This is a genomic window from Shewanella fidelis ATCC BAA-318 (assembly GCF_000518605.1).
Taxonomy (GTDB): domain Bacteria; phylum Pseudomonadota; class Gammaproteobacteria; order Enterobacterales; family Shewanellaceae; genus Shewanella; species Shewanella fidelis.
Genome location: NZ_JADX01000014.1, coordinates 57672 through 115342 on the forward strand (window position 1 = coordinate 57672; position 57671 = coordinate 115342).

The window sequence follows — 57671 nt, forward strand, 5'->3', positions numbered from 1 at the left end:
CCGTACCACCAATAATGTTGAAAAGTACTGCCCAAATGCAAAAATCCTGCATATCGATATTGACCCGTCATCTATCTCAAAAACCATCCGCGTTGATATTCCAATCGTGGGCTCTGCAGAGAAAATCCTCGATGATATGCTGGCACAAATTGAAGCCAATGATTACACAATTAATGATCCTGCAGCCAATGACCAATGGTGGAGTGATATCGCCACTTGGCGTGCAGTAGATAGTCTAAAATATTCAACCAATGATAAAAAAATTAAACCGCAGCAAGTCATTGAAGCGGTTCATAAACTCACCAACGGTGATGCTTATGTTGCCTCAGATGTTGGCCAACACCAAATGTTTGCCGCACTTTATTATCCGTTTAATAAACCCCGCCGCTGGATAAACTCTGGCGGTCTGGGCACCATGGGATTTGGTTTACCTGCCGCCTTAGGGGTAAAACTAGCTATGCCTGAAGAGACTGTTATTTGTGTCACGGGCGATGGTTCTATCCAAATGAATATTCAGGAGCTTTCAACGGCACTGCAATACGATATTCCAGTGATTATTATCAATCTTAATAATCACTTCTTAGGCATGGTTAAACAGTGGCAAGATATGATTTACGCAGGACGTCATTCACAATCTTATATGGATTCTGTGCCAGATTTTGCCAAGATCTCTGAAGCCTACGGCCATATAGGTATGACGATTAGTAATCCTGCTGAGCTAGAAGAAGGTCTTCAAAAAGCCTTGAGCATGAAAGATAGACTGGTATTTATGGACATCCATGTTGATGAAACAGAGCACGTGCACCCGATGCAGATCCGCGGCGGTGCGATGAATGAAATGTGGCTCAGCAAAACGGAGAAAAGCTAATGCGTCGTATTATTTCGGTATTACTTGAAAACCAACCCGGCGCACTTTCACGAGTTGTAGGGCTATTTTCCCAACGTGGTTATAACATCGAAACCTTAACCGTTGCGCCAACTGAAGATAAAACACTGTCTCGCTTAACCATTACAGTTAATGCAGATGAATATGTATTAGAACAAATCGAAAAACAGCTACATAAGCTCATCGATGTCCTTAAAGTATCTAATATTACCGAGTCTGCTCATGTTGAACGTGAATTAGCGCTGATAAAGGTAAAAGCACAAGGTGAAAATCGCGAAGAGGTTAAGCGCTTGGCTGATATCTTCCGCGGTCAAATTGTAGATGTTACCCAAAAACTCTATACAGTGCAGCTTATTGGCACCAGTGACAAACTTGATGCTTGTATTGCAGCACTCGCTGATTTTACTAAAGTAGTTGAGATTTCCCGTTCAGGAGTGGTTGGCCTAGCCCGCGGTGAAAAAGCCATGAAAGCTTAAGTTTTAATGGATTAGCCAGATAGTAAAAGGGAGCCATAAGGCTCCCTTTTCAATTCTTAGCTATTAATGATTGAATATCGTATTAATGCTGGTCTTATTCACCATCAATTAGGCGCGCATTACCAATTTCAATTTTTCTTGGTTTCATCGCCTCAGGGATCTCACGCTTAAGATCGATATTCAATAAACCATTTTCTAGGTTAGCACCGATAACGGTAACATAATCTGCTAACTGGAAGGTTCTCTCAAAGCCGCGCTCAGCAATACCTTGGTAAAGATATTTACGCTCTTCTTTCTCTTCCGCTTTAATGCCCTTTACTAATAACTTATCACCTTCACTGGTAATATCGAGCTCTTCCATCGAAAAGCCAGCTACAGCCATGGTAATACGGTAGCGATGTTCATTAATTAATTCGATATTATACGGAGGGTAACCTGAGTTACCTTTATTAGACGCCGCATGCTCAGCAAGTTGTGCTAAACGGTCAAAACCAATTGCGCTGCGGTATAGTGGAGTTAAGTCGTAATTTCTCATGGGTATATCCTTGTATTAAGCAATATATTAATTGTATTTGGCCGACCTATGTCGCACCGATAATCAAGCGTCAGTTGACGCTTTCCATCTAAATAATGCCCCGTAGGCGCAGTATTCAGCATTGTTGTCAGGCCCTCATTGAGCGACCTTAATAACTATATGCGGATGGTGTAATTGCTTTTCAAGGGAATAAATAAAAAAATTTGTTTTTTATTAAACAATACCAATCTATACAACGACTTCTTGTAGAGTGAAACACCAATAAATAAAAAAATCCAGTACTTACAAAGGTAAGCACTGGATTTATCGAACTTTATAATCTTGTAGATAACCTACTCTTTAGATAAAGGTTAGCCTGTTAAGATTGTTCAGATTGACTAATTAGCTGGCTTAGCACAGCTGTCAACTTCAGCACCACCACGGAAGAATTTCGGATGACCGCCATTAGCCGGTGCGTAATCAGCAACCTTAATAGTTGGGTTCTTTTCGAAATATTCACGAAGTACTGAAGCGTCGCTACGTTGAGTGTCAATATAGTTAGCGTGTGCAGTCACGACTGGATAATCATCGCCACCTTTAGCACTGAAGTTAATCAATGAGAAAGTGTAGTTATCATCTAGCTTAAATTCGCGGCCACCAAGAGAAGCGATTTGAACGATATCTGCAGATGTTGCATCTGGATTAATTTCCACAGCATCACAAGTCACATTCATTTCCATTGGATATAGCTGAGGCATACCACCACCAGTTTTAACCGCAACATTTGCTAGATAATCTTGAACTTCAGCGCCTGTCATGGTTACAAATGCAACATCGTTAGCAAATGGCTGTACGGTTAATACATCACGGTATGAAATAGTCCCTTCCGCGATAGAATCACGAATACCACCTGAGTTCATCACACCAAAGTCAACTGTTGGCTCAAAGTTAGCTGTAACCCAATCAGCATAGGCGCGAGTGAGTAACTGGCCTAGGTTGGTTTGCTGTGCGCGTACCACATTACGATCACCTTCAAGTTTACCGTCTGTGCTTGAAATATCCACATCAAGTAGCTCTTGACCTAGATCTTGGTAGTGCTGCAAAGCATCAACAACTAATTGGTCTTGTTCGATCTCTTCAGTAATGAAAACAAGTTCTTCATTTTCATTTTCTTCTTTAAGGTTGATTGGGATTAACTTGTAGCTCGCTAACGATAGCTCACCATTGATGTATTCAAAGTCAGCACGGCCTACATACTTGCCCCATTCATGAGCTTGCATAATGTAAGTACCGTTTTGCTGATCAGGCTTACATTCATCGCCTGGTTTGAAGTCTGCGTAGCCATCACCTTCCATACAAACTGGGTTTTGTGAATGACCGCCAATGATAGCTTGTAGCTTACCATCAAACTTTGTTCCCTCTAGCGAGCGAGCAAGTTTAACATCACCAGGCGCCTCAGTACCATGCTGACCGTTTGCGTAGTGGCCCATGTGTGTCAGTGCAAACACCATGTCAACTTCTTCATTGGCTTCAATTTCAGCCATTACATTTTGCAGCTCAACTTTAGGATCAGTAAAGTGCAGGCTTGCCACGTTGTCAGGGCTCACAACTTTTGGTGTGTCAACTGTAGTAAAGCCGATAATCGCAACCTGTAGACCATTGATTTCGAACACTCGGTATGGCTCAAAATAACGCTCTTCAGTTGGATTACCTTCACTGTCTTTTTTATAGATGTTAGCCGCTAACATTGGGAATTTAGCAATGTTAGCTTGCATATCAAGAACAGTTAACGGGTTGTCAAACTCATGGTTACCCACAGCCATCGCATCGTAACCCAATAAACCCATACCAATAAAATCTGGTACAGCATCTTGCATATCAGACTCAGGAACACCAGTGTTGATATCACCGCCAGAAAGTAAAATCGAATCACCACCAGCACGCTCGACTTCATCACGAATAGTATCAATTGCGGTTTTACGCGCAGCCATACCGTATTCGCCATCTTTGTTATGCCAGAAGCGACCATGGTTGTCGTTCGTATGAATTACCGTAAAGATTGTACAAGCTTCACCAGCATCGGCACAGGCTTTAGATACGTAGCTATGGTTATCGTCATTGTCACTACCACAGGCCGTTAGTGCGCCCAAAACTGCTGTAGCAACGAGTCCTTTTAACAAAGTCTTTTTCATTACAATCAACCCCTTGATTATTTGTTTTTGTATTTCTAGTTATCTTGCTCAAGCATTTATGCTTTAAGTCAGCGGACATACTAGCAAAGCTTAGGGGTAAACTGTGTCACATTTATTACATCACGTGATCTAACCGACTCTTTTATAAACAATTTTCACATTTATTTGTTCACGATATAGAACAAGGTGGAGAGCTGGTTTGTGGTGATAAACTAAAAGGCTATCTATATTTCGACTTTATGGGATAAATACATGACAATCCAAACGGTTAGCCTGAAAAGGATTTTAACAGTCATTATCTTTTATAGAGAACAAGTGCAATTTAGTAAAATCGCACTTGTTATAATAAAAATAGTTGCAACAACAAGCTACTTTACATGGGCAAAAACAGTTTGTAACCAAACCGAAATATCCCGCAACTGCTCTGGTAACACACTATGCCCCATAGGGTAAGTTTGCCAGTGCGTGTCAAAACCTGCATTTAGCAGTAAATCATGAGCAACGGCACCTGCATTTAAAGGAACAACCTCATCATCAATGCCGTGATGCTGTAATATAGGTGTGGTTTTATTTACATCAGAAAGCCCTTCAGGCAAAGTGTCACCACTAGGTAAGTAACAAGATAGTGCCATAATACCTGCAAGCTTTTTCGGCAATCTTAATGCAGTGAATAAGCTCATGACCCCGCCTTGACTAAAACCTGCTAACACAATATTTTCGCTTGGTATGCCATCGTTAATTTGTTCTTCGATCAACGCCAGAACTTGTTGCTCACTTTGTTTTACTCCGGCCATATCTGCGCGATCATGTAGATCCATGCTTTTTATATCGTACCAAGCTCGCATCACATAGCCGCCATTAATCGTCACTGCTTGCTCTGGTGCGTGGGGGAAAACGAAACGGATCCCATGATTGTTACCTAGGCCTAACGCAGGTACTACTGGCGCAAAGCCTGCGCCCGAATCGCCTAAACCATGTAGCCAGATAACGCAGGCTTTAGCTGTAGCACTTGGCTCAATTGTGATACGTTCAAGTTTTGTTTCAGACATTAAAAACTCTTTTTAGTTAGTATATTTATAATGGCAATGATATCAGTGCTTGTGGGGTAATCCCACCACATGTGAAGCTCAGAGCTGTTTATAGTCGAGGTTAACTAATCCCAAGTTCGTGCTTTATTTCTTGCAACTGTTCACTTGAATCCAGTTTGATATTCCAGCGCACTGCTCCCGCATCAGCGACGAGCATCAAGGCATCGTCGTGAAACTTAATGTCATCTACCATTGCGTAAAGTTGACAGCCATTATCCAAACGAGCTTGTACTTCATACGGACTTAAAATCAATTTACCTACTGAAAATTGAATTATCATCTTTTATTATTTTCTCTAACTTATACCAATTGCTATATATTAAAAAAGCCCAACAAGAGTTGGGCTTAAACAGATCCGTTATTCCAGCTTAGTGCTGGTGACCACCTTTGCCATGAGCATGACCATGGGCAATCTCTTCACTCGTTGCTTCACGAACGTCCATGACTTCTAGATCGAACGTAAGCTCACGACCCGCTAGCGGGTGATTAATATCCACTGTAGCCATAAATTTACCCACTTTTAATACTGTCACCTGACGCTGACCTTGGTCTGTATTAATCAAAGCACGCATACCTGGCTTCCATACGCTCGCGCCTTGCAGATGCTTCACTGAAACACGCTGCTCCGCATCTTCGTTACGTTCACCATAAGTTTCGCTAGCCGGTAAAGTCACTGAAAACTTAGCACCAACCTCTTTACCTTCTAGTGCATCTTCAACACCAGGCATCATATTGCTGTGGCCATGCAAATATGCGATAGGATCTAAGCCTTCATTAGTTTCTAATACTTCACCTTTCTCGTCACGCAATGTGTAGTTAAATTGCACAACCGAATCTTTTTTAATACTCATGGTATTCCTTAACTCATATACAGTGGCCGCAGCTTAACAAAAGTGATTAAAAGCCTCTAGTTTTATCTCGGCTCTGTTTCATTCTAGCCCTTACTAAATTTAAAGCTAATAACGAAAAAGGTGCGCTCAATAGAACACACCTTTTTTATCTTTGACTTTAGGCTCAATTGAGCTATTTGACACGTAGAGAAACGGTATAAATCTGTATCGGCCAGCTAGCTATTTTACACCGAGAGACTTAAACGTTGCTTCATCAGGGTAACCATCCGCGACTAAGCCTTGAGAACGCTGATACGCCTGCAAACCTTTAACCGAATTCGCTCCCAAAATCCCATCGGGCTTTCCAACATCATAACCACGATCATTTAACTGGATCTGTAACTCTTTGACGCGTGCGCGACTTAAACTTGGCATTTCAGGTGGCGCCACTTTCAATGCCACGCCACCATTAATTCTATCTGCTAGATGACCGACCGCTATTGCGTAAAATGTCGACCGATTCCAACGCATAATCACATCAAAGTTATCGTAGCCTAAAAATGCCGGGCCAGTATGCCCTGACGGCAAATACAGTGCAGCTTGCATATCCGGCGTGCTTAAAGGCGAACCACTGGTTTGGGTTATACCTAGCTCAGCCCAACGGGTTAATGGTTGCGCCTGCGCCTTTCCTAGGTATTCATAAGAAAAGTCTTTTGGAAGCGTCACCTCCCTTCCCCAGCGTTCATTGCGTTTCCAGCCTAGGTTTTGTAAAAAATGAGCCGCTGAAGTTAACGCATCTTCAGTACTGTTCCATAAGTCTGCTTTACCGTCACCGTCACCATCAACCGCATATTTGGCATATGCTGAGGGCATAAATTGGGTGTGCCCCATCGCTCCCGCCCAAGAGCCCACCATGTCTGATGTAGCAAAGCTATAGCGCTCTTTCAACTTTAATGCTTGCATTAACTCTTGAGTAAAATAGCTGCTACGCCGCGGATCACAAGCAAGCGTTGCCAATGAATCTAATACCGGCATTTTACCTTTATAAGAACCAAAATTGGTCTCTAAGCCCCAGAATGCGAGTAAATATTGTGGCGGTACGCCGTATTGCTTTGCTAGCTTATCGAGCAGCACTTTATGCTCTTTATACAACTTACGACCTTGAGCTACGCGCCAGTCAGTAACCCGTTTAGTAAAGTAGTTCTCAAATGATTGACTAAATTCTGGTTGTTTATTATCGAGCTCAATGACTCGAGGCACATATTTTACATTAGCTAATGTTGAGTCTATCGTCTGTTGCGATAACCCTTCATTTTTTGCCTTTTGCTGTAATTCAACAACACAGCTTGCCCAATTTGGTTGCTCCGCAGCAAATACTGATGAGCTAGAAAGAATAAGCGCTGTAGCCAGGGGGATTGATTTAAACAATAGAAGACTCCCAAAATGAATGACTGTAACGTATAAAGTGACTTGCTTGAATTAAACCGACCTTAAACTTAGTTAACTTTATATCGACACATTGCGTTATAAACACATTAAGCGCAAGGTTAACTAACAAGCATGTAAAATATCATACTAGATTAGCTGCATAATATAGTCTAATTGCGCTAAAAGATTGCAATAAAACAACCTTTGTGTTGCAACCGCGTGAATTACGAACAATCACGCTCAATTTGCCACAGTTTCGCCATTTTCCCATAAGATAAAATTGTTAAATGACTTGCTAAATATCCAAGCCAGTAGCAGACTATTACCCTGTATATATGGCAGTAAAATGTCTAACCAAACAAGAGATTTATCATGACTGAAATGACTCCTGCATTAGAAAGTTTCATCAAAAACGTAAAACTGTCCCAAGTGGTTTGGGGTCTGCAAGATGAAACCGGCGAAGGCTGGGTTGTCTGTGATTCTTCAGAATATGAAGCAACAGACGTTATGCCTTTATGGTCAGAAGAAGCTCAAGCCAAAAGCCACTGCACTGATGAATGGCAAGCTTACTCAGCTGTTGCGATCACGTTAGAAGAGTTCCTTGAGTTTTGGGTTAGCGATTTAAATGACGATGGTGTGTTGATTGGTATTGATTGGATTGCTGATCAAGATTGCCAAGAAGTCGACCCAATTGTTTTAGCAACGTCTTTGGTTGATATTGAACAAGAGTAATCAAGCCAGATAACCTTGATTGTTAAGCTCAAAAAATATCTAAGCGTACAATCTAACCGTTGTGCGCTTTATTTTTATCTGTGGCGAATCTAGCAAGGAGTATTGATTATGCAAGATCAGGCACCTTTAATTGACATTCCCTTTGCACACCGACACACATGCTGGTTTTGTGGTGAGCCAAGTAATCAGCAGTTTAGCTATATAAAACAAACCTACACACCCCACTCTTCATTAAGTGTTCCTTGTTGTAAAGAATGCTTAAAACTTGCAAAGGTGCATAGGTTAACCTCCATTTGGGATTGCAAAATGGCGGTTAAAGATGAATTGATGCGGATATACGAAAAGCACTTAGCCATAGGTGTTAATTGGACTCAACAAGAACTCGAAGAGTCCGGTTTCGAGGATGACGACAAAATCTTTGGTGGCTTTAAAAAGAGCGCTTGGATGATGTATGAAATCGCCCGCGATAGAGTTAATTACAAGGGGTGGCCTTTAAGCCTAAACGGCATACTAGTTGAAGATTATGGTTATGATGCACACTTTAGCTTCGACGGCGTAAATTATCGTTCAGTCAGTCAAGCAATTGGTTTTTATGCTAAACAACAAACGTTGGATAAACGCTTTTTAGAAGATATTATTGCCATCGTTGGCAAGCAACATTTCGGCTTTGCTGTGCGAGTAGCCCAAATTAATATTGCCGCTGTACCTGAGATGAAAAAGCAAGTGTTACAAGATTTAGCTGCTGAGCAAATGAGCTAGTCATTTGCTCGCAGCGTAGCACATAAACTGCTCGTTAAGCTTGCGCCATTAGTATCTGTTTAAGTCGCTCTTGAACAACTTCCACTAATAAGTCTGGTTGGAATTTTGAGATAAAACGGTTACAGCCCACCTTTTCAACCATTGCGTTATTAAAGCTACCACTTAACGATGTATTAAGCGTGATAAACAGATCTTGCATGCGCTTATCGTTACGGACTTCATAGGTAAGCTTATAGCCATCCATTTCAGGCATTTCTGCATCGGTTATCAACATTAAAATATGATCGGTTATCACTTTGCCTTCATCACACCATCGTTTTAGCTGATTTAAGGCTAACAAACCATCTGACACCTCAATAACTTCTAATCCAAGCTGTTCTAGTGTTTCACGAACTTGCCTTCTCGCCGTCGCAGAGTCATCAGCAATAAGCACTTTACGACCATGCATATGCGGCAGTAATTGCTCATCTAACACACCTTCAGATAAACGGATATCGTAATGAATAATTTCGGCTAAGACTTTTTCAACATCAATGATCGACACTAATTCCTGTTTATCTTGGTATTCAATACGAGTAATAGCCGTTAAGTAATTATCGCGACCTACCGTCTTAGGCGGCGGCATGATATCCCCCCAAGTTAGGTTTACAATATGCTCAACCTTATCTACTAAAAAACCTTGAACAGAACGATTGTATTCAGTCACGATAAGATTACTTTCTGGATGGATGGTTGACGGTCTAAAGCCAATTGCCTTACGAAGATCAATCACAGGAATAGACTGGCCACGTAAATTAGCCACCCCAATAATGCTACTGTGACTGCCGGGCATAGCACTGAGTGGAGGAACTTTTACGACTTCTTTCACTTTAAAAACATTAATCGCAAAAAGCTGGCTAACACTTATCCGAAACAACAATAACTCGAGTCTATTCTCACCAACGAGTTGGGTTCGCTGGTCAACACTTGCTAACATTTGAGTCATTGTGTTCCCTCGTATTGAAATCCTAGTAACAGCTATAACATATCAAATAACGACTATTTGATATTTAGCATCTTAATTATTCTCAGCATAGAGTATAGCTTTTTGGCTCATAAATCATGTACCTAACGCACAAAACATCAGTTTAATTCTACGTATAAGCCTTTTACTTACAACAAATCCCATTTGCTGTATGGCGATAAAAAATTATTGAAAAAGATGATCGTCATATCACTCGTTCACGTAAATAGTCTTAGCATATGAATAACAGTAGAGCATTATGAATTTACCCTTGTTTCCACTACAAATGTGTATCTTACCAAACGGTTATTCCAAATTACGGATCTTTGAGCCTAGGTACCAGCGCTTAGTGAAGGAATCATTAAAAAATGGTCTAGGCTTCGGTGCATGTATGTTAGACGAAGACAATAAGACCCTGCTTCCTATAGGTACACGTTGCAACATTATCGACTTTGAAACCCTAGACGATGGCCTTCTAGGGATCACCATCGTCGGTATCGATAGGTTTGAACTCGGCACATACACTATAGAGAAAGACGGCCTAAAACGCGGTAACGTTTCCGCGCTCCCCGCGTGGCAAACATTACCTATTGAAGCGCACCAACAAAAATACACTCAAATATTGCAAGATCTTTTAAAGGAGTACCCAGAGCATATCAGCCAATATAAGCTCGATAACTTCATGGATCTTTCTTGGGTATGTCAGCGTTGGATTGAGATCTTGCCAATCAGTCCAAGTGAAAAGCAGCACTGTATGTCAGCTAAAGATCCTATACCAACCCTTGCCATGCTTAATGACGTGCTCAAGTAGCTCGCCTCAACATATACTTTCAAGGCAGTACATTCATAAATGTCAGCGGCGAGCCTTGTCGCAGACTTAGAACAGCAAAATTTACCTACCAAAAAAATAGTAAGTTAAATTGATCCAATTCAATCTCTTTATCGTAAAGTCCTATTAAATCTAACGTGCAGTGCCCACACTTTAGGAAACAGAGTGAGAATAATGCAAAATATTCAATCACAAAGTCACCAAAGTCGTTATGATAAAGCTTATGTCAGGCAAAATAAGCAAACTATGGATGACTCAAAATCAACTCAGCTTTTAACAGAGTTAAAAGAACAACTAGTCAAGGTTGCGAACCAACGTGATAAGCAAGCCTACGCTGAGCTTTTTAGCTATTTTGCGCCTAAAATTTTAAATTTTGGTAATCAGAAGCTCTCAAGCCAAGGCTTAGCCATGGATCTGGTGCAAGAGACCATGACAACGGTTTGGACCAAAGCACATCTGTTTGACGCGGACAAAGGCTCGGTCACTACCTGGGTATTTACCATTATGCGCAACCGTTGTTTCGACATGTTGCGCAAAGTACAGCACAATAAAGAAGACACATTTGGTGATGACATTTGGCCAGTCTTTGAGTCGCCACAAGCTGAAGAGCAAGAAGATCACATACTCACAGCGAAAATGCTTAAGCACGTAGATGCGCTGCCACCATTACAGCGGCAAGTTGTTAAAGGGATCTATTTACAGGAACTAAGCCAACAAGAATTATCAACCAAACTCAGCGTCCCTTTAGGTACGATTAAATCTCGACTTAGGTTAGGTCTTGTAAAACTTAGAAGCATTTTGGAGAAACATTATGATTAAATTCCATCCAAAGGACGAAATGCTTAAACAGCACGCAAATGGACAGCTACATTTAGGCTTAGCTACCGCTGTATCTGCGCATTGTGAGCTATGCTCTGTTTGTCGTGATAAGCTCAAGCAATACACTGCAGCGCAAGCCGAGCAACATCTAGGCGAACAGTCTAATGATGATATTCAAACTGAGAACGTCGCAACGCTTGGTAATCTTAGCATAGCTAATATTGATTTCAGCGACATGCTTAAGCAGATCACGCAACTAGCCCCTGTCGAGGCAACTGAGTCTCAGCGTACGATCGTTGAGGTAAAGGGCACTCAGTATGCACTACCGCGAGCTTTGACTAATCAGGTAAATCATAACTGGAGTGGTTTCGGCAAGATAAGCAGAATGCGTTTGAATGCTGACGAAAACAATAGCCGCGCTAGCTTATTACATATAGATGCAGATGGAGAGATCCCTGAGCACAGCCATACAGGCCGAGAAATAACCTTATTACTAGAAGGTAATTTTGAAGATGAATTTAGTCAGTATGTGCCGGGTGACTTCATTGAACTCGATGCAAACCACCAGCATTCGCCAAAAACCATCAATGGCTGCCTATGTTATACCGTCGTCGATGCGCCGCTGCACTTTACTAAAGGCATTAGTAAAATCTTAAACCCTATTGGTGAGCTAATTTACTAATATCGGACCTGCTATTCATTAGCAAAAGGCCGCACATGCGGCCTTTGTTATTTTTAGATAATATCAGCTTAAATTACGACTGCGCGGCAGCAACTGGTACCACAGGCACAATCCTCGAACCATGTTTGGTTACAACATTCATTATGCCAAAATGCAACTCTTCGGAAACCAACTGAAACTCAGCGAAATCAGTGGTGCCGATATACGCGAAAACATTAAGCTGCAGTCCATACAAGCCAAACCCTTTAAATGTGACTCTTAAGGGGGACTCTTCAACTTTTTCATGTTGCTCAAGCAGCGCTCTAATGTCTGCAATAATGGCGTGAATTTGTTCTGTAGTCGTTTGATAATCGAGCCTAATATCCGTTTTAAGACGAATTTTTTCCCGCTCTGAGATATTTTCAATGTCCATTTCAGATAAACGTGCATTGGGCACATTAATGACGCTACGATCTATGGTGCGAATACGTGTACAGCGTAAACCAATCTCCTCTACAGTACCGGTAATGCTGCCAAAACGCCCCACATTACCAACCTTAATTGGTGCTGATGAATAGAGAGTAAGTGTACCGATGAAGTTTTCAATCGACTGCTTTGATGCTAGTGCAACTGCAATCCCTCCAATCCCAAGCCCTGCTAAAATGGTCGATGCATTAAAGCCTAAATGCTCTAACCAAATCAGCACTGTCAACGCCACTAGAATAACTCTAATAAAGTTAGCCAGCGGCCTAAGTAATGACGCACTTTGGCTATTACCTTGATTTATCCAGCGCAAACGTAAACTATTTTGAATGACATCGGTGAACGACCATATAAACCAGACAACGGCAATAACCAGTAATGCACCTGTGTTAACCACTGCAATGACATTGGCAGATAGCGTTGTATGTGCCATCCATGCTCTTACCAGCAACAATGCTACAAGAAAGCGAAAAGGGCCGACAACAAGATGAGCGACATCGTCTTTATATTGATAGTCACCACGCAAAATGAGCTTTTTCGCTATCCAAGTTATTGGGATCACAACTAACATCGCCAATAAGAAATAGCATACCAGTAACGCCCATTCCCACAGGTTTAACTTAAAAAGATGCCCTTCAGGAATGTGTTTTACAAACCACTCAACAACTGGACCGTAACCCAACTCGCTGTATAGCAGTGGGACTTTTGCAACTGTTGCGTTAGATACTTTCCAAATAGAGCCGAGCTGTTTATTTGGCACTTTTTGCAATAGTAATGTTATTTCGCTGCCTTTTACTTCTACTCGGCCAAATGCATCACGATAACTAGGGAGTAGATCCCCCTGCAAACCATCAGGTGTATCATTAATCTCTTGCAAGTTAACCCAGATATTACGTTCAATAATCGCGATGAGCTGTTTCGCATATTTTGGCCCAAATTCAGCATCCATATCATCAGGTAGATAACGTAGATCTAAATATTTAGCGGCCTTTTGATAGTCGTGTTCAAACGCCGCTTCAAATAACCCAGCTAAAGATCCTCTAGGTGTATCTCTGAAAAGACTATCTTTATAAGCATAAGTCTCATCTTTCACCACGACATTGGCCTGCTTATCAGTTTGTTGCGAATTTTGTGCAACTGAAAGTGCACTGGTACCGTTTGCCCAAAATGCAATCGGCAAACAAAAAAAACCAATAAGCACTAGAATTATTCGTAGCATAAAAGCTCCATACTTAAATACATAATTGCGTTCCTGCGATTAGTTTCATTCTAGCAAGCTTTAACTTGTTGTTAACAAAAATAAAGTAGAAATAGGTTTAAGAAAGTATTAGCTTGACTACTCTCTGAATTTGGATATAATTCGCCCAGTTTTTAAGATAGACCCTTTTAGATAGAAGTCACCGCCTTTTTGTAAAATCCACGATTCGTCGTTTGATCCCCACATAAGCGTTATCTCAACAGGAAAATCATCTTTCTGCCAGTCATGCTACTGTCACATGTCTATGCTTTACTGCATAGCAGTTGATATTTGTATTATTTTTGCGACATAGCAAACATATTTGCATACATTATTTAATACAAGCTACTTGTAACGGCAACAAAAGATGAGTAGTCTCAACTAGAACTTAAAATTCATCTTTCGCAAAAATGCTAAGGATATCTTATTGTTAAAAGACACTATCTAATTTAGATAGCTTAATATAGAAGGAGTGTGGCCATATGTCATACCTAGTAAATGGACAAGAAATTACCGTAAACTTTCCAGTAGATTCAATTTCAGTCAACAAGACCTCAATTGCATTTACCGATAGCCAAGGTAAAAACAAACAGACCTTTTCTAAGCGTATTGAAGCGCTAAATTTTATGAAATGGTTAATCTCTAGTAATAAATAAGCTAGAACAAATAACACGTTACTGACTCTTCGATACACCTCCTCTCACTCGTATCGAAAGTTTGCCCTCATAGGCAAACGAATAGGACTGACACATCTACTCAGCTATTTAGTCACATTCATTTGAGTTAGGCTTCACCTTTATACGGTACCAAGCCTAACCAAATGGAATTTAAACTTCCCCCAACAAGCTCATTAAACCTGTTAGCTTAACCATACTTTCGCTGATAGCGTGGCAGCATAGTTTCATTTCCCAACAAGCCACCTTGGTGAATATAGAGAATTGTCGCTGCTGAACTACTGCTGTTATTTGGCATCATCGCGTTTTGCTGAATTAACTTTTCAACACACATCCAGCCTAATGGATCGTACAATAATTCAAACTCAATGCCGCTAGCTAAGAGTTGGTTGTACATGTCATAGAATGACTTATATAGCTTACCGAAATGATATTTTTTGCCTAAATCAACAATGGTTGGATGCAAACTTCTGTCAGCAAGCAACTCATCAAACTGTAGTTGCAGATAATCGTTACCACCAACACAAGCGCAGGTAAAGACTTTGATATTATCACTGTGTAAAGTTAAATATTCGCTTAAAAATACTGCGGTTGTGCCTGTGCCAGAGGGTAGAAACACTTGCACCACAGGTAATGATTGTTGTTGTGACCAATCAATGATCTCTTGCGCTAATTTATGTACGCCAAATCTTGCGTATTCACAACGTCCCCCTTCAGGCACAAACAACAAGTGCTCATTGTCTGGCAATACTTTTTGTTGAATGTAATCAATGACACTTAAATCATCACGATCTTCGCATTTAGAAACATCAATCACATTAGCGCCATTAGCTATAGATTCAGCATAGTTGCCCGTAGTCGATTGCAATACCTGCTCAGCAATATGGTCGACATAAAAATCTAAGCTAACACCTTTTAACTTTGCTAGTGCCGACATTGAATATAAAGAGTTGGCTACCGGAGAGCCGTGTCCAACTAGACCCGTTTTTCCCGGAAAATCATTTTCTAAAAAATAGGCAAATTTACGTGCTTTATTACCGGAAAACTCTTTACTCAGTAAATCATCACGCTTAACAAAAACTTGCTGCTCATTAAATACAATACTGTCTATTGGGGTATCGGCAAACACTTGTGGGCTCACTTGATCGATTGTTAGTACTTCATCAACTACAGCATAATGACATCATTGCCCTTGCTCTTAGCGCTGTGAGTGTTAACAGTTGTCGTGTTAAATGCAAAACTGCACATTGAATCAATATATTGTAAACCGATAACCCAATAACCGAAATCAGCAAGATGTGAGCAAAACCAAAGAACTTGTCATTATCCGCTCTCTTAAGCTGGTTTCGCTAATACCAATCGCCATAAAATTAGGCTCAACTTTAACGAGTGATAGTCATTGATATTGTATGACTAACCATAAAATCACCAATGCTTCAGTCTAGGTTAAAAGCCCGCTATTTATGAAGCTAATGCGCTACCATTTTTATTTGTAATGATTTGAGTAAAATTGCTAATAATTAGTCAAATTTGCTACCGGCATTTATCTTGTTGCAAATAGAGAGCATAAAAAATGGCTGTATAACCCAGAAATCAGCCATTTCTAACTTGGCACGAAAATCGCTTGTTTAGAATTAAGCTCAACTCAGGAGCGATTGAATAAGGAGCCTTAAATGGCAGTGCTACGTTTAATATTTAATATTGCTTGGTTTATTCTTGGTGGTTTTGTAATGGGGTTAGCATGGTGGTTAGCTGGGCTACTCTGCTTTATTAGCATCATAGGGATCCCATTTGGTCGAGCTTGTTTTGTGATTGGCGAAATGGCATTTTGGCCTTTTGGTCAAGACTCTGTAAACCGAAGAACCCTGACTGGCAACGAGGATATTGGCACAGGAAGCTTTGGTTTAGTCGGTAATATTATTTGGTTTTTGTTATTTGGCGTTTGGTTAGCCATCGGTCATATTGCCCATGCGTTTGCCTGTGCAATAACCATTATCGGTATACCTTTTGCGGTGCAGCATTTAAAACTTGCGGTTCTAAGCTTAACCCCAATTGGCCAAACGGTTGTCGCGAGAGCATAAACTTAATATAAATTAAAAAATTTAGCCCCTGATGGGGCTATTTTTTATCGCTGAACTTTTTAAATTTATCTGACTTACGCATAGGGTAAACCAGTTTCTTTTTCATAATTGCCACAGGTTAATCAACATTTCAGCTAGTGCTTCTGCACTATCCAAGCTCAGATCATGCCCGGCCTGTTCAAAGGTTTGCAGAGGCGCATTATAGTATGACGCTAAAGCCATACTACAACTGGGGTTGACTAACTTATCATCTAAGCCATTCAATACGGTTAACGGTAAATTAATTGCTTGGGCGTTAAACCGATTACAAGCAATGAGCTGTCTGATGCCATTTCGCAGACATGTGCTATAGGCTTTACGATATTCACTCCAGCGAGCAATAAGCTCACCGCTTTGTCGGTACTTGGTTGAGGTGACTGCTAACACAGTTGCCTCTATGGTATTTAAAGGCTTTATTGCCTGCTGTTTTGTACCCTTTAAGCGATCCTCGTGGGCATTTTCCATTATGCCACTGTTTTCCACTTGGGCTATCGCCTTCGGCTGATGAGCAACATAGTGACCTTTTAAACGCTGAGAAAATGCTGTTAAAAGCTGCTTAAGCTGAAACCTTGCATACCAAGGTGATAAGTTTGCAGCGCTGGCGTTAATGACTGCTATACCACAAAACTGTTTATCTGCTAGCAAGGCTAACACTTTAGCTTTATCTTGGGTCAATTTAAGCTTATCAGCCTGAAAAGACGACCCTTGTCCTTTTGCAACCTGTAGGTCAATATCATTTTTACCAAGTTGTAACCAAGCCGCTAACTCAAGGATCAGCATCCCTCCCATAGATAAACCTAAGAGGTAGATCTGCTTCTGTTCAATTTGTGACAGTTGCTCTGCCAATGTCGGTAGATACCCCCCTATTTGCAACGGGCTTTCCTCTTTATTAAGCTCCCCATTACCTAAAGTATCAAAGGCGTATACTTGATGACGTCCACTGAGCTTATTTTGTAAGTGATCCTGAAAACCTTCCCAATGACGTTTGTCGCGCATTAAACCACGGTACATCACTATTGCAGCCATAAGCCCCTCACACTCAATTTCTCGCAGATGCGTTTACTATTCATACCATAGCTGATTGGCAAGCCTATCTAATTTACTTAACTGTTTATCCGTTAGGTTTTCTAAAGTACGGCTTGCAGCTAAATCCACTAAAAACTGCATAAACACGGTGTGTTTACGTAGTGTGCGATGATAGCGATGCGGTTTTTGTGGGTTAAATAGACCAGCAAAATTAAAAAGTTGGCGAGGATTTTTCTTTACCCAACTCCATGAGCCCATCTCTAAAGTGAGTGCTATAAAAGGTGTCGTATGTTGCTTTGAAGTCACATAATCCCAAATATCACCGTGGGTCTGGTAAATCAGGCTCTGAGGAGAAAAGCGGTAGTGATTATGATGGGGAAAGCTAGCCTCAAAAAGTTGTTTTAGTCGGTAAACACGCCCTACTTGCTCCATAGCAGTTTGTCGGTAAGCAAAAGGAAACCAAAGGTGATCCGATAAACCAAATCCAGAATGTGCATCAAGCACAATAACACTAGAGCTAGTTGTAAGCAGTGAACTCACATAATCAATCAAGGCTTTAGTTTCACGCTCCATTGCAAATTTTCCACGATACCAAGGTAATTTGGCCGATAGCCTGTGTCCACCAACTAACAAGGCCACTTTATCTGTCGAAGTAATGGGGGCGTTACGCATTAAATCTACCCCTTGCCCATTGCATCGAGTACCTCTCAGTAAGCCAACAGGGTTTACTACTGGTACAAAGGAGAGGCGCACCTTTGATAGTAACAGCTGTAATGAGCTATCCCATTCAAGTCGAGCTAATAAACTTGCCATAAATGCGAGTTGAACCTGACAACCTATTCTTTCAACCCCATGAACACCACCAACAAACACCACTGTCGGCACTGAAGGCTCACTGCTACCCAGTTCGGCTCGAATAAGCGGATACAAGTTTCCCTTATATTCAACCTCAGCAAGAGTTTGCGAACGTAGTTGCGGATAACAAGCGATAAGATGGTTTAACCTATCTAACTCGAAGGAGTCACTATTCATTAATCATCAACAGATCATCAAATGGAAATTTGAGGATAGCTTAAGATTACGGCATATTTGGGACAAAAAAGTGACAAAATTAATCTACATGTTCAGCTAATATCGCTTGCACATTAATTTGAGTTAACCCTTGATTAAAGCGTTCACGCCACACATGACCTTGCTGATTATTTTTAAAGGCAATATATAGCCCTTGGTTAGTTAATAACTTCTTATTAAGTTGCAGTTTATGCTTTACCGTCTGCAGATCTGGCTGAGACAAAATATACTTTAATACATTTTCATCGATAATGGCCGCATCAATTCGACCTGTCAAAACCTTATTAATATTATGAAGATCTGAAGCAACCACCTCAACAGGCTGACTCCCCTGCTTTATCATCGCATCCAGCTCTTCGGTATTAACGTAGTCTTGCACAACGCCGAGTGTATACTGATTTAAATCTTTTATATTTACCCAACTTATTGGATGAGATTTACGCTCTACCAGCCCAAGCCCGCTATACGCCATAGGTTCTGAGAATACAAATTTGTCAGTAGGGTAACTGTATTCAGGAAGATACCCCAGGTATTTAGCGTCATTGCGTGAAGCCATTCTTACCGCTCTGCTCCAAGGATAAAAATCAACTTCAAGCGTATGACCAACAGCCTTTAGTGCTGCTTTAGCCATAGCAATACATGCTCCCTGTTGCTTAAGTTGCTCGCTTGCGAATGGTGGCCAATGCAATGAGGTTAAATATAAAGTCTCTGCGCTAGCAAAACAGCTAGGAAGCATAAGAAATAAGCCTAAAATCGCTTTCCTTGTTCGAATAGAAACCAGTAAACACGCTGGGTTATACCAAGCGTCAGCCAACTTAACCTTTGTTTTTCCGCTGAAATCGCTTTGATTTAAATTCATATTACCCAACAAGCCTTAGATAAATCCTATCAAAGATTTTAGTCAAACCTTGTAATAACGCCAAAATATTGGCTTTATACAGTGGTTAATTCCAACTGGATAAATAGTTGTTACAATTAATACCTCGTGATCCAGCTTGGATTATCTACAATGGCTTAAAGCTCAGCTTCAATAAAAGATAAACTAACTTTGGCAGGAGTAATATCATGATCAAAAAAGCGTTAATCACCATAGTAGGTGGCCTTCTCACTCTAGCTGGAGCTGCACTGATTATTCTGCCCGGGCCGGCATGGTTATTATTACCTATTGGTTTAGCAATTCTAAGCCTAGAGTATACGTGGGCACGTCGCTGGTTAAAGAAAAGCCAAGCATATTTAAGTAAAACTGCACGTTGGTTAGATAGGAAGCTTTTATTACGCCGCTTAAGCGGTAAATAGCGATTCAGCATTTCTGAATTGAAGCCAAAAGTCTCGAAACTCGACAACTGACTTTAGCGCTCAATCGCTTTTTTATCGGATAAATCGTCGATAACAAACTCAATTACCGAATACTCATGTCACCCTACCTACCATTAGGTATAAAGTCTGCGACACAGCTCGCAATTAATTAATCCAAATCCACGATAGTCCTAATCGAAACAAAGCGTTATCTTATTTTTAGAATCCTCATTATTATCTGCTTATTGATTTAACCCTATAAAATGTAATGTTTAGTTGAGGCTATTATGAATAAGCTTAATGTAATCTCCATTGCGCTACTTTCTACCCTATCAATTGGTGCGAACGCGTCTAACGAACCGATCGAAATCATTCCTGCGGCCGTTATTACTAATCCTGAAAAAGTAGAGCTTGGTAAGATGCTATTTTTCGAGCCAAGACTGTCGAAATCAGGCTTTATTTCTTGTAACTCTTGCCACAACATTTCAACCGGTGGTGTAGACGCACTACCTACGTCTATCGGTCATAATTGGCAACAAGGTCCAATTAACTCACCGACAGTGCTTAACGCTGAGTACGGTTTAGCTCAATTCTGGGATGGTCGTGCCAAAGATCTGAAAGAACAAGCAGCAGGCCCAATTGCTAATCCAAAAGAGATGGGCTTTACTCATGATCTTGCTGTAGACACGGTGCGTTCAATGCCTGCTTATCAAGCACGTTTTGCTCAAGTGTATAATTCAAAAGATATCAACATTGATATGATCACTGACGCTATTGCTGAATTTGAAAAAACCTTAGTGACACCAAATGCACCATTTGATCTTTACCTACAAGGTGACAAGTCAGCTATCTCTGATCAAGCCAAAGCGGGTTATCAGCTATTTAAAGATAAAGGTTGTGTAAGTTGCCATAATGGTCCAGCTGTTGGTGGCACCATGTATATGAAGATGGGTCTTGTTAAACCATTCCACACCAATAACCCTGCGGAAGGTCGAAAAGCAGTGACCGGTAAAGAAGCCGATAAGTTTGTATTTAAAGTACCAACACTGCGTAATATTGAACTTACCTATCCGTACTTCCACGATGGTAGCGTTTGGGAACTTGAAGAAGCTGTGAATACTATGGCTGATATTCAGTTAGGACAAAAACTAACTGATAAAGAAGTGAAAGAGATGGTAGCCTTCTTAAACTCATTGACTGGTGAACAACCGCAAATCGTGTTACCAATTTTGCCGCCATCGAACAAGAACACGCCTCGTCCTGTTCCATTCGATAAATAAAGCAAATATCCATTACTAAAAAGAGCTGCAATTATGCAGCTCTTTTATTTTGCTTTTGACAGGTTTCGAAGGAAGTTAACCAACCTTTCTGTAATGCAAGGCTTGCAAGCGCTCTACAATGGCTATGAGTACACCTTTACGCCGCATGTTAGACAATATACCTGGACTAAAACGATCAATTCTCGCCATTGCAGTCAGTAATAAGCGACATTCATATAAACTAGCGTCAGCTATATATTCCGGTCGCTCTATCAAATGACTATTTTGATACCAATCATCCCAGTTGAATTGCGTTAACATCAAACCACACTGCTCAATATCAACAACAAACTCTTGTAAGCGAAGATCAGACACTTGATGATTAGCCAATTTTAAGTCAGCCGCATAGTTAGCGTATAACTGACTAGAGTAACCGTTAGCAATTAATTTGTTCATGTTGAACCTCCGCTGACTTCAATACTTACGAGTTAACTTTGCAAGTTGCGAGTTAAATTAACTATTTGCATAGCACGTACCAAAATTTGATTGGTCCTAGTCTAATAAAGGTAAACTGAACATAAACTTAACGATTAAAGTTGTAACATATTGCGCAATGATTCATGGAGAAAAATAATTATCCCCTTGAAAAATAACTCTTATTTTAATTGGCAAGTCAAAGTTTTTTACTTCGTTATCGAAGCAAATGCGGTAGGAGAAAACAAATTTAAATAGATGGAGTGAAATGTTTGGCAATAAAATAACGACAGATACAGTACATTTTAACCAATAAGATAAAGCAGCAACCTTGCATTTATCGATGCAAATTGCGATTGCAATCCCCTGCCTATTCAGTAAAAGAACTCGATTTATTCGGCGAGTGCTTGCTTAGCTTTTAACTCGGCAGCAAATTCTTCAATAATTAAATCTGTAAATAGTTGCCCTGCTCGCCCTAATGGGCGCTCCATTGTTGAAACTAACTGCGGCGTAAAGCTGTAGCGACTGCCGCCGGTAAAATCGACTTCAACTAACTCACCACTTGCCAACTCAGACTCAATCAAAAAGTCAGGCATCCAGCCAAACCCTAACCCCATCAGCAGAGCATTTTTCTTCATTACAAAGCCTGACAGGTAAAATACCTTATCACCACCAAATTGCATTTCATCACGATAATGCTTATTAACTGATGAATCTTCAATTGTTAATTCAACATGCTGTTGAAGTTCAAATAAACTTAACTCGGTTGCAGTAGCTAAGGGATGAGTAGCTGCAACTACCAGTACACTTGTGATCTCCGGCAGCGCTTGCGGCCGGTAACTTGGTCCAGTTCGGTAATCTTTGACTAGCATTAAATCTGCATTATCACGTTCAAATCTTTCCTGAACACCGCCCAAAAACTCCATATTAAGTTGAACCTTAGTGGGAATTTCTAGCTCTGTTAGTCGTTTTAACGCGCGCATAATTGGCTTCATAGGCAACGCATCATCAATCACCAATTCAAGTTTGGGCTCCCAACCATCACCAAACTTGCTGGCTAAATGTTCTATGTTTGCAAGGTATTGCAGTAACCTCTGCCCTTCAGCCAAGATGACTTTACCTTCAGGAGTCAACTCTGCCCGATACTGATCGCGACAAAAAAGGTTTACACCTAAGTGTTGCTCAAGTTTTTTAACTTGGTAGCTCACCGCTGACTGCGCTTTGTGCAATCGCTCTGCAGCCTTGGCAAAACTGCCCTCTTCAACTAAAACTTGCAGTACTTTAAATGCATCTACATCTATCCGCATCACACATCCTTAACGTAAAGCAGAGATTACCATCAAAAAATTAGATGGAGTCATAGCAATTATTATTCTTTTTTTTGTTTATTTAAGCAACTAAATTGAATCTAGATCACATTTACATTGAATTACGCGTACTTAAAAGTACCAAGGAAAGCGAATATGCCATTTTATGTGAAGCAAGGAAGTATTCCGACAAAGCGACATATCACATTTAAAAAAGACAATGGTGAGCTCTATCGCGAAGAGTTATTTTCAACTCACGGATTTTCCAATATTTATTCTAATAAGTATCACCATAACATGCCGACTAAAGCGCTAGATGTCAGCCCTTATAGCCTGTCAAATGGCGAAGTCTGGCAAGACTCTTTAGTACAGAACTACAAACTTGATACTAAAAAGGCAGATAGTAACGGTAACTTTTTTAATAGTCGCAATAAGATTTTCTTTAATAATGACGTTGCCATGTACACAGCAAAAGTCACTGAAGATACATCAGAATTCTACCGTAACGCCTATGCCGATGAAGTACTATTTGTACATGAAGGACAAGGCACACTTTATAGCGAATACGGGGCATTAGCAGTTAACAAATGGGATTACTTAATCATTCCCCGCGGCACAACTTATCAGCTCAAATTCGATGACTACAGTGATGTTCGGTTATTTGTAATTGAGTCTGCTAGCATGGTTGAAGTGCCTAAGCATTTCCGTAACGAATATGGCCAAATGCTTGAGTCTGCGCCTTATTGTGAGCGTGATATTCGAACTCCGGAACTACAAGACGCAATTGTCGAACAAGGCGAGTTTCCACTAGTATGTAAGTTTGGTGATAAATACCAACAAACGTTACTTGAATGGCACCCTTTTGATTTAGTTGGCTGGGATGGCTGTGTTTACCCATGGGCATTTAACATCCAAGAATATGCCCCTAAGGTGGGTAAAATCCACTTGCCACCATCGGATCATCTGGTCTTTACCGCGCACAACTTTGTTATTTGTAACTTTGTGCCACGCCCTTATGACTTCCACCCAGAGTCTATACCTGCGCCTTACTGCCATAACAATATCGATAGTGATGAAGTCTTGTATTACGTTGATGGCGACTTTATGAGCCGTACCGGCATTGAAGCAGGCTACATGACTTTACATCAAAAAGGTGTACCTCACGGGCCACAACCAGGGCGAACTGAAGCCTCAATCGGTAAAACTGAAACCTATGAATATGCAGTGATGGTCGATACCTTCGCACCATTGCAGCTGACCGAACATGTAAAGCATTGCATGAGTAACGACTACAACCGCTCTTGGATTGAAGACTAATCGCTTTTAATTTCAGGATCAGGTCATCGCAGAATGACTGGTTAGTAGGATCAAATTGACAGAGGATATAACAATGGCAAGCGAACAAAACCCACTAGGCTTACTTGGTATTGAATTTACTGAGTTTGCTACACCTGAACAAGATTATATGCATCAGGTATTTATTGATTTCGGTTTTTCATTGCTAAAAAAATCAAAATCTAAAGAAATTTTGTACTACAAGCAAAACGATATTAATTTCTTATTAAATACTGAGCGCAAAGGGTTTTCAGCGGAATTTGCTAAAAGCCATGGCCCAGCAATCTGCTCTATGGGCTGGCGTGTAGAAGACGCACAGTTTGCATTTGAAGGGGCTGTTGCTCGTGGCGCTAAGCCAGCGGACGACGACGTAAAAGATCTGCCTTACCCGGCCATTTACGGTATTGGTGATAGCCTAATTTACTTTATCGATACGTTTGGCGAAACCGATAATATCTATGCAACCGATTTTGAAGATTTAGAAGAACAGATCATCACTCAAGAAAAAGGCTTTATGGAAGTCGACCATTTAACCAACAATGTCTACAAAGGCACTATGGAGTATTGGTCAAACTTTTATAAAGATATCTTTGGCTTTACTGAAGTGCGCTACTTTGACATTAAAGGCACACAAACAGCGCTTATCTCATACGCCCTGCGTTCACCAGATGGTAGCTTCTGCATCCCGATTAACGAAGGCAAAGGCAACGATAAAAATCAGATTGACGAGTATTTACGTGAATATGATGGCCCAGGTGTTCAGCATTTGGCATTTAGAAGTCGTGATATTGTTGCATCACTGGATGCGATGGAAGGTTCGTCAATTCAAACTCTTGATATCATTCCAGAGTATTACGACACCATTTTTGACAAGTTACCACAAGTGACTGAAGATCGTGAACGCATCAAGCACCACCAGATCTTGGTAGACGGTGATGAAGAAGGATATTTGCTGCAGATCTTTACTAAAAACCTATTTGGTCCAATTTTCATTGAGATCATTCAACGCAAAAACAACTTAGGTTTTGGTGAAGGTAATTTCACTGCGCTATTTGAATCGATTGAACGTGATCAGCAGCGACGTGGTGTACTGTAAACCCAACGTTTAGCTCATTACGTAGCAATCAAATACTAAAGACCCGCTTTTGCGGGTTTTTATGTTTATTCGGCTATCCTCAAACAAGGTTTTTCTCTACACTGTGCCCCTTTCAGCGGCCATATAACATAAGCACAGCTCTCAACATGCCAGATATCACCTTACTTGCGGTTTTTTTGCCTACATTCTTTTTTGTTTCTATCACTCCAGGGATGTGCATGACCCTTGCTATGACGCTAGGGATGAGTATTGGTTTTCGTAGAACCTTATGGATGATGCTTGGTGAGTTGGTTGGCGTTGCGCTAGTTGCAATAGCCGCAGTGATGGGCGTTGCAAGCGTCATGCTCAACTATCCAGACGTATTCTCAATACTAAAATGGCTGGGCGGGATCTACTTAGTCTATATTGGCGTCAATATGTGGCGTTCTAAAGGTAAAATGGCGATTATTGAAGGCCAACAAACACCGAATGTAAGTAATATTGAGCTTGTCAGCCAAGGTTTTTTGACCGCAATTGCTAACCCAAAGGGCTGGGCATTTATGGTGTCGCTGCTACCACCGTTTATCAATGTCCAACGTGAAGTGGCGCCGCAACTTATGGCACTGGTGAGCATTATTTTATTTACTGAATTAATCAGCATGATGGCGTATGCTGCCGGAGGTAAAAGTTTACGGATCTTTTTAAGCCGCGGCGATAATATCAAATGGATGAACCGTATCGCTGGCAGCTTAATGATCTTTGTGGGTATTTGGCTAGCGCTAAGTTAATCAGCGCTTATTTATATAAAAAGGTGAATTTAATGAAGTTAATTAAATTAGTAATGCTATTTGTTGGCGCACTTTACTTATCGGGTTGTACGTCAACCGCTATCGTCAATTTAAATAATGAACCTATCGTTACTAACAGCGCTATAAGTACAGAACAAGCCATTATTAGAGGCTGTAAAGCAAAAGGTTGGACAGCTGTCGTTGCCGATAAAAATACCATTGATGCTTATATTACTGTGCGTTCCCACAAAGCCCACGTAAAAATCACTTATGATGATAAGTTTTACAATATCAATTACGTAGACAGTACTAACTTAGATTATAACAATGGCAATATTCACCGTAATTATAATAAGTGGATCTACAAACTTTCAGCGTCAATCCAACAACAGCTAAGTCAGTAAAATATAGAGTAACCTCCAAAAGGCTGAGGCAACACTCACCTTTTGTTTGCTAGTCTACTGACTTATACGGTAGCTTTTGTTTAAGCTGCTGCATATAAATTTTGATATTATTCGCTTCTTGTAGCGTAAAGCTGTGGATCGCTTGTCTAAATTCCAGATGAGCGATCTCATGATTGGAAAAAGTCGCTACAGGTTCAAAACCACGAGACACCTTGTGCTCCCCCTGTGCCCCAGCATCAAACACCTGTAAACCATGATTAATGCAGTATTCAATACCTTGGTAATAGCATGCCTCAAAATGCAAACCGTCAACATCAGTCAAGGCTCCCCAATAACGTCCATATAAGTGGCTACGAGATTTAAAATAAAGCGCCGACGCAATAAACTGCTCTTCACTGTCTCTTACAACAAGTAAAATGACGTTATCGGCTAATGTGCTACTTAAGCTTTTGAAAAAATCTAAATTGAGATAACCATAGTGACCGGAGCGTTTTGCATAGGTTTGCTGGTAACAAGCGAAAAACTGTAACCATAACTCAGCGGTGATCTCTGCGCCTTCAATAAATTCAAAATGTAAATCAGCAGCTCGTACTTTTGCGCGCTCTTTTTTAATTTCTTTACGCTTTCTGGAACTTAATGCTGCTAAAAAACTATCAAAATCAGCATAGTTACGGTTAAACCAATGAAACTGTGTACCAACTCGCTGTAGACTTTGGGTTTGAGAAAAGTGCTTAAACTGAGCTTCAGGCAAAAATAGGCAATGCCAACTTGAAAAACCATATTCTACTAAACATTGATTAAGCGTATCAGCAACTAGATGGTAGATTTGTTGCCTTTCTTGCTCAGTTTTATCTGTTGTTATACCTAAACGCTTGCCTGCGGTGGGAGTGAACGGAATTGCAGATAACAATTTAGGGTAATAGGTTAATTGCTGGCGTTCATAAGCATCCGCCCATGCCCAATCAAATACATACTCACCGTAAGAATGCGCTTTAATATAGAGCGGCATGACGGCAACAATATTGGCCTTATCTCCAGTCTCTTTAACTAGCAGGTGCAGCGGCGTCCAGCCTGTTTTGCTGCAAACACAATCACTGCTTTCAAGTGCCAATAGATATTGATGACTATTAAATGGATTGTCATCAGCCATTAAGTTATTCCAGCTATCAGCGGGAACTTTTACGATGGCATCAACAAGTTCAACCTCATAAGTCGGATTACAGTTTTTCTTAACCCCCTCTTCATTTGGTTGCTCTAACCCTGTTTGTTTACTATCCATTTTAGTCAAATACTCTTCCTTAAAAGCTAACAATTATTGGTATATTTTTTTGTTATTTAATTTTTAGGTTTATTCGACCTAAGGCTAACCGTGCCAAAATTTAACCCGTACAGCCCCTAGCGAGGCTTGCATTTAGCGCGAATAAGCGTCACATTGCGTTTATCTGTGGCTAGTTACCCATTTAATTAACAACAATATAGTGATTGACCTCAGATTATAACAATAAAGATAACCACTGTTAGCTTGAAACTATTTTGACCTCAAACAATAGCAAGGACCCTACATGAGCGCCATTACACCTAGGCTTGCCAAACCTAATGCATACCGCCAATCATTATTTAAAACTTACTCATTTAAGTCACTCGCTTTAGCAGTCGCAGTGGTTATGCCACTGACGGTTGCGAGCAGCTCATTCGTTCAAGCTAAAGAACCATCAATTTATAGCCATATGGCGACCGCGCAGCCTGTATGGGCAAAGCATGGCATGGTTTCTAGCCAAGAAGCACTTGCAACTCAAGCGGGAGTCGAAATACTTAAGCAAGGCGGTAATGCAGTTGATGCTGCAGTAGCGGTAGGTTTTAGCCTCGCGGTTACTTTGCCAAGAGCTGGCAATATCGGCGGTGGTGGTTTTATGCTGGTTCACCTAGCAAAGCCCAACAAAACGATTGCGATTGATTATCGAGAAATGGCACCAAGTGCAGCACACCGTGACATATTTATCGGTGAAGATGGCGAACCGGTAAAAAAATTAAGCCGTGAACATGGCCTAGCAGTTGGCGTACCAGGAACGGTAATGGGGATGGAGTTGGCCTTAGAGAAATACGGCACCATGACCATGAAACAGGTCACTCAAGCTGCTATCGATATGGCTCAAAATGGTATTGCTGTTACACCTGATCTACAAGCATCACTTTCAGGATTAAAGCGGCGCATTGCACAGTGGCCAAGCTCTGCTGAAATCTTTTATAAAGCCGATGGCACTAATTACCAAACCGGTGAAATTTTAAAGCAACCTGAACTTGCGCATTCATTATCACTCATAGCTAAATATGGCAGCAAAGGCTTTTATCAAGGTGAAACAGCAGAAAAAATTGTTGCTGCAATTGATGCAGCCGGTGGCAATATGACCTTAGCGGATTTAAAAAACTACAAGGTCGTTGAACGTGAACCTGTGGTTGGTGAATATCGCGGTTATCAAGTCGTTTCAATGCCGCCGCCCTCTTCTGGCGGCATTCATATTATTGAAATGCTCAATATGCTAGAAACTTACCCTATCGATGAGCTTGGGCATAATACCGCCGCCACATTGCACTTAATGACAGAGGCAATGAAGCGTGCCTATGCCGATCGCAGTGAATATTTAGGTGATCCGGACTTTTATGATGTGCCAGTAAAAGCACTCATTAGCAAAGATTACGCTAAACAACTGGCCAAACAGATCGCCATTGATAAAGCGACGCCAAGTAGTGAAATCAAGCCCGGCAAAATCGCCCCCTATGAGAGTAATCAAACCACCCACTACTCAGTGGTAGACAAATGGGGCAACGCTGTATCCAACACCTATACCCTAAACTTCAGTTACGGCTCAGGGCTTGTCGCTAAAGGAACCGGAATTTTACTCAATAATGAAATGGATGACTTTTCAGCTAAACCAGGCACGCCAAACGGTTATGGCTTGGTTGGTGGTGAGGCCAATGCGGTAGAAGCTCACAAACGCCCGTTAAGCTCGATGAGCCCAACAATTGTAATGCAAGATGGTAAGCCTTATATCATCACTGGCAGTCCTGGCGGCTCACGAATTATCACCACAACGATGCAGATCATCATGAACGTGATTGACCATAATTTAAATATTGCCGAAGCGACCAATGCACCGAGAATTCATCATCAATGGCTACCCGATCTATTGCGTGTCGAACATACGCTTAACCGTGACACCCAATCCTTGCTTAAAGCAAAAGGTCATGAGGTTAAAGTCAATAATGCGATTGGTTCGACTCAGTCAATTATGGTGACCGAGCAAGGAATATTTGGTGCTAGCGACCCCCGCCGTGCGGGTAGTCAAACACTGGGCTATTAAAGTGATTTGCTCTAAATGCACCTAAGATATAGTACGAAAGCCCTTATAAAGTAAGGGCTTATTTATATAACACTAAGCAAGCTACTATATAAGCAATTACGTTAGCCCACACACAAATCAAACGCTAAGTCACAGTTTTATTAGCCATAAAAATCTAGGATGTTCTGCAATCGATAAACGCGACTATGCGGAGAAACAATGAGCCCTACAACACTTACAACAGCTAAACCGATTATTCTTGATTGCGATCCAGGTCATGATGACGCTATTTCATTGATTTTAGCCATGAGTAGCAAAGCACTAAAGCCATTGGCTGTCACGACTAGCGCCGGCAACCAAACCCCAGATAAAACCCTAAACAATGCGCTACGAATTTTAACCTTGTTGGAGCGCCATGACATCCCCGTTGCAGCCGGTGCACCTAAACCACTCGCACGTGAATTGATTATTGCTGACAACGTACACGGTGAAAGCGGCTTAGATGGCCCGAAACTGCCCGATCCAGCTTTTGAACCATTAGCTATATCAGGTATTGAATTAATGGCTCAAAAAGTGCGTGAAAGTGATGAGCCGGTAACTTTGGTGCCATCTGGTCCACTGACGAACATTGCACTATTTCTATCGACCTACCCAGAACTTCACTGCAAAGTTGAGCGCATTGTACTAATGGGCGGTGCAGCCGAAGCAGGTAACTGGACTCCCGCTGCAGAATTCAATATTTTTGTCGACCCAGAGGCCGCTGATATTGTTTATAAATCGGGGATCCCAATCACCATGTGTGGTCTTGATATTACCCATCAAGCCCAAATAATGGATGAAGATATTGAACGTATTCGAGTTATTCCAAACCCAGTAGCTAAGTGCGTTGCCGAATTATTGGACTTCTTTATGATCTACCATAGAGATCCAAAATGGGGCTTTGAAGGTGCACCACTGCACGATCCATGCACCATAGCTTGGTTACTAAAGCCAGAACTATTCAGCTCTTATGATTGCTGGGTCGGCGTAGAAACTAAGGGCGAGTATACTCAAGGCATGACGGTAGTTGACCGTTACCAATTAACCAACAATCCGCACAACACCCAAGTGTTATGCAAACTTGATAGACAAGGTTTCGTTGACTTAATTGTTGAGTGCTTAGAAGCCTACAACTAGCAGTAGCGCTATCGCTTAGTACGAAAAAGCTCCGTAAAACGGAGCTTTTTTATGACATTTAAAACTGGGTTACTCTGCTAAACCCAAGGCTTCAAGCCTTTGCTTTGCCAATATATATCTTGCGCGAACATCATCAATTTGTTGCTGATTTAATTGCTTGCCAAGTGTACGCAATCCACCGGCTTCATCATTGTGGTGAATACCAAAAGCAAACTTAAGGTATTCTAGCAGCAATGGTTGAGCATCAAGGTATGAGATTGAGTTCATTGCTTGAGAAATTTTATTAGCTTCTGCCCAGTCGCCATTATTAACGTATTCTTGCATGGTTACGCTAGCTTTCGGGAATATACAACCAACACCTGTGATGCCACCACATGCACCAGCAAGACCTGCATGTACAGTTACCGTATCTACACCAGCCAAGATCTTTGATTCTTGGTTTTCTAACATCAAGGTTTCAATAACTGACACATCTGTAGTTGATATTTTAAGTGCAGTGACTTCTGGAAGTGCTGCTAATTTTCTAAGCAGATCTGTTGAAAGTGCGTGATAACCAGCTGCATCAGGATTGTTATAAGGCATGATAGTGACGCCCGCCTCACTTGCTGCTGCAGCAGAGAGCGCATAGTAAGCATACATTTCTTCATCTGAAGGCGCTTGCTTGGTTTTTGGTGGCATAACCATGACAGTATCAACGCCAACGGTGGCTAACTCTTTAACTATTTTAGCAAGCTCTTCTTTAGTCTCAGCAGCAGCGCCGCTGATCAATGGAACGTTAAATTCCTTAGCGACTTCAGACAATGCCTTAAGTAATGAAAGGCGCTGCTCAGAACTCAGGTAGCTGTTTTCCCCTAGAGTACCGGAGCCAACAAGGCCGCCCATTCGAGTTCCACCTTTACCTTGAACTCTTAAAATATCTGCAGCGTATTTTTGTGTCGCAACGAGATCAATTTCGAGGGCACCGGATGCAGACTCTTTTAACCATGTAAACACCGCCGGCATCACCGTATATCGCCAATCTGTACTACTTGTTTCCATTGCACTACCTTTTATTCAAAAATAATTAACAGTTTGAATATATCGTATAAAATATACCAAGTAAAATAGATAAGTTGAATTCGCTTCATCAAGCGAGAGGCTTATTGAAAACTACCCCTTGTTGAACATCAACTATTTGCAGTGCTCATGCACGTTACGAGTAGGATCACTTGGCTTATATATCTATTATCGTTCCAGCATAACAATAACCAACGAGCAGAAGCGTTAGCAATAGTCATTGCGCTGTTAACTTGTACAGCTATCGGTACGGTTTTAGATTAGCAAAATATATATACAACCAAATGCTAAAATAGATGCAGCATGTCTCACGATAGCACTAATTAGTGCTAATCATGATGTAAGTATGGAGGAATTGACTCTGTCAAAGTGAAGCAGCTTATCTGAGTAACGACGCTCAAGATAAACGATCATAAAACCTTGTAGCGACTATCCTTCAATAGCAGTCATTAGCAAACCTGATCAAAATAACTCTGACTCTAATGACATGTTTATTGCTAAAGCAGCACGTCCGTCTGATTAGTTATTAACTGTGTATTCTAAACAAACGGTCGCACTTTAAGAGGATAATCACTTTATTAGGGCTGTAAAAGAAAGCTTATTGGCGCTTGTAGCCAACTTCAAAATCCTATTTAACTAGATCTTTCTTTGTACGCTCTGCTCCCAGAACTGCTGTGATAAATGATTTGTCTTAGCTGATAGTCGTAAAACTTGCTCACCACGTTCAGCCGCATTTCTAGTTTGCTCTAAACTCTCAAGCGATAACTCACTTATCACTTGAATGGATTGGCTAATTTCAGTTGCAACCGTTGTTTGTTGCGTCATTGCACATGCGTTTTCGTCACTCATGACATTCATTTTGACAATCGATGCCCGCAGCGCTTCAAAAGACTCATCTACTTGCTTGGCTAAATCAACAGACAGCGCGGCTTTATGTTGCCCGGCTTCCATCGCTTTGGTCGCCATCGCAGTACTATCACGGAACTTGCTGACTATCGCTTCAATGTGCGATGTCGATTCGCTGGTTCGGCTGGAGAGTTGACGAACTTCATCTGCGACAACTGCAAAACCGCGGCCAGATTCACCAGCCCTTGCAGCTTCAATTGCCGCATTTAAAGCCAACAAATTTGTTTGCTCAGCAATGCCGCGGATCACTTCTAATACTTTATTAATATCTTGGCTATCTTGCTCAATCGATGCCACTACACTAGCAAAATTACCCACTTCATCTTTTAATTGGTTAATTGAGTCTATAACACGTTCAAGCAAGTCATGACCTTGTTGTGCAGAGACATTACTGGCTGACATTTCTTGCGCCGCACTGTGAATATTCTGACTCACTTCGCTAAAGCTTGCGCTCATCTCTTCCATCGCTGTCGCAGCTTGGCTCGTTTGCTGGCTTTGGCTATCTGCACGCTGGCGGGTGTTGGCAATTGTGTCATTTAAGCTGGCACTTAACATTTCAATAGAACCCGCAGAATCCGCCATACGCCCAACCACACCGCCTGTTTCAGTTAATAAGAATTGCAACGCAAAACTCACCTTGCCAATCTCATCTTGACGGCCAGTAAACACGCCTGTCGCTAATGGATCGCTAACAACAGCCTGAGCTTGTGCCACTAACTTAGTGAATGGCTTAAGTAATATGTTTAAGCCTAAACCCGCAGCTGCACACATCACTACTGCTGCTAATATTGGTGAATATTGGGCTAGCATTACCGTAGCCAAAACAGATCCCAGCGTCCAAGCGTACAATTTAGCGCTAAAGCCCAAGATTGGCTTTTTGAGTGCTCGTGGCTGTTTGCCTTCATTTACCGCTTTGTAAATGGTTTGCGCCCGCTCAATTTGTTCAGGCGTTGCTTTGCGCCTTACCGATTGGTATTCGTGAATTTTGCCATTTTCATATACAGGTGCAATATAAGCGTTAACCCAATAATGGTCGCCGGATTTAGTGCGGTTTTTAACGATACCAACCCAAGGTTTCCCCTGTTTTACCCTATCCCAAAGTGAGCCAAAAGCGGCTTCAGGCATATCTGGGTGGCGCACTAGGTTATGAGGTTGGTTTTGCAGCTCACCAAAACTATAACCACTAATATTAATAAACCCTTCATTGGCGTATTTAATGTTACCGTTTAAATCCGTCGTTGACAGTAATATACAGTTGCCGGTTAAGGTTTTCTCGATTTGAGTTACAGGTTGGTTATTGCGCATAGAAGTTGCGTTCCCGCTGATGAAAATCAGCGGTTATTCTGACAAATCCGTCATGTCAAGGCATTGATAACTATCACGAAATCAATGCCTAATATCGAGTAAATACCGGCTTAGATCACACTACGGCAACAGCTTAATCAAAAATGTAAAACACACCGCCAGCAGATGTTATGACCAAACATGATAGAGACTTGTTTTTAATTGATTACTTAGCTGCTAATTCGATAAAAGCGGCAGTATACATTTTCAAATTAAGCATAAATTGCTTATAAGTAATAAATTCATACTCGCTGTGTCCGGTATACTCAACGCCCGGCATTGCGGGGCCAAAACTAAGCGCATTAGGGAATAACTTACTATTGGTCGAACCGCCAATTGCAACCGGTTGTGGGTTTTCAATTCCGGTGTAATGCTCAAATACATCTAGCAGCGTTGCTAAGTGCGGTGCATCTTCCATAACCATAGGCTCGCCCCAATACGTTTTTAGGTTACTAATATTGACTTGGTTTGTTGCTTGCCACTGTTTAATTGCTGCTTGAGCTTGCTGTTCAAGTAGCTCTTTATCTTTGCCTTTAGGGCGTCTGAGGTTTAGGGTGATATCTGTCCCCTGCTCACCTTGTTTAACTATCGTTGCCGCAAGGGTCATATGCCCCATAAAATCGTCTTTATAGGCAATATCTCCAAATTGCTCTGCATACAGCCCTAATCCCACCATATCAGCAATAAATTGCTGCGCTGATGCGGCGGTTGATTGTGGCCACTTATGGATAGATAACAGCTCAGCTAAATGCGTTACGGCATTGACACCATCTTCCGGTGTAGAAGAGTGAGCAGACTTACCATTAGCGTAGATTGTTAGCTTTTCAGCGCTCTGCTCAAATTGATAAGCCATTTGAGTTTGCGTTGCAGCCTTTGCTTTCAAAGCAGTTAACAGGTCATTATTAACATGATTAATAACAGCACTCGCCTCTTGTGGTACTTGGCTTGCGAATGAACCACCTTGGAAATCGATAAGTTGCGGTGAGTTACCCGCACTATTTACGGGATCCTTAGCTAAAGTGAACGCTATCTGGCTCCAACCCTTTTCGGCAGTAACCACAGGATATTCTGCATCAATCGTGATATTGATATCGGCAGGAGTAAACTCTTTTAAGAACTCTCTAAGTGGCTGCCAGTCCGACTCCTCTGCCATATAAACCATTAACTCGATACGCTTATCGAGCGCTATTTGTTGATCTTTTATGGCTTTCATAGCAAACATCGCTGTGACGATAGCGCCTTTATCATCTTCCGTGCCACGACCAATAAGTTTTCCCGGCTCAGATACACTATCAAGCTCATAGGGACTTTTCTGCCAAAATTTTGGATCTGCTGGTTGCACGTCACCGTGTGTAATCACTCCAAGTTTATCTTCACTGTCACCAAGACTGATTAATAATACGTAGCCATGATCAACAAAATCTAAACCTAGCTCCTGGCTTAAACGTTTGAGCTGGTTTTTAAAGCCAATAAACTGCGGGTTTGTGTCAGGGGTTAATCCATCAATGGCTTCCGTATTAAAAGCCACCAACTTGGCTAAATTATCGACCATAGCTGCTGAGTATGTATCTACTGCATAATTAGCAACCTGATCTGAGCGAAGAGAAACCTCATTGGCTTGGCTAATAAAAGAACTTGCTAGCAGAGTTGTAACAACACAAGAAGTGCGCAATATGCGAGATAATGTCATGGCTTTTCCAATTGTTATTATTATGTTTTAAAACGGCAGTTTGCCATAAATAACGCTAGAAAACGTGCAAAAAATAGCTAATTGAACGCTTTGTTACAAAGTTTGCGTATTTACAATAGATCTCACACCTTTAACCGTGATATTTAAAGAAGTTAACGTCTACGTAATTTAAAAGGCGATTTTTAAAACAAGTTAAAGTCGGGGATATAAATATGAAGGGATTAACCCTCAAACCAGTTGTGTCTGCAGTTGCGCTAGCATTAGCACTAACGGCATGTAGCGCGTCGAACACTACGACAACGACCCAAGAAGCACCAAACGTCGTTGCAGCTCAAATTATTGAAAACAACGCAAGCAACCCATTTTTCAAGCCATACGATACTTACCTCGGGATCCCTGATTTCGATAAAATCAAACCAGAGCACTACCTACCTGCTTTTAAAGCTGGTATTGCCCAGCATAAGGCTGAAATACAAGCAATTATCGATAACCCTGCTGCACCAACATTTGCCAACACTATCGAAGCGATGGAGTTCTCTGGCGAACTAACGACTAAAGTAGCCAGTGTTTTTTATAACCTAACTGGTGCTGACACTAACGAGCAACTTCAAGCAATTTCAAAGCAAGTTTCACCTATGTTGTCAGCTGCCAGTGATGATGTGCTATTAAACGATGCTTTATTTCAAAAAGTTAAAGCCGTTTACCAGCAGCGTGATTCACTGAATCTTAATGTGGCTCAAGCAAAATTACTTGAAGATACATATAAATCATTTACTCGTGGTGGCGCAAACCTAAATGACGCAGATAAAACTAAGCTGCGTGCGCTAAATGAGCAGATAGGTAAATTAAGCCTAGAATTTGGCGACAACCTATTAGCTGAAACCAATGCGTTTGAGCTAGTTATTGATAACCCAGCAGACCTATCTGGCTTGCCAGATGACGTTATCGCAACTGCTGCACAAACAGCAACAAAACGCGGCCATGACGGCAAATGGGTATTTACCACTTCTCGCCCATCGATTACGCCTTTCTTAACCTACGCAGATAACCGCGAACTACGTGAGAAACTATATAAAGGTTATATCGAGCGTGGCAATAATGATAACGCTAACGACAACAAAAAGATCCTAGCCAAAATGGCCGCGCTGCGTGCTGAACGCGCGCAGTTAATGGGTTACAAAACCCATGCTCATTTTGTTCTAGAAGAGCGAACAGCTAAAACGCCTGAAAATGTTTATACCTTACTAAACAAAATCTGGCCTGCCGCATTAGCACAAGCAGAAGCAGAAGTTGCTGACATGCAAGCCCTTATCGACGCAGAAGGCGGTGATTTTAAGCTAGCTGGTTGGGACTGGTGGTACTACTCAGATAAAATCCGTGTAGCAAAATACAGCTTCAATGAACAACAAACTCGCCCATACTTCTCGCTTGAAAACACTTTGCAAGGTGTGTTCTACACCGCAAACCGTTTATTCGGCATTACATTAAAAGAGCGTACCGATCTACCTAAATACAATGATGAAGTACGTACTTGGGAAGTGTATGACAAAGACGGCGAGCTAATGGCTATCTTTATGGGCGATTATTTTGTGCGTGACAGCAAGCGTGGTGGGGCATGGATGAACTCTTACCGTCAGCAGTACAACATGAACGGTGTAGAATCTAAACCAATTATTGTTAACGTGCTTAACTACCCTCGTCCAGCCGGCGATGAGCCAGCACTGCTAACCTTTGATGAAGCAAGCACGCTATTCCATGAATTTGGTCACGCACTACATGGCATGCTTTCAGATGTTCAATATCGCTCACAAGCCGGTACGTCGGTACCACGTGATTATGTAGAGTTCCCATCACAAGTAATGGAAAACTGGATGACTCAGCCTGAAGTACTGGCCCAGTTTGCTAAACATTACAAAACAGGCGAAGTGATCCCACAAGAGCTAGTTGAAAAGATCCAAGCAGCAAGCAAGTTCAACCAAGGCTTCGCAACTGTTGAGTACATGGCAGCAACAAAGCTTGATTTAGACTGGCACACTGTGACTGACTTTATGCCAAAAGATGCGGCAAAATTTGAAGCCGAGTCTCTAAACAAGATGGGATTAATTGCTGAAATTGCACCGCGCTACCGTAGTACCTACTTCTCGCATATTTTTGCTGGTGGATACTCAGCGGGTTATTACAGCTACATCTGGTCTGATATTTTAGGCGCTGATGCCTTTGAAGCCTTTAAAGAAAATGGAATTTTCGATAAAGCGACCGCTGATGCGTTTAGAGATAACATCCTATCTCAAGGTGGCAGTGAAGATCCTATGCTGCTTTACAAGCAATTCCGTGGTAAAGAAGCAGGCATAGACCCATTGCTTCGCAGTCGTGGGCTATTAGCTAAGTAAGCTATCAGCACGATTTAGCAAAAAAGGTACGTCAATGACGTACCTTTTTTATAAGAAAATGACTAAGCTGCTGGAATTAACAACTGATAAAGCCAACGCGCGCCGTAAAACCCTGCTGTCAACCCCGCCAAAATACCAATTACAAACATAAATAACTTGAGCCGCTTTCGGTTTAGCTCTGAAACGAGTTCAGCAAGCTCGGCGTCTAGCTCAATCTCTTTAACTGAAGTCCTATTAGGTTCCATCGTTAAGCCATTCCTTGTCAATAATGCTTTGAGGACAATAGCACTATTGTAGACTAGTTAAAGTTAACTATAGGTATTCAATTTGGTGTGCAAATGTTTCAAAGCCATTATCTACAACCATTCTATTCCACTTCGAAACGGCACTGCTTATTGGGTTGTGCCAGTTTAATATCATGCTGATTTAATACTTGCTCAGTTAGTTTTATGAGCTTATGTCTATCGACAAGGGCACGATTCAAGGCTGCAGGAGAGTCAAACATAAACCGGATAACTAGGCTACTAGATACTTATGCAAAATCGACCTGGTGGGTTAACCAACTAAAACCGCTATCCTGCAGTTTTGCTCGCTCACATACAATGGTTAACGCGCTACAAATTAATTTATCAATTTTCTTTTCTGTTTTAGTCATTCATAGCCCTCTGTTTTTATTATCGCCTTAGCTTATCAGTATGTGCTGCTCACACAAACGAGTAGCCATTCATAATGATTGAATTTCAGTTTCAGACGCGGTAAAACAATAGTTACCATCAGATAAAAAAGTCATGAATGTGAGCACTCTTCCCTATTCTCAATCTTGTGAAAATAATAAATCAGCCATTGCGGCAGTGATAGAGCCTTGTTTTAGTCAAGCTACCCAAGTCATAGAAATAGGCAGTGGCACCGGCCAACATGCGGTGCATTTTGCCAAATTGATGCCCCATTTAATTTGGCAAACCACTGATCAAAGCGCTTACCATGCGGGTATCAATGCTTGGCTAGCCGAAGAGCCAAGCCCAAACTTACGTCCACCGCTTACCCTCGATGTTAGCCAACCATGGCCGGTTAAAGCGCTCGGAAAACCGATTATTGACGGCATCTTTAGTGCAAATACCTTACACATTATGTCTAAAGCTATGGTTGAGGACTTTTTTAAAGGAATCGGCGAGCATTTGGCGCTACACGGGCAACTGTGTATCTATGGTCCGTTTAACTATAATGGCCAATACACCAGCGATAGCAATCGTAACTTCGATTTATGGTTATATGAGCAAAATAATCAAAGCGCTATTCGCGATATAGAGTGGATTATTGATTTAGCCAATCAGCAGGGCATAGTGTTGATCACAGATCACCCTATGCCTGCCAATAACCGTTTACTTCACTTTGAAAAGCAGCGTGAAATATAAACCGCAGTTCACATTTAAGCCGCTAATATCTGGCGTAACTCACACAGGCTACTCACTTGGTAATCTGGCGTAATGTCATGGGGCTTTTCAGCACCATGACTATTAAGCCAGCAGGTATGAATACCGGCATTAATGCCGCCTAAGATATCCGAATGCGGGTTATCTCCCACCATTAATACCGAGCTTCTCTCAGGATCACCCATCATAGATAACGCATGATTAAAAATTCCGACATCGGGCTTGGCAATTCCCACCTCTTCTGAGATCACTAACGGCGAAAACCGGTTGGCTAAGCCCACTTTTTCCAAACGCACGTTTTGCAACTCTGTAAAGCCGTTGGTAATGATCCCCATATTCACTCGCCCTGTTAGCGAATCAATCAGTTCTTGTGCCCCGGGGAGCAGTTGACAAATGTCCGCCATAGCGCTTAAAAAGCCGCTATTAAGCGTTTGAGTTGAAACTGTTAGTTTGTCTGCCCATTCGGTAAAACGAATATTTTGTAGTTCTTGCGCGGTCAACTTTCCATCTTGATAGTCAACCCAAAGCGGTTGATTAACCGCTTGGTAGTGAGCAAAATCTTGCAGGGTAAAATCAACATCAAATCGAGAAAACATCAGCTGTAAGCCTTGAAAAGCATCAAAATGAAACAAGGTCTCATCAGCGTCAAAAAGTACCCATTTATACTGCATGTCTATCCTAATTAAATGAATACAGCAATCGCTGTTTATTTTTGTAAATACCGCCCTAAGTGAAAGAGCGATACATAATACCAATCAACAAAAACATTAACCCGCACTGCGAAAATATAGTGGTTTAGAGGCACCGAGTGAAAAGCTCTGATTAGAGCAAGCTCTAATACTGATTGGCATAGGGTGCGCCAAGGTTAGCTCAGTTGTCCCCTCCTTGTCTAACCCATTTATCAAGGCAATAAAAAGCGCCTATCGTAATCAAATTTACGCTAGACGCTATATTGGCCGTTTATTTACAGTAACTGTTGCAGCTAGATTTCGACACTTAATTATACTGTGGTTCTATTACAACCCGCTGAATGACTAAAAAGCGCTATCAGCAAACTCAATAATATCTTCGCTGGCTAGCTCTATTTGCTTAACTAAGCTTGTTGTTTGCACCGCCCAATAACCCATAAAAAACTTAGCCGTTGCCAGTTTATCATGGTAAAAAGCACTATTTTTAGCGCCTTCATCTAAGCGCTGTAGCGCTTTTTCCGCCATTCGAGTCCACATCCAAGCTAGCGCAGTGATCCCCGAAATTTGCAAATAAGCCATAGAAGCTGCGCCAATCACATCAGGATTTCTCGCTGCCTGAGTCACGATATAGTTGGTTGCTTTTTCCAGATCAGCAGCGGCACTCATTAAACCTGTAATGTAAGGTTTCATGGCAGTTTGCTGACTATTAGCTGCGATCAAATTTTTAACTAATTCAGACCATAGCTTAAGGGTTTCGCCTTTATCTGCCAGTAGTTTTCGCCCAACAAGATCTAAAGCTTGTACGCCATTGGTTCCTTCATAAATCATCGCGATTCGACTATCACGCACAAACTGCTCCATGCCCCACTCATGAATATAACCGTGACCACCGAAGACTTGTTGCGCATCTACGCAAGCTTTAAAACCGAGCTCTGTAACAAAACCTTTTACAACAGGTGTAAATAAGGCAGCTAATTGCGCGGCGGATTTCGCTTGTAAAGGGTCACTATGTCGCTCAGCCTCATCAAGCCACAAAGCTTGCTGGCCCATTAATGCACGGCAACCTTGATTAAATGCTTTTTGCGATAACAACATTCGTCGCACATCACCATGGACTAATATGGAGTCAGCCGCTTGCTCTGGCTGTTTTACGCCACTTAATGCCCGCCCCTGCACACGATCTTTGGCATAAGCTAACGCATTTTGATAAGCAATCTCAGACACGCCTAAGCCTTGTAAACCAACACCTAACCTTGCTTGATTCATCATGGTAAACATCGCGCGTAAGCCTTGGTGAGGTTCCCCCACCAGCTCACCGATAGCTGCATCAAAGTTCATCACACATGTTGAATTACCGTGGATCCCCATCTTATGCTCAAGACTTGCGGCACTGACATTATTTGGCTCGCCTAAGGTACCGTCGTCATTGATGAGCAATTTAGGCACCACAAACAGAGAGATCCCTTTCACCCCTTTTGGCGCATCTGGAAGCCTTGCTAGCACCAAATGAACAATATTGTCGGTAAGATTATGATCACCAGAGGAGATAAAAATCTTCTCACCACTAATCGCATACTTATCATCAGCAACAGGAGTGGCTTTTGTCCGCAATAGCGCCAAATCCGTTCCTGCATGAGACTCTGTAAGGTTCATGGTGCCAGTCCACTCACCACTAACTAACTTTTCTAAATATTTCGCTTTTAGCGCATCATTACCATGAGCATGAATAGCAGCGTAAGCACCATGAGTTAAGCCTGGATACATAGCAAAAGCCATATTGGTTGCAGTCTTCATCTCAGTCGCAAACACGCCAACAACTTCAGGAAGTCCTTGCCCCCCATACTCAGGATCACAGGTGAGAGTTGGCCAACCGTTATCAATGTACTGTTGATAAGCATCTTTAAAGCCTTGCGGCGTAACAACCTGACCATTTTCTAATCGGCAGCCCTCAACATCGCCACTACCATTTATTGGTAACATAATCTCAGTGCTAAAATCAGCTACACCTTGAAGTACGGCATCAATTAACTCAGGGTCAATCTCTTCAAACCCTTGCAGTTCGGGCTTTTGATAAATATTCAGTAACTCTTGCAAAATAAACTGATAGTCTTGCATTGGCGCTTGGTAGATAGGCATAAAACATCCCTTTTTTATCGTTTCTTATAATTAATGGTCGGTGCTCTGACCAGCTTTTAACCAACATAACCAAATTTGTACAAAAACACAGCTACTTTTTGTCTCGTTAATGAGTGTTCCCGCGAACTCGCAGCCACCGCCACGAATGCAGAGCTCACTCACTTCCCCCGAAAACGGATCTCAGCCAATTATTCAGTCGCGTAATTAGACGCTAAATCACTCAGTTGGCAGCATTAAGCTCGTTTTATCTTGCTAATTAGCTTTTGTTTGCTCAACAGAACAGCATTACCGCAAATACGTGTAAAAGAATGCTTATCGCGCTTAAAAAAACGGGGTAAGCTAAGCGAACTAAATGATGATAACGCTTTGAAAGGACAACACCTCATGGGTTCGGTCACAACCAAAAAACACGAAAATGGATTAGACTACGTCGATGTAAATACCCCTTTGTGTAAAGCTCGAATTTTTCTTCAAGGTGCACAAATTGATTATTTTGAACCTGTAGGTCAAAAGCCACTACTGTGGGTTTCAAGTGCAGATGATTATCAACCTGGAAACGGAATTCGAGGCGGGATCCCGGTCTGTTGGCCTTGGTTTGGTATGTCCGACAATCCAGACTTTCCTCAACATGGTTTTGCCCGTACTCGTATTTGGTCACTAGAATCAGTGAAAATGCACGATCAAGTTGTTGATCTAAAGTTTAGCCTTAACATTAGCGAAGAAGATAAACAGTACTGGCCCCACGATACTGAAGTCGCAGTGTTAATGACACTAAGCGATACCTTAAGCGTCAGCCTAGTTAATACCAATCACAGCGATTATGAAGTAAGCCTCACTCAAGCATTACATACCTATTTCCCTATTGAAGATATCCATCAATTAAAGGCTACAGGCTTTAGCGGAGCTAAATATATTGAGTTTGGTGAGGGACCTTTCCCACAACAGCAAGATGACGTTGATTTCATCAAAGAAACTGACCGTGTATATACCGAGTTAGCAGAAGTTCAACAGTTGCATACACCCAATGGCATCATTGAGGTTAAGCGCGAACATAGCAGTAGCGCTGTACTTTGGAATCCTTGGATTGACAAATCAACTCGTTTGTCACGATTTAACAGCGATGATTATCTCACTATGGTTTGCTTAGAAGCTGCAAATGTACTTGAAGATAACGTTGTTTTAGCGCCAAACGAAAGCCACACTTTAACAACCCACATTCGTTGGAAGTAAGCTCCTAGTGAGCTTAATCAGTAGATAACTGATAATGTTAACTTGGTCAGCAGTGTCATTTGTTCACTGCTGACCATTTAAGTTAATTTGCCCCTCTTTTCCACTCATATTGATGGCTCACCAAGTCAATTGATATCCAACTGCTCTCCTAGCATTGGACCGCTAAATTGAGGTGTTGTATCACTATGATGCTCACAATTATGAGTATTCACAGTCGCGATAGAAAATACAAAAATAATAAAGAACAATAGATTACCAAATAAAAGGTAAGGCAAATTTCCTGAAGTTCTTATTGCTATGGCTACACCCGCCACTAAATTTAACCCTAACAATGCAAACATCATATTGACTAGCAAGTCTGCACTCTCTATCACATGCAAATAATGAAAAATTGCCATTAACACCAATAAGCAGCTGCAAACAGCAGGAACAAAAATTAACAACCACGCAAGATTTCTCAAAGTTAACCTCATATTTGTCAATACTGCTGACTAAATCTGTAACCTACAAAGTTTTTTAGCCAAAAGAACAACGAAACGGATCCGTCACGCTCTTTGTTGAGCAAATCAGTAACAAATGGTTCAACTTGTATCAGTCAAACTTGCAATCTGCGTCCTTTTATTCGAACTACATCACATTTTATCAGCTATCGTCAGCGACTCTCAGTCATCACAAACAAAGCAAAACCCGTAAATTAATGTGTTTTGTTGCTGATTTAAGGTGTTAGAATCAAGTGACTATACTCAGGAGCAGCCAGTTACAAATTTCCACTTCAATGGCATACAGCAACAAAGCTAAGTTTTAGCAAACAACAGATGGGATCTTGCCAGTGCAACAGGCGAAACAAAAATCTTGGCGGCAACAAGCGAGTCGATACCTAATCATCGCTTTGGTTAGCTGTGGATTAATGATTGCTATCGTGTTGGGGATAACGCTGAAGTTCTACCAAAAGATCGCTCTTGACCTTGCTAACCACTATTTAGCTAACTATAACACGCAAGTCTCACAGCTCGCTTTTCGGCCCAAAAGCTTAAATCAATGGCATATTTCAAACATAAAACTCAAGGTTGATGACACTGACATCACCCTAACAAATGTCGATTTAAGCTTTGCCAAAGACACAAAACCTTGGATGATGAAGGTCAGCGATGTAAAGGCTTTATCTGTTGATAATGTCGAGGTTGAGCTGGCACCTGATGCGTTATGGCTTTCAGAGTCATCGTCTAATGCTACGGGGCCTGCTGTTGGTCTTGATTTTGATTCTCTGCCCGAGCTTAAGCTTAATCACACCCGTATTACCCTTAAAGGCGTTGAGCCTGATAGACTGACAGTGGATCTACAAAACCTCAGTTTAAATAAATTTGGCCAACTTAATAGCCAGATTAATGTTAATCAGAAGCCGCTACTGACATTAGCAGCAGAGCTAAGTGACACTAAGTGGCGTACACACAGCAGCTTAGATATCGGCTTATTACACTCTTTTATTCGACAACTTGCAGCAAATGAGCAGGTGCTATTACACAACAATAGCGCTGTAGCGGCTTCAGGCCAAAGCCTACTAGCACCGCTATATCAGCTTGCTGAAGCAATAGATAACAAACATATTCAGATTAATGCCATTCTCAATTCGACATTAAGCTTGGATCTAAAAACAGCGCAAATTAGCTCACAGCACAATTTTAGCCAAACCAGTATAGTATTGGAAAATTTTGCACACGCTGTGCTAAAACCAATAAGTCTTGATCCTGACAAAGAAAATAAGCACACAGATATAAGCATCGATATATCAGGCCATATTACTGAACCCACACTCACTTTGTCTGCTTTTACGCTGCCGCTATCGGTTGAGAGTGATGCTCAGCTACAAAAGCTCCTCAAAAAACTCAATGACAAGCCACTTGCCCAAGGGTTCAGCCAGTTGTATCAACAGTTGCGTTTAACTAGCAAAACAGAGCTAGCTCGCCAAACAATGCATCCAGAATTTGTGCTCAGTTTATCTAAAGGTTTAACTTATCGCTTTGCAGAAAATACGCTAATGGCACCGTCGCTATCGCTCAGCCTTAAACACAGTAAACTTCAAGCAGAAATGGCCTTAGAAGCGATAACTTTGGCAGCAAACAACACAGAATCAAGTTTCCAACTCGATGCTGATTGGCTATTTAGCGCAAACCATGAGCAAACATTAATCCTCAACAATTTGTGGCCAACGCTTAAGCAACTCCCCTACCAAATCAGTTTTGATAACTCGACCGTTAGCCTTGGCGGCAGTTTGGCGTTTAACCAATCAGCGACGGCTCCTCAGTTCACGATTAGCCTTGCTAAAGGTGCAGAGCAAATAACAAAAGGGATCTTACTCACACAGTTAACCACTCAAGGTAAGCGAACACAAAATGAACCAGAAGACGCAATAAAAACCAAGCTACACATTGCCCAGACTCAATTAACTCTCAATTCAGCGATTAACTATCAATTAAAACTAGCTGATAAAGCTGAAACTATTAATCACAGTACACTGACTTTACCTAAATTAAGTTATAAGTTAACTGACCTAAATGCTAAATTGCTAACCCACAATGAGCTTGAGCAACAATATGAACTGAGTATCGCCAACGCGAAACTTGAGCTACACAAACTGATGCAGCTAGCATTTAACTCAGCAAGCAGCGACATTACGTCAAACCCTATTCAGAAAGCTAAACAGCAACACACTCAAGCGCGTATATCGCTTGCACAACAGTTACTCTCACATAAGCTGAGCAACCAATTAAGTATCGACGTAGCAGATATTAAGCTCGATAAAGCTGGCTACAACCGCCCCGAAACCAAAAGTAACCAAAATAAACAATTTGCTAAGAGACGCCATTCAAAACAAAAGCTCGCTGAATTTAACTCAATTAAGCTCTCACAAAGCTTGCGTTTGGACCAACAACAAATTCATACTGATGAACTATGGCAAATCAACGATTTAAGCTTAACTAGCCAACATGGCCTCGCCCTCCAGCCTAGTAACTTAAAACATTTCAGCCTTAACGGTGACTGGCAATTTAATAGCGAGTTTGCACCTATCTTGGCTTTCTTAAGCCAAACAGATAGTTTACCTGATGCTCTTGAGATCGATGGTAACGCAGAGGTTGCTTTGCACTATCAATTACAACAAAGCCAAAATCTCGCATTTAACGCAAGTTTAGCGCCGCAGGTGCAAGAGATCAGCGGAAGTGTAAATAACCTGCCGTTTGAAGGCGGTAACATGAGCACTCAATGCCAATTTAACTGGCAGCAAGATCACCACAAACAACGTAAAAGTGTTTTTAACTGCGACAATATTAATCTATCACTGCAAGCATTTAACCCTGGCGTGTTAATCACAGATATTGGTGCTGTAGCAGCTGTAAAGTTTGAAAGTGGCTCATATGCGGCTGAATTAGAAAGCGAGTCAAATAATGAGCCATCGAAAAACAGTAATAACCTGGCTTTAGCTAAACATTTACTTGGTGTGAAACAGGCATCTGTAGCATTAACAGCAAAAGGAGATTTACTAGGAGGTCAATTATTGATCCCTCAGTTTCAGTTAAATCTGAAACAACCCTCCTCCGCATATTTTGTACTACAACAGATCGATCTCGATCAACTACTTGCAATCCAACCACAAGTTGGTATTGCAGCAAGTGGTATTTTTGATGGGGTTTTGCCTGTACGTATAGAAAATGGCAAGGCCAGTGTTAGCGGCGGTCAACTAGCAGCTCGCGCCCCAGGAGGCTTAATTGCTATCGGTAATAACCCTGCTGTTGAGCAAATGCGTCAAAGCCAACCCTATTTAGAGTTCGCTTTTTCTGCACTGGAACACCTTAACTATTCACAACTGTCGAGCACCTTTGATATGGATCCCCTTGGAGATGCCATACTTAAGGTCAACGTAAAGGGAAAAAGTCGCGGCATTGAACGCCCTATCCACTTTAACTATTCTCAAGAAGAGAACATGTTACAGTTACTGAGAAGCTTACAAATCGGCGATAATTTACAAAATCAAATCGAACGCGCAATAAACTAATTAAAAACCAATAACGGCTTGTATTAGCCCTTTTATCTCTTTATAAATTAACGGATACCAATATGGTTCAGTCAAATAAGGAAAGGATAAGCCAATGAAAACATTGCATCGTCCTAAAACACTACTCAGTGTCATGTTAGCGCTCTATGCGTTGGTGGGTTGCAGTCCAACGGTTAAAATTGAGCCACCAGACAAGCCGATAGTCATCAACCTCAATGTTAAAATTGAGCATGAAATAAAAATCAAAGTCGACAAAGAACTCGATCAACTGTTGGCCGATGACGAACTCTTTTAAGCAAAGGAATAATAGGAGACCCCCCATGAAGTCAAAACTAGTTGTGCTTATTGCCAGCCTATTACTTAGCTTTAATGCCTTTGCGATATCTTTACAGGACGCCAAAGCACAGGGCTTAGTTGGCGAGCAAATTAATGGTTACCTTGGTGTCGTTAAAAACTCTGCTGAAGCCAAAGCAGTGGTAAGCTCGGTCAATGCCAAACGCAAATCCCATTATGAAAAGATCGCCAACAAGAATCAGATCTCTGTCAGCGACGTCGCGAAACTCGCAGCCGAAAAAGCGATCCAAGCGACCAAGAAAGGCCACTATATTCAAAACAGATCGGGCAACTGGGTTAAAAAGTAAGCCGATTTTATCTGCTTTTAACACTCACGCTCCATTTTAGTCATGTTGGCAGCTGTATCGATTTGGACTGCCAACATGACTCACGGTTTCGCTATCACCACAGTCCTACCCAGCTATTGAAACCCTAGCTAGACTCAGCTATTATCGCCATTTTCTTATCTAGTTGATTAATAATGACAAAATATACAGAATACAAAGTTGTTCATATTGTTGAAGGTGGCTGTGGCACGATTTTTCTTGGTGCTAGCGGCCTACCAATCCAAAAAATCGAAGCCGAAATGAATAAGTACGCTCAAGACGGTTGGCAGGTTGTTTTCCAAGTATTAGAGCAAAAGCGCTTCATGCTATTTTGGAAACGCGAAGCTGTCATACTGACCCTTGGGCGATAAGTTTGTTTAAGCAAATATCCCTCAAACTGATCCACCGCTACCAAGCTAGTGGTGGTTCAAAGAAGCTATTAAATATTGAGTGTAATTTCGAGCCTACCTGCTCAGAATATACCAAGCAGTGCATTATAAAATATGGTGCGCTTAAGGGCTGGCAACTTGGATTATCGCGTATTAAGCGCTGTAATCAGCCTGATCTTTGCCACAAAATATTTGACGAGGTGCCTTAGTGCAGTACTTACAGCCATGGGATGAATTAGAAGACCAAGAAGAGCAATTGCGAAGCCGAGTCAACGCCTTAACCACTGAACAGAGAAAAAACTATTACCGACAGCAAGCGGCTCAGCTTAAAGATCCTGATACTTATGCCTCTCTAAACTGGTTATTTTTAGGCGGTTTTCATCATCTCTACTTAAAAAAATATCGTTTATTCGCCATTGAGCTCAGCTGTTTAATCATAGCAATTATCGGCCTATGTCTGGGTTTCTACTATGCAGGGTATTTACTGATTGCCATTGCCATTTTCGAATTACCACAACTATTTTTCTCACAAAAAATCGCGCGGCAATATAACTATCAGGTTTCATCTGAATTATTAAAAAAGATAATGTCATAGCAATCATTAATGCGTAAGTTCAATTCGTTAGAGAGCAGCTTAACTTTCTAGCATTAACATGAAACATCGCTCAAATCAGTTCAAAGGAGAGAACCGTGAAATTACTTACCGTCGCAGGGACATGCACCGCATTAGCCTCAGTCACTCACCTGATGATTATAGTTGGAGGTGGCAACTGGTATCGTTTCTTTGGCGCAGGCGAACAAATGGCGACAATGCAAGAACAAGGTTCATCTTACCCTGCAATGGTAACATTCGTCATCGCTTGTATTCTGGCTTTATGGAGTTTATATGCATTCTCTGGCGCAAAACTCATTGCCAAACTGCCCTTTACCAAATCTGTATTAACTATCATAAGCTTAATATTTCTAGCCCGAGGCTTATTAGCTATTCCTGTTGTTATACTGGCAGACTCACCTTATATGGCAGAACTAGCAAGTAACATGGATTTTATGATTATATCCTCGCTAATTTGCCTAATAATCGGCAGCTGCTACGCACTAGGCACCTATCAATTAATGCGTGAAGTAAATAGTTGATAAGCAGCATGAACCCGTTCACTTTTGCGTTACATTAGAATATGTTGAATGACTAACAAAGACTACGTCAACCAAGAGCTGCAAAAACACAAAACATAACAATAGAAGGATAATGTTACATGGAGTTTATCGAGCCCTACAAAATTACCGTATTAGTACTCGGGTTAAGCGGAATTTTATTTTGGTTGCAACTGGTTATCGTTGATATATTAGGGATTAAAGCTAAGCACACTCCAGGGTTTGCCATTGCGCAAGATCATCAGCAACTGCTGTTTAGAGCAAATCGAACACTGGCTAATAGTAATGAAAGCGTTGGTATTTTATTATTACTGGTGACATTCGCCATACTCTCTAATGCCAATCCAACTTGGTTAAATAATGCAGCAATGGCGTATTTTATCGGCCGAGCCAGCCATATGCTATTTTACTATTTCAATATAAAACTAATGCGCAGTATTGCTTTTGCTGTGAGTTTAATTGCATTACTGCTGATGTTTATTGCAGGTTTAATGAGTTACAGCTAAAACAGGCCCTTAAACAAGTGATAGATTAAAGCTTATTAAAATCTCTATCGAGCAAGGCGTCGAGTAATAATTCACCTTGCTCATTAACCCTAAACTCGCCGTATTTAGCCCATTCAAAACGTTCAGCCTGCCCCTCTTCGAAGAAAAATGCATTGCTGGCAAACTTTATCCTGTTATTACGCAGTCGGTACTGGATCTTAATGAATTCATTATTATCAATTGAGGTATTTGAAGCAGGTTTATCATCAACTGCAACTAAGCTCGCCACTTGATTATTATCAAGGCTTACCTTTATAAAACCCGCCTTATTATTGCTTTGCATTAGCTTTGAAATATCAGCGGCTATTGCGTAGTTCAGCACCATATAGTCCCCTTGCATTAACGACCGCGGGTCTATCGGAGCCAAGGTTAACCGCACAACCTTGCCATTGGCTAAATGCTGCTCTTTCTGAAAAATATCCCAATTAACCAACACCAGCAGAACTAACACTGTGGCGACAACAAGGTAAATTGGCCACATAACGGTTAGCTTACTGTTTTTAATATTGCGCTTGGTCATACTGTTACCTAGTTCTGAAGAGTTCTTGTGCACCATTTACACAGTTTTTTCATTGTTGTGGGGCATTTTTGTTAGCGCCCATTTTACCAACAATAACACCACGCCTAGGGCAACTAACCCTATAGACTTGTCTAACAAAGGCTGTTGTAAGCTGTAATAATACCAACTGATGAAGCTAAAAACCCCGATAACTCCTAAGGTAAACAACAGTTTTTCTGCCACATAAAATCCGACAATTAAGATTAACAATGCAGTTAGTAACCCCTTCATTTCAATAGACAATAATGCCACTAGCGCCAGCGCTATTAAGCAAAAAAGGCCTTGTTTGCTCAAGAATGGGATCTCAAGGGATTTAAGAATATGGTAGATCACAACTCCGGCAATCAATAAAGCAGAAACAACAGCGATGATATTTGAATTGGACGACACAGTAGTTAATTCACTGATCCGCTCAAAATCACTGTGTTGCATTAACAGCGGAATTTGCACTAGCACTAAGCATACGGCTAGCATGTAACCTAACCCATGCAATTTTGCAAAGTGGCGGTTAAATTTGCCTAAGTTAAGCCATATTGCACTGTAGGCAACGCAAAGAACTGGCGCAACAAACTCAAGCCAATCCAGTTCATAAGCAATCGCGGCACCACAGACTAATAACAAGAAGCTGACAATGACTTGATGGCTATAATGCTCAATGACAAGCCAATTGATAAAGAGTATTAGCGCCACACAAAAATGCCAATAAACACCGGTATTGGGCTCAAACCACGCGGTTAAACCGTAAGCTAAAGACATTAAGCCACACAAATTAATAGATAATGCCAGTTGATTAGCAAACAACTGTGAATGCACATTAGTGCGGTAAATCATTATCGCTATCAGGTTATAAATAACACCTATGACAAACGCAAAGCCTGTATCCAGTTCGTCATATACAAGACCAAAGAAGGTAATGGTAAACCCCAAAATAAACAATGATGCAATCCAAGCCCCCACTGACTGCATAAATTGGATATACCAAGGGCTTTTCACCTCAGTCTCAATAGTTGCTGAGGGCTCATACCTTTCCACATTCACTTTTGACTCTGTAGCTAAAACACTGCTCTGCCGCTCTATGTTAATAAGTTCATCATTAGCTAACTTAGTCCATAGCGCGGCTTCAGCTTGCTGTTCTGGCTGACTAAATCGTCCTTGCAAAAGCGTATTTAGCATGATGCTTGCGCTCCTTTACTGAAGACTTTATGACGCTGCTTAAGCCACAGCGTTATACCCGTTGTGGAACCTATAATGCTGAACCCAACCAAAAAGAACATGGAAACTAAATCACTACTCTCCACAGCCACTCGAATAAATAGGCAATTAACCACTGTCACTAAGCTGTAGCCACCAATTGCAAGAGGGAAAATATCTTTTAGTTTATAGTTATAAAGCAAATAACCCAGACAGATTAATGCTGTATAAACAATAAGCCACAAGCCTGTAGCTTCATCAAACAGTGCTTCTATTGACAACATGGTAATGGCAGCGAGCGCAGCTAATATGGTCAGTTGCTGCAATAGCGGTAGATTAAATCTGGCTTTCAATACTAAGTCTGTTGTAAAAAATCGACCGTTAAGCAGGCAACAAGCGAGATGTAAACAGAGGTTAAGCGCAAATAACACGGCCACCATAGTCGATGAGCCAAACAACAGCTCCATCGAACCTGGAAAAGTTTGAAAGTACAGCACTAGCGCTAAGTTAACTAATCCTGCCAGCAGCAACCATAACAACTCATTACCAGACACAAATGCCAGCGGCAAAATAAACAGTGACCAAATAGCAAACAACTGCCAAGGATCTGCTCCAGTTTGATAGGTTTGACCAACCAAGGCTAACAAACTACCAATAATTAATGCCGATATAAGTAATATTGCATTAGCCGAGGTAAACCCAAAACCATGATGATCTCCTGCGCGTATCGCTCGACGACGCACAATGACATAAGCGGTTATAGAACACAGCAGTAGGATTTCTACCAAGGCAAAACGTGCAAACGCTCCCATGGTTTGCCAATTGGCTGCGACAAAAAACACAATACCAGAGCCGAGTAGTAATCCTCCGAGCCAATTGAGTAATAAGCTTATCAGCGCAGACCATTGGTTAGCCGTTGCAATATTGGTTTGTGACTCTTGCGCCGTTTCTAGTGCTTTAGGTAAACAATCTTCAGTTATCAGTCCTTGCTCAAACCAGCGTAATACTGTCGATTTTAAATTTTTCACAGGTTACATCCGTTAACTATCAGCATATTACAGCGAATTATCCTAATAGTACCTGCTAGCGTGCTACGAACAAAGGCAAATAATACCTATAATCCCCCCAACTCGATTGTTGCAAGCTGAATTCAATTGTGAACGTCACCTAAAACGCAAAAGGATACACTAGGTACCCTTTTCGTTTACGCGCCACAATATGGTTTTATCTGTAATTAGTCTTCTACTGGCACACTGGCTAAGTTATCTTCAGCCCCTTGCTCTACCTTTGCATTTTGTTGCTCTTCAGTTTTCAACCAAGTCATGAATAACTCGTACCAAATTGCCAAAACAACTGCGCCAAGGAAAAGCCCTATGATCCCAGCCGTCAGCATGCCACCAATGGCACCGATAAGAATAACCGGCATAGGCACATCAACGCCGCGCCCCATCAACATTGGCTTTAACACACTATCAGACACACCTGCCACCAATACCCAAACGGTAAAAATAGTGGCAGGTGTGGAGTCATGAGTTGAAAACACATAAAAAATCAGCGGTAATACTACGATTAACGGTGGTAACTGAGCGATCCCTAGAATAAAAATAATAAAGGTAAATAACCCTGCAGCAGGAATGCTAAAAGTAAATAACGCAGAACCGATCAAGATCGACTGAATAAATGCCACACCAACAACACCGAGTAATACGCTACGAATGGTTGCAGCGGTTAAGCTCGCCCACTCTTCACCATGGCTACCCGCAACCTTTACAGCAACTGTTTTAACTGCGGCAGCGGACTTTTCAGCGTGGGCCATAAAGCCACCGGCTATAGCCAGAGAAATAATAAACATCACCAAGGTGCCTAAACTACTGCCAAGCATTGCTGCTGAAGCTGTCACTGCTGATTTAATTTGTGGCAGAAAATGCATAACGGCTTTTTCAAGATTGGTGGCAAACAGCGCCCACACTTCATATAACTGTCCACCGACTAGCGGGATATCGGCGATTTTCTGAGTGGGGCCGGGAATATCTACCTCACCCGATTGAAGTACTTCAATGGAGTGCGAGATACCTTCAAATATTGAACTGGTAACAATCCAAAACGGTGCGATTAGCAAAGTGATCCCAGCAAAAGCGAGTATGGTTGCAGCCAATCCTCGCCGGCCTTTCAACGCTCGCTCAAGTTTTTGTGTCATAGGCATTAGCGCAACCGCAATAATCGCTCCCCACAGCACAGGAATAACAAATGGCTTAATAATATCAAACGTCCACACAACCAGTATAAAAAGTAAGCCAATTCGTATCGCCGACTCCATCATATTATTGATGAACAATTTGCTTTGATTATGTTGCATCGGGTTTTCCATAGTACTCTTCCTATTGGGTTTCCTTTTGAGCCAGTCCTGCGCTCACCAAACTTGCAACGACAATTGCCATATAAAATACACCGGCAATTGCCTCCATATAAACTGCGACTTGAGCGAAAGGCGTATTGGGGCTGATATCACCATAACCAAGGGTTGTCAGGGTGACAAAACTAAAATACGCCATTTGCGAAAAATTCTGCCCCCATGCACTCTGTTCTATTCCGCTAAAAGCATTAGGAGAAAGTGCCAAAATAAGCAGATACACCAATGCCCACATCAATCCTAGTAATAGAAATAAAGCTATAGAACCAACGATTTTGTTACCATTGACCGAACCTGAAAACAAAATCTGCCTTGCAATGGATCTGAAGGTACCCCAAAAAAAGGCAAACATCAGCCCAAGCATTAATAGGTCAATATGGGCAATATCTGTGTAGCGTTTAAGCACTGCTGCAATCAACCAGATCACTATGAGTGCCTGCATAAAGCGCTTCCAACTTTTATCGATCCCGAGACTGACCACGCAAACTAAAAAGGTCGCTGCAATTGTCCCTTCTAGAAATGTTTCAAGCATGCCATCTGCGACAGATTTTACTAACGATGCACTGAGCAGCAGAACCACAAGCGCTGCTGTCATATAGTAAAAGTTATTCTGTTTAGTGATCTTTCTTTGCAACAACTGGCTCCTTGCTTGTTTTATGCAGATAGCAATCAATAACTTCTGCGCGAATGCTTCCAATACAATAGCTTAGTTTATCGCCAACTGCTGATTTTTTTAACTATTATGAGTAAAACTGCACTACCAAAACAATCAAACTGTTGCCGAAAAAAATAACCCGCAACAAGGTTGCGGGTTACTCTGGCTATACGATAGCGATAATTGACAAATCAATCTCGCTGCAAAGCGATTATCGGATCTAACTTAGCTGCTTTATTTGCTGGGTATAAGCCAAAACCTACGCCGATTGTCATGCAAACACCAAGTGACAATAAAATCGCAAACGGTGACCAAGCGACTGGCCAACCGGCAGCTGATGAAATCACTAACGCCAGCAATAATCCGACGCCAATACCGATAATGCCTCCCGTTGCCGAAATAGCGATACTCTCAATTAAAAACTGACGTGCTATATCTTTACGTTTTGCGCCTAACGCTCTCAGTAGGCCAATTTCGCCTGTACGCTCTAATATGGTAGCGAGCATGATATTCATAATGCCAATGCCCCCCACCAAGAGAGAAATACCCGCAACACAGGCCATAACAATATTAAAGATCTGTTGTGTCTTTTGATGCTGAGCCAGTAAATCCGCGGGGACTACGACATCGAAGTCTTTTTCACCGCCATGACGGCGGTTAAGCAAATGCTGTAAACTTTTCGCAGCCAACGACGGCTCTACACCATCTGCAAGTGCCAATTTAAATGCATCTAACTCACTCTCCAAACTAGCAAACTGCATTTTCTTTAGCGCTGTAGTCAGTGGAATAAATACTTGGTTGCGTTCGCCCCCCAGTTTAACTCCTTGAATAGTTGATTTACTGCCCTCTTTTTCAGATAACACACCCACAACGGTAAACCATTGATGGTTAACTTTAATCAAGCTATTAATTGCGCCACCTTGGGGAAACAAACTTCTAGCAGCCTCAGGGCCTAGCACGGCAACTTGCTGATAATAAAGTTCATCGCTATCAAGTAATGTGCGCCCCTCACCTAAGGGTAAAGAGCTCAACTCGAAATAACTTGGCGTCACTCCGACAACTTGTGCATCACTGCGCCCTTTTAAACTAAACAAGCTAAACACTTTAACGTTTTTCTCTGCGCTCCAGTTTTCAACAAACGGTAAAGTATCGCGAGCACTTTCAATATCCCTGAGACTCAAGCCAATACTATGTTCTCGAATTGACTTTAACGCCTCTCCATCTGCAGGGCGATCGTTGACCACTAGGTTTTTAACCCCCATAGACTCAATCATCTTCAATGCTTCTCGCTCTGCGCCTTCACCCACACTGAGCATAGCAATAACCGCCCCTACACCAAAAATCATTCCTAGTAAGGTAAGTGAGGTACGTAACTTATGATGACGCATCTCATCAAAAGCCTGCTTAATTCCTTCCCAGTACACCCCTATCGTTCGCTTAGATTGTTGAGTATTAGTCTTCTGCGCAATTGCTTGGCTTAAGTCCACAGCCTTGGTGTTTCTGGTCATACACGATTCCTTTTAGGCGGTGTAGTTAATGCTATGGTGTCGCCTTGCTGTAACCCTTCAGTAATAACGGTACGATTAAGACTACGATTACCTAATTTAACGTTTTGTTTTTTAAAACCTGCGGAGGTTTTTAAATATACCCAATACTCGCCCGACTTTTGAAACAATGCTTGATTTGGCACTGTAATAACATCATGTAGATCAAGTGCGTGCACCATGGCGTTCACTTGTCGTCCCGGCTGCATAATGTCAACCATGGTTTTATCTAAGCTGACGGTAATTTGAAAGTAATTAACTGGGCTATCTTGCTGTTTGGCTTTAGCTAACGCATCAAGTTGGATAAGCTCACCTGTAAGTGCAAGCTCTGGATAAGCATCAAGATAAAGCGTTACCGGCTTTCCTAC

General features: G+C 41.5%; 58 protein-coding genes (2 of these 58 cut by a window edge). 28 read left to right on the forward strand and 30 right to left on the reverse strand.

From position 1 onward, the window contains the following. Together L884_RS0107415 and ilvN are read left to right on the forward strand one after the other, a co-directional pair. Positions 1–868, forward strand: the 3' portion of a protein-coding gene (locus tag L884_RS0107415) for an acetolactate synthase 3 large subunit (RefSeq protein ID WP_028766898.1). 854 nt of this gene lie to the left of the window's left edge; only the last 868 of its 1722 coding nucleotides appear in the window; its start codon lies off the left edge, out of view; it ends in the stop codon at positions 866–868. Next, positions 868–1362 (forward strand): acetolactate synthase small subunit, encoded by a 495-nt coding sequence (gene ilvN, locus L884_RS0107420; RefSeq protein WP_028766899.1) that lies wholly within the window; start codon positions 868–870, stop codon positions 1360–1362. Before L884_RS0107415 ends, ilvN begins: the two co-directional genes overlap by 1 nt. A 94-nt stretch (positions 1363–1456) precedes the next feature. Here the strand turns inward: ilvN and L884_RS0107425 are convergent, their stop codons facing one another. The 6 genes from L884_RS0107425 to L884_RS0107450 all read right to left on the reverse strand — a co-directional run bounded on the left by L884_RS0107425 (position 1457) and on the right by L884_RS0107450 (position 7414). Then, a complete protein-coding gene (locus L884_RS0107425; protein WP_028766900.1) occupies positions 1457–1897 on the reverse strand; it encodes an Hsp20 family protein in 441 nt (146 codons plus the stop codon). A gap of 377 nt (positions 1898–2274) precedes the next feature. Continuing rightward, positions 2275–4068, reverse strand: a complete 1794-nt coding sequence (gene ushA / locus L884_RS0107430; RefSeq protein WP_028766901.1) for a bifunctional UDP-sugar hydrolase/5'-nucleotidase UshA — start codon at positions 4066–4068, stop codon at positions 2275–2277. 368 nt (positions 4069–4436) lie between these two features. Then, the gene (locus L884_RS0107435; protein ID WP_028766902.1) at positions 4437–5117 is read right to left on the reverse strand and encodes an alpha/beta hydrolase; all 681 of its coding nucleotides are present in this window, start codon (positions 5115–5117) and stop codon (positions 4437–4439) included. A gap of 100 nt (positions 5118–5217) precedes the next feature. Then, positions 5218–5436, reverse strand: coding sequence for a DUF3389 family protein (locus L884_RS0107440; RefSeq protein ID WP_028766903.1), 219 nt, complete (start codon positions 5434–5436; stop codon positions 5218–5220). An 88-nt stretch (positions 5437–5524) separates the two neighbouring features. Beyond that, positions 5525–6007, reverse strand: a complete 483-nt coding sequence (locus L884_RS0107445) for an FKBP-type peptidyl-prolyl cis-trans isomerase (RefSeq protein ID WP_028766904.1) — start codon at positions 6005–6007, stop codon at positions 5525–5527. A gap of 219 nt (positions 6008–6226) precedes the next feature. Continuing rightward, positions 6227–7414, reverse strand: coding sequence for a lytic murein transglycosylase (locus L884_RS0107450; RefSeq protein WP_028766905.1), 1188 nt, complete (start codon positions 7412–7414; stop codon positions 6227–6229). Between the two features lie 372 nt (positions 7415–7786). Here L884_RS0107450 and L884_RS0107455 point away from each other — a divergent pair, with 372 nt between their 5' ends. Next, positions 7787–8146, forward strand: coding sequence for a DUF2750 domain-containing protein (locus L884_RS0107455; protein WP_028766906.1), 360 nt, complete (start codon positions 7787–7789; stop codon positions 8144–8146). 108 nt (positions 8147–8254) lie between these two features. Next, positions 8255–8905: a hypothetical protein gene (locus L884_RS0107460; protein ID WP_028766907.1), complete on the forward strand. Its 651-nt coding sequence runs from the start codon at positions 8255–8257 to the stop codon at positions 8903–8905. 34 nt (positions 8906–8939) lie between these two features. Here L884_RS0107460 and L884_RS0107465 read toward each other — a convergent pair whose 3' ends face one another. Further along, positions 8940–9890 (reverse strand): chemotaxis protein CheV, encoded by a 951-nt coding sequence (locus L884_RS0107465; protein WP_028766908.1) that lies wholly within the window; start codon positions 9888–9890, stop codon positions 8940–8942. A 277-nt stretch (positions 9891–10167) separates the two neighbouring features. On the opposite strand from L884_RS0107465, the gene L884_RS0107470 reads away from it, so the two are divergent. The 3 genes from L884_RS0107470 to L884_RS0107480 all read left to right on the forward strand — a co-directional run bounded on the left by L884_RS0107470 (position 10168) and on the right by L884_RS0107480 (position 12238). Then, entirely contained in the window at positions 10168–10719 is a 552-nt protein-coding gene (locus tag L884_RS0107470) for an LON peptidase substrate-binding domain-containing protein (RefSeq protein WP_028766909.1), read from the forward strand. Between the two features lie 264 nt (positions 10720–10983). After that, positions 10984–11556 (forward strand): sigma-70 family RNA polymerase sigma factor, encoded by a 573-nt coding sequence (locus L884_RS0107475; protein ID WP_425423478.1) that lies wholly within the window; start codon positions 10984–10986, stop codon positions 11554–11556. Then, the gene (locus L884_RS0107480) at positions 11549–12238 is read left to right on the forward strand and encodes a ChrR family anti-sigma-E factor (RefSeq protein WP_028766911.1); all 690 of its coding nucleotides are present in this window, start codon (positions 11549–11551) and stop codon (positions 12236–12238) included. The genes L884_RS0107475 and L884_RS0107480 overlap by 8 nt, the downstream gene beginning before the upstream one ends. A gap of 73 nt (positions 12239–12311) precedes the next feature. Here L884_RS0107480 and L884_RS0107485 read toward each other — a convergent pair whose 3' ends face one another. Beyond that, entirely contained in the window at positions 12312–13919 is a 1608-nt protein-coding gene (locus L884_RS0107485) for a mechanosensitive ion channel family protein (protein WP_028766912.1), read from the reverse strand. 500 nt (positions 13920–14419) lie between these two features. On the opposite strand from L884_RS0107485, the gene L884_RS23020 reads away from it, so the two are divergent. After that, a complete protein-coding gene (locus L884_RS23020; protein WP_156925668.1) occupies positions 14420–14593 on the forward strand; it encodes a hypothetical protein in 174 nt (57 codons plus the stop codon). 208 nt (positions 14594–14801) lie between these two features. Here the strand turns inward: L884_RS23020 and L884_RS0107495 are convergent, their stop codons facing one another. Then, positions 14802–15740, reverse strand: a complete 939-nt coding sequence (locus tag L884_RS0107495; RefSeq protein WP_028766913.1) for a pyridoxal-phosphate dependent enzyme — start codon at positions 15738–15740, stop codon at positions 14802–14804. A 544-nt stretch (positions 15741–16284) separates the two neighbouring features. Between L884_RS0107495 and L884_RS0107500 the strand changes: the two genes are divergently transcribed. Continuing rightward, positions 16285–16692 carry a YccF domain-containing protein gene (locus tag L884_RS0107500; protein ID WP_028766914.1) on the forward strand — a complete coding sequence of 136 codons (408 nt, stop codon included), beginning with the start codon at positions 16285–16287 and terminating at the stop codon, positions 16690–16692. A gap of 102 nt (positions 16693–16794) precedes the next feature. Here L884_RS0107500 and L884_RS0107505 read toward each other — a convergent pair whose 3' ends face one another. From L884_RS0107505 to L884_RS21855, 3 genes are all read right to left on the reverse strand, one after another. Next, on the reverse strand, positions 16795–17757 hold the full coding sequence (locus tag L884_RS0107505; RefSeq protein WP_028766915.1) for an alpha/beta hydrolase: 963 nt from the start codon (positions 17755–17757) through the stop codon (positions 16795–16797). A 36-nt stretch (positions 17758–17793) separates the two neighbouring features. Continuing rightward, positions 17794–18789, reverse strand: coding sequence for a M14 family zinc carboxypeptidase (locus L884_RS0107510; RefSeq protein WP_028766916.1), 996 nt, complete (start codon positions 18787–18789; stop codon positions 17794–17796). Between the two features lie 79 nt (positions 18790–18868). Beyond that, positions 18869–19564: a substrate-binding periplasmic protein gene (locus L884_RS21855; protein WP_037410584.1), complete on the reverse strand. Its 696-nt coding sequence runs from the start codon at positions 19562–19564 to the stop codon at positions 18869–18871. Positions 19565–19893: 329 nt separating this feature from the next. Between L884_RS21855 and L884_RS0107520 the strand changes: the two genes are divergently transcribed. Next, on the forward strand, positions 19894–20124 hold the full coding sequence (locus tag L884_RS0107520) for a PGPGW domain-containing protein (protein ID WP_028766917.1): 231 nt from the start codon (positions 19894–19896) through the stop codon (positions 20122–20124). A gap of 287 nt (positions 20125–20411) precedes the next feature. Beyond that, a complete protein-coding gene (locus tag L884_RS0107525; RefSeq protein ID WP_028766918.1) occupies positions 20412–21404 on the forward strand; it encodes a cytochrome-c peroxidase in 993 nt (330 codons plus the stop codon). Between the two features lie 75 nt (positions 21405–21479). Here L884_RS0107525 and L884_RS0107530 read toward each other — a convergent pair whose 3' ends face one another. Continuing rightward, entirely contained in the window at positions 21480–21839 is a 360-nt protein-coding gene (locus L884_RS0107530; protein ID WP_028766919.1) for a DUF6508 domain-containing protein, read from the reverse strand. 410 nt (positions 21840–22249) lie between these two features. Continuing rightward, positions 22250–23164 (reverse strand): LysR family transcriptional regulator, encoded by a 915-nt coding sequence (locus L884_RS0107535; RefSeq protein ID WP_028766920.1) that lies wholly within the window; start codon positions 23162–23164, stop codon positions 22250–22252. Positions 23165–23320: 156 nt separating this feature from the next. Between L884_RS0107535 and L884_RS0107540 the strand changes: the two genes are divergently transcribed. The 4 genes from L884_RS0107540 (at position 23321) to L884_RS0107555 (ending at position 26766) form a co-directional block, all read left to right on the forward strand. After that, positions 23321–24481 carry a homogentisate 1,2-dioxygenase gene (locus L884_RS0107540; protein ID WP_028766921.1) on the forward strand — a complete coding sequence of 387 codons (1161 nt, stop codon included), beginning with the start codon at positions 23321–23323 and terminating at the stop codon, positions 24479–24481. A 73-nt stretch (positions 24482–24554) separates the two neighbouring features. After that, positions 24555–25595 carry a 4-hydroxyphenylpyruvate dioxygenase gene (hppD, locus tag L884_RS0107545; RefSeq protein WP_028766922.1) on the forward strand — a complete coding sequence of 347 codons (1041 nt, stop codon included), beginning with the start codon at positions 24555–24557 and terminating at the stop codon, positions 25593–25595. Between the two features lie 146 nt (positions 25596–25741). Then, positions 25742–26362: a LysE family translocator gene (locus L884_RS0107550; RefSeq protein ID WP_028766923.1), complete on the forward strand. Its 621-nt coding sequence runs from the start codon at positions 25742–25744 to the stop codon at positions 26360–26362. Between the two features lie 32 nt (positions 26363–26394). After that, positions 26395–26766, forward strand: coding sequence for a hypothetical protein (locus L884_RS0107555; protein ID WP_028766924.1), 372 nt, complete (start codon positions 26395–26397; stop codon positions 26764–26766). A 49-nt stretch (positions 26767–26815) separates the two neighbouring features. Here L884_RS0107555 and L884_RS0107560 read toward each other — a convergent pair whose 3' ends face one another. Continuing rightward, positions 26816–28054 (reverse strand): GNAT family N-acetyltransferase, encoded by a 1239-nt coding sequence (locus L884_RS0107560; RefSeq protein WP_281171836.1) that lies wholly within the window; start codon positions 28052–28054, stop codon positions 26816–26818. 376 nt (positions 28055–28430) lie between these two features. On the opposite strand from L884_RS0107560, the gene ggt reads away from it, so the two are divergent. After that, positions 28431–30125 (forward strand): gamma-glutamyltransferase, encoded by a 1695-nt coding sequence (ggt, locus tag L884_RS0107565; protein WP_051435582.1) that lies wholly within the window; start codon positions 28431–28433, stop codon positions 30123–30125. Positions 30126–30323: 198 nt separating this feature from the next. Next, positions 30324–31280, forward strand: a complete 957-nt coding sequence (gene rihA / locus L884_RS0107570; protein ID WP_028766927.1) for a pyrimidine-specific ribonucleoside hydrolase RihA — start codon at positions 30324–30326, stop codon at positions 31278–31280. 69 nt (positions 31281–31349) lie between these two features. Here rihA and L884_RS0107575 read toward each other — a convergent pair whose 3' ends face one another. The 3 genes from L884_RS0107575 to L884_RS0107585 form a co-directional block, all read right to left on the reverse strand. Then, positions 31350–32318, reverse strand: a complete 969-nt coding sequence (locus tag L884_RS0107575; protein ID WP_028766928.1) for a dihydrodipicolinate synthase family protein — start codon at positions 32316–32318, stop codon at positions 31350–31352. A 654-nt stretch (positions 32319–32972) separates the two neighbouring features. Then, complete coding sequence (locus tag L884_RS0107580; protein ID WP_051435568.1) at positions 32973–34547, reverse strand: methyl-accepting chemotaxis protein; 1575 nt, start codon at positions 34545–34547, stop codon at positions 32973–32975. A gap of 205 nt (positions 34548–34752) precedes the next feature. Beyond that, entirely contained in the window at positions 34753–36276 is a 1524-nt protein-coding gene (locus L884_RS0107585; RefSeq protein WP_051435569.1) for a dipeptidase, read from the reverse strand. 212 nt (positions 36277–36488) lie between these two features. On the opposite strand from L884_RS0107585, the gene L884_RS0107590 reads away from it, so the two are divergent. Further along, a complete protein-coding gene (locus L884_RS0107590; RefSeq protein ID WP_028766931.1) occupies positions 36489–38666 on the forward strand; it encodes a M3 family metallopeptidase in 2178 nt (725 codons plus the stop codon). 62 nt (positions 38667–38728) lie between these two features. On the opposite strand, the gene L884_RS0107595 is transcribed toward L884_RS0107590, so the two are convergent. Both L884_RS0107595 and L884_RS23395 read right to left on the reverse strand, forming a co-directional pair. Beyond that, positions 38729–38911 carry a hypothetical protein gene (locus L884_RS0107595; protein ID WP_028766932.1) on the reverse strand — a complete coding sequence of 61 codons (183 nt, stop codon included), beginning with the start codon at positions 38909–38911 and terminating at the stop codon, positions 38729–38731. A gap of 287 nt (positions 38912–39198) precedes the next feature. Then, entirely contained in the window at positions 39199–39321 is a 123-nt protein-coding gene (locus L884_RS23395; protein WP_281171837.1) for a hypothetical protein, read from the reverse strand. Positions 39322–39460: 139 nt separating this feature from the next. Between L884_RS23395 and L884_RS0107605 the strand changes: the two genes are divergently transcribed. Continuing rightward, positions 39461–40078 (forward strand): DUF938 domain-containing protein, encoded by a 618-nt coding sequence (locus L884_RS0107605; RefSeq protein ID WP_028766933.1) that lies wholly within the window; start codon positions 39461–39463, stop codon positions 40076–40078. A 14-nt stretch (positions 40079–40092) separates the two neighbouring features. On the opposite strand, the gene yjjG is transcribed toward L884_RS0107605, so the two are convergent. Then, complete coding sequence (yjjG, locus tag L884_RS0107610; protein WP_028766934.1) at positions 40093–40767, reverse strand: pyrimidine 5'-nucleotidase; 675 nt, start codon at positions 40765–40767, stop codon at positions 40093–40095. 363 nt (positions 40768–41130) lie between these two features. Then, complete coding sequence (locus tag L884_RS0107615) at positions 41131–42921, reverse strand: acyl-CoA dehydrogenase C-terminal domain-containing protein (protein WP_028766935.1); 1791 nt, start codon at positions 42919–42921, stop codon at positions 41131–41133. Positions 42922–43305: 384 nt separating this feature from the next. Between L884_RS0107615 and L884_RS0107620 the strand changes: the two genes are divergently transcribed. Continuing rightward, positions 43306–44151 carry a D-hexose-6-phosphate mutarotase gene (locus L884_RS0107620; protein ID WP_028766936.1) on the forward strand — a complete coding sequence of 282 codons (846 nt, stop codon included), beginning with the start codon at positions 43306–43308 and terminating at the stop codon, positions 44149–44151. Positions 44152–44276: 125 nt separating this feature from the next. On the opposite strand, the gene L884_RS0107625 is transcribed toward L884_RS0107620, so the two are convergent. Next, positions 44277–44612 (reverse strand): hypothetical protein, encoded by a 336-nt coding sequence (locus L884_RS0107625; RefSeq protein ID WP_156925669.1) that lies wholly within the window; start codon positions 44610–44612, stop codon positions 44277–44279. Positions 44613–44980: 368 nt separating this feature from the next. Here L884_RS0107625 and L884_RS0107630 point away from each other — a divergent pair, with 368 nt between their 5' ends. The 8 genes from L884_RS0107630 (at position 44981) to L884_RS0107665 (ending at position 50905) form a co-directional block, all read left to right on the forward strand. Then, positions 44981–48199 carry an intermembrane phospholipid transport YdbH family protein gene (locus L884_RS0107630; protein WP_028766938.1) on the forward strand — a complete coding sequence of 1073 codons (3219 nt, stop codon included), beginning with the start codon at positions 44981–44983 and terminating at the stop codon, positions 48197–48199. Positions 48200–48293: 94 nt separating this feature from the next. Continuing rightward, positions 48294–48494 carry a YnbE family lipoprotein gene (locus L884_RS0107635; RefSeq protein WP_028766939.1) on the forward strand — a complete coding sequence of 67 codons (201 nt, stop codon included), beginning with the start codon at positions 48294–48296 and terminating at the stop codon, positions 48492–48494. A gap of 25 nt (positions 48495–48519) precedes the next feature. Next, positions 48520–48840, forward strand: coding sequence for a YdbL family probable chaperone protein (locus L884_RS0107640; RefSeq protein WP_028766940.1), 321 nt, complete (start codon positions 48520–48522; stop codon positions 48838–48840). A gap of 173 nt (positions 48841–49013) precedes the next feature. After that, complete coding sequence (locus tag L884_RS0107645) at positions 49014–49229, forward strand: DUF4177 domain-containing protein (protein WP_028766941.1); 216 nt, start codon at positions 49014–49016, stop codon at positions 49227–49229. Positions 49230–49231: 2 nt separating this feature from the next. Continuing rightward, positions 49232–49456, forward strand: a complete 225-nt coding sequence (yidD, locus tag L884_RS0107650; protein ID WP_028766942.1) for a membrane protein insertion efficiency factor YidD — start codon at positions 49232–49234, stop codon at positions 49454–49456. Beyond that, positions 49456–49842 carry a hypothetical protein gene (locus L884_RS0107655; protein ID WP_028766943.1) on the forward strand — a complete coding sequence of 129 codons (387 nt, stop codon included), beginning with the start codon at positions 49456–49458 and terminating at the stop codon, positions 49840–49842. Before yidD ends, L884_RS0107655 begins: the two co-directional genes overlap by 1 nt. A 95-nt stretch (positions 49843–49937) precedes the next feature. After that, a complete protein-coding gene (locus L884_RS0107660) occupies positions 49938–50381 on the forward strand; it encodes a hypothetical protein (protein WP_245603085.1) in 444 nt (147 codons plus the stop codon). A 119-nt stretch (positions 50382–50500) separates the two neighbouring features. Then, complete coding sequence (locus tag L884_RS0107665; protein ID WP_028766945.1) at positions 50501–50905, forward strand: MAPEG family protein; 405 nt, start codon at positions 50501–50503, stop codon at positions 50903–50905. A 25-nt stretch (positions 50906–50930) separates the two neighbouring features. Here the strand turns inward: L884_RS0107665 and L884_RS0107670 are convergent, their stop codons facing one another. The 7 genes from L884_RS0107670 to L884_RS0107700 all read right to left on the reverse strand — a co-directional run. Continuing rightward, positions 50931–51464, reverse strand: a complete 534-nt coding sequence (locus tag L884_RS0107670) for a GDYXXLXY domain-containing protein (protein ID WP_169731782.1) — start codon at positions 51462–51464, stop codon at positions 50931–50933. A gap of 36 nt (positions 51465–51500) precedes the next feature. Further along, positions 51501–52676 (reverse strand): DUF4401 domain-containing protein, encoded by a 1176-nt coding sequence (locus tag L884_RS21865; RefSeq protein ID WP_051435570.1) that lies wholly within the window; start codon positions 52674–52676, stop codon positions 51501–51503. After that, positions 52670–53722, reverse strand: a complete 1053-nt coding sequence (locus tag L884_RS0107680; protein WP_028766947.1) for a DUF2157 domain-containing protein — start codon at positions 53720–53722, stop codon at positions 52670–52672. The genes L884_RS21865 and L884_RS0107680 overlap by 7 nt, the downstream gene beginning before the upstream one ends. Positions 53723–53928: 206 nt before the next feature. Next, positions 53929–55062, reverse strand: a complete 1134-nt coding sequence (locus L884_RS0107685) for an AI-2E family transporter (protein ID WP_028766948.1) — start codon at positions 55060–55062, stop codon at positions 53929–53931. A gap of 10 nt (positions 55063–55072) precedes the next feature. Beyond that, positions 55073–55738, reverse strand: a complete 666-nt coding sequence (locus L884_RS0107690; RefSeq protein ID WP_245603086.1) for a potassium channel family protein — start codon at positions 55736–55738, stop codon at positions 55073–55075. 212 nt (positions 55739–55950) lie between these two features. Next, entirely contained in the window at positions 55951–57147 is a 1197-nt protein-coding gene (locus tag L884_RS0107695) for an ABC transporter permease (protein ID WP_156925671.1), read from the reverse strand. Positions 57148–57263: 116 nt separating this feature from the next. Beyond that, positions 57264–57671: the end of an efflux RND transporter periplasmic adaptor subunit gene (locus L884_RS0107700; protein ID WP_051435585.1), read on the reverse strand. The gene runs 753 nt beyond the window's last position; 408 of the gene's 1161 nt are visible here — the last part of the coding sequence; the start codon falls outside the window, past its right edge; the stop codon is at positions 57264–57266.

Coding starts and splice junctions, on each gene's coding strand:
- ilvN (WP_028766899.1), top strand. CDS start 868: ATGCGTCGTATTATTTCGGTATTACTTGAAAACCAACCCGGCGCACTT.
- L884_RS0107425 (WP_028766900.1), bottom strand. CDS start 1,897: ATGAGAAATTACGACTTAACTCCACTATACCGCAGCGCAATTGGTTTT.
- ushA (WP_028766901.1), bottom strand. CDS start 4,068: ATGAAAAAGACTTTGTTAAAAGGACTCGTTGCTACAGCAGTTTTGGGC.
- L884_RS0107435 (WP_028766902.1), bottom strand. CDS start 5,117: ATGTCTGAAACAAAACTTGAACGTATCACAATTGAGCCAAGTGCTACA.
- L884_RS0107440 (WP_028766903.1), bottom strand. CDS start 5,436: ATGATAATTCAATTTTCAGTAGGTAAATTGATTTTAAGTCCGTATGAA.
- L884_RS0107445 (WP_028766904.1), bottom strand. CDS start 6,007: ATGAGTATTAAAAAAGATTCGGTTGTGCAATTTAACTACACATTGCGT.
- L884_RS0107455 (WP_028766906.1), top strand. CDS start 7,787: ATGACTGAAATGACTCCTGCATTAGAAAGTTTCATCAAAAACGTAAAA.
- L884_RS0107460 (WP_028766907.1), top strand. CDS start 8,255: ATGCAAGATCAGGCACCTTTAATTGACATTCCCTTTGCACACCGACAC.
- L884_RS0107465 (WP_028766908.1), bottom strand. CDS start 9,890: ATGACTCAAATGTTAGCAAGTGTTGACCAGCGAACCCAACTCGTTGGT.
- L884_RS0107470 (WP_028766909.1), top strand. CDS start 10,168: ATGAATTTACCCTTGTTTCCACTACAAATGTGTATCTTACCAAACGGT.
- L884_RS0107475 (WP_425423478.1), top strand. CDS start 10,984: ATGGATGACTCAAAATCAACTCAGCTTTTAACAGAGTTAAAAGAACAA.
- L884_RS0107480 (WP_028766911.1), top strand. CDS start 11,549: ATGATTAAATTCCATCCAAAGGACGAAATGCTTAAACAGCACGCAAAT.
- L884_RS0107485 (WP_028766912.1), bottom strand. CDS start 13,919: ATGCTACGAATAATTCTAGTGCTTATTGGTTTTTTTTGTTTGCCGATT.
- L884_RS23020 (WP_156925668.1), top strand. CDS start 14,420: ATGTCATACCTAGTAAATGGACAAGAAATTACCGTAAACTTTCCAGTA.
- L884_RS0107500 (WP_028766914.1), top strand. CDS start 16,285: ATGGCAGTGCTACGTTTAATATTTAATATTGCTTGGTTTATTCTTGGT.
- L884_RS0107505 (WP_028766915.1), bottom strand. CDS start 17,757: ATGGCTGCAATAGTGATGTACCGTGGTTTAATGCGCGACAAACGTCAT.
- L884_RS0107510 (WP_028766916.1), bottom strand. CDS start 18,789: ATGAATAGTGACTCCTTCGAGTTAGATAGGTTAAACCATCTTATCGCT.
- L884_RS21855 (WP_037410584.1), bottom strand. CDS start 19,564: ATGCTTCCTAGCTGTTTTGCTAGCGCAGAGACTTTATATTTAACCTCA.
- L884_RS0107520 (WP_028766917.1), top strand. CDS start 19,894: ATGATCAAAAAAGCGTTAATCACCATAGTAGGTGGCCTTCTCACTCTA.
- L884_RS0107525 (WP_028766918.1), top strand. CDS start 20,412: ATGAATAAGCTTAATGTAATCTCCATTGCGCTACTTTCTACCCTATCA.
- L884_RS0107530 (WP_028766919.1), bottom strand. CDS start 21,839: ATGAACAAATTAATTGCTAACGGTTACTCTAGTCAGTTATACGCTAAC.
- L884_RS0107535 (WP_028766920.1), bottom strand. CDS start 23,164: ATGCGGATAGATGTAGATGCATTTAAAGTACTGCAAGTTTTAGTTGAA.
- L884_RS0107540 (WP_028766921.1), top strand. CDS start 23,321: ATGCCATTTTATGTGAAGCAAGGAAGTATTCCGACAAAGCGACATATC.
- hppD (WP_028766922.1), top strand. CDS start 24,555: ATGGCAAGCGAACAAAACCCACTAGGCTTACTTGGTATTGAATTTACT.
- L884_RS0107550 (WP_028766923.1), top strand. CDS start 25,742: ATGCCAGATATCACCTTACTTGCGGTTTTTTTGCCTACATTCTTTTTT.
- L884_RS0107555 (WP_028766924.1), top strand. CDS start 26,395: ATGAAGTTAATTAAATTAGTAATGCTATTTGTTGGCGCACTTTACTTA.
- ggt (WP_051435582.1), top strand. CDS start 28,431: ATGCCACTGACGGTTGCGAGCAGCTCATTCGTTCAAGCTAAAGAACCA.
- rihA (WP_028766927.1), top strand. CDS start 30,324: ATGAGCCCTACAACACTTACAACAGCTAAACCGATTATTCTTGATTGC.
- L884_RS0107575 (WP_028766928.1), bottom strand. CDS start 32,318: ATGGAAACAAGTAGTACAGATTGGCGATATACGGTGATGCCGGCGGTG.
- L884_RS0107580 (WP_051435568.1), bottom strand. CDS start 34,547: ATGCGCAATAACCAACCTGTAACTCAAATCGAGAAAACCTTAACCGGC.
- L884_RS0107585 (WP_051435569.1), bottom strand. CDS start 36,276: ATGACATTATCTCGCATATTGCGCACTTCTTGTGTTGTTACAACTCTG.
- L884_RS0107590 (WP_028766931.1), top strand. CDS start 36,489: ATGAAGGGATTAACCCTCAAACCAGTTGTGTCTGCAGTTGCGCTAGCA.
- L884_RS0107595 (WP_028766932.1), bottom strand. CDS start 38,911: ATGGAACCTAATAGGACTTCAGTTAAAGAGATTGAGCTAGACGCCGAG.
- L884_RS23395 (WP_281171837.1), bottom strand. CDS start 39,321: ATGACTAAAACAGAAAAGAAAATTGATAAATTAATTTGTAGCGCGTTA.
- yjjG (WP_028766934.1), bottom strand. CDS start 40,767: ATGCAGTATAAATGGGTACTTTTTGACGCTGATGAGACCTTGTTTCAT.
- L884_RS0107615 (WP_028766935.1), bottom strand. CDS start 42,921: ATGCCTATCTACCAAGCGCCAATGCAAGACTATCAGTTTATTTTGCAA.
- L884_RS0107620 (WP_028766936.1), top strand. CDS start 43,306: ATGGGTTCGGTCACAACCAAAAAACACGAAAATGGATTAGACTACGTC.
- L884_RS0107635 (WP_028766939.1), top strand. CDS start 48,294: ATGAAAACATTGCATCGTCCTAAAACACTACTCAGTGTCATGTTAGCG.
- L884_RS0107640 (WP_028766940.1), top strand. CDS start 48,520: ATGAAGTCAAAACTAGTTGTGCTTATTGCCAGCCTATTACTTAGCTTT.
- L884_RS0107645 (WP_028766941.1), top strand. CDS start 49,014: ATGACAAAATATACAGAATACAAAGTTGTTCATATTGTTGAAGGTGGC.
- L884_RS0107665 (WP_028766945.1), top strand. CDS start 50,501: ATGGAGTTTATCGAGCCCTACAAAATTACCGTATTAGTACTCGGGTTA.
- L884_RS0107670 (WP_169731782.1), bottom strand. CDS start 51,464: ATGACCAAGCGCAATATTAAAAACAGTAAGCTAACCGTTATGTGGCCA.
- L884_RS21865 (WP_051435570.1), bottom strand. CDS start 52,676: ATGCTAAATACGCTTTTGCAAGGACGATTTAGTCAGCCAGAACAGCAA.
- L884_RS0107685 (WP_028766948.1), bottom strand. CDS start 55,062: ATGGAAAACCCGATGCAACATAATCAAAGCAAATTGTTCATCAATAAT.
- L884_RS0107695 (WP_156925671.1), bottom strand. CDS start 57,147: ATGCGTCATCATAAGTTACGTACCTCACTTACCTTACTAGGAATGATT.